This window comes from Bordetella genomosp. 7 (genome assembly GCF_002261415.1).
Classification (GTDB): Bacteria; Pseudomonadota; Gammaproteobacteria; order Burkholderiales; family Burkholderiaceae_B; genus Bordetella_A.
On the sequence record NZ_NEVI01000023.1, the window covers coordinates 57,672 to 113,863 of the forward strand.

General features: G+C 66.1%; 52 protein-coding genes, 1 pseudogene and 1 riboswitch (2 of these 54 cut by a window edge). Of the genes and pseudogenes, 26 read left to right on the top strand and 27 right to left on the bottom strand.

What is annotated here, in order from left to right; translation table 11 throughout:
• Window positions 1–872: the 5' portion of an ABC transporter permease gene (locus CAL18_RS17170; RefSeq protein ID WP_026639742.1), read on the bottom strand. The gene continues 73 nt to the left of window position 1, outside the view; 872 of the gene's 945 nt are visible here — the first part of the coding sequence; it begins with the start codon at window positions 870–872; the stop codon falls past the left edge of the window.
• A gap of 165 nt (window positions 873–1,037) precedes the next feature.
• On the opposite strand from CAL18_RS17170, the gene CAL18_RS17175 reads away from it, so the two are divergent.
• The 5 genes from CAL18_RS17175 to CAL18_RS17195 all read left to right on the top strand — a co-directional run bounded on the left by CAL18_RS17175 (window position 1,038) and on the right by CAL18_RS17195 (window position 5,615).
• Entirely contained in the window at window positions 1,038–1,925 is an 888-nt protein-coding gene (locus CAL18_RS17175) for a LysR family transcriptional regulator (protein ID WP_026639743.1), read from the top strand.
• A 180-nt stretch (window positions 1,926–2,105) separates the two neighbouring features.
• The gene (gene rimO / locus CAL18_RS17180; protein WP_094818403.1) at window positions 2,106–3,455 is read left to right on the top strand and encodes a 30S ribosomal protein S12 methylthiotransferase RimO; all 1,350 of its coding nucleotides are present in this window, start codon (window positions 2,106–2,108) and stop codon (window positions 3,453–3,455) included.
• 332 nt (window positions 3,456–3,787) lie between these two features.
• Window positions 3,788–4,375: a TIGR00730 family Rossman fold protein gene (locus CAL18_RS17185; protein WP_026639746.1), complete on the top strand. Its 588-nt coding sequence runs from the start codon at window positions 3,788–3,790 to the stop codon at window positions 4,373–4,375.
• Between the two features lie 29 nt (window positions 4,376–4,404).
• Window positions 4,405–4,989, top strand: a complete 585-nt coding sequence (locus tag CAL18_RS17190) for a hypothetical protein (RefSeq protein WP_094797529.1) — start codon at window positions 4,405–4,407, stop codon at window positions 4,987–4,989.
• On the top strand, window positions 4,986–5,615 hold the full coding sequence (locus CAL18_RS17195; RefSeq protein ID WP_094797530.1) for an HAD-IA family hydrolase: 630 nt from the start codon (window positions 4,986–4,988) through the stop codon (window positions 5,613–5,615). Before CAL18_RS17190 ends, CAL18_RS17195 begins: the two co-directional genes overlap by 4 nt.
• A gap of 333 nt (window positions 5,616–5,948) precedes the next feature.
• Here CAL18_RS17195 and fmt read toward each other — a convergent pair whose 3' ends face one another.
• The gene (gene fmt / locus CAL18_RS17200) at window positions 5,949–6,893 is read right to left on the bottom strand and encodes a methionyl-tRNA formyltransferase (protein WP_094797531.1); all 945 of its coding nucleotides are present in this window, start codon (window positions 6,891–6,893) and stop codon (window positions 5,949–5,951) included.
• A gap of 4 nt (window positions 6,894–6,897) precedes the next feature.
• Window positions 6,898–7,410 (bottom strand): peptide deformylase, encoded by a 513-nt coding sequence (def, locus tag CAL18_RS17205; RefSeq protein ID WP_094797532.1) that lies wholly within the window; start codon window positions 7,408–7,410, stop codon window positions 6,898–6,900.
• A 195-nt stretch (window positions 7,411–7,605) separates the two neighbouring features.
• On the opposite strand from def, the gene dprA reads away from it, so the two are divergent.
• The 3 genes from dprA (at window position 7,606) to CAL18_RS17220 (ending at window position 10,222) form a co-directional block, all read left to right on the top strand.
• Complete coding sequence (gene dprA, locus CAL18_RS17210) at window positions 7,606–8,745, top strand: DNA-processing protein DprA (protein ID WP_094797533.1); 1,140 nt, start codon at window positions 7,606–7,608, stop codon at window positions 8,743–8,745.
• Window positions 8,746–8,813: 68 nt separating this feature from the next.
• Complete coding sequence (locus CAL18_RS17215) at window positions 8,814–9,722, top strand: hydroxymethylglutaryl-CoA lyase (RefSeq protein ID WP_094797534.1); 909 nt, start codon at window positions 8,814–8,816, stop codon at window positions 9,720–9,722.
• Window positions 9,723–9,745: 23 nt separating this feature from the next.
• Entirely contained in the window at window positions 9,746–10,222 is a 477-nt protein-coding gene (locus tag CAL18_RS17220; RefSeq protein WP_026639753.1) for a membrane protein, read from the top strand.
• Window positions 10,223–10,239: 17 nt separating this feature from the next.
• Here the strand turns inward: CAL18_RS17220 and CAL18_RS17225 are convergent, their stop codons facing one another.
• Window positions 10,240–11,481 carry a PLP-dependent aminotransferase family protein gene (locus tag CAL18_RS17225; RefSeq protein WP_026639754.1) on the bottom strand — a complete coding sequence of 414 codons (1,242 nt, stop codon included), beginning with the start codon at window positions 11,479–11,481 and terminating at the stop codon, window positions 10,240–10,242.
• A 201-nt stretch (window positions 11,482–11,682) separates the two neighbouring features.
• Between CAL18_RS17225 and CAL18_RS17230 the strand changes: the two genes are divergently transcribed.
• Window positions 11,683–12,402 (top strand): YggS family pyridoxal phosphate-dependent enzyme, encoded by a 720-nt coding sequence (locus tag CAL18_RS17230; protein ID WP_094797535.1) that lies wholly within the window; start codon window positions 11,683–11,685, stop codon window positions 12,400–12,402.
• 216 nt (window positions 12,403–12,618) lie between these two features.
• On the opposite strand, the pseudogene CAL18_RS20065 reads toward CAL18_RS17230, so the two are convergent.
• From CAL18_RS20065 to CAL18_RS17240, 3 genes and pseudogenes are all read right to left on the bottom strand, one after another.
• Window positions 12,619–12,711 (bottom strand): annotated as a pseudogene (locus CAL18_RS20065) (copper chaperone PCu(A)C); the annotation flags it as partial.
• A 40-nt stretch (window positions 12,712–12,751) separates the two neighbouring features.
• Window positions 12,752–13,243: a copper chaperone PCu(A)C gene (locus CAL18_RS17235; RefSeq protein WP_026639756.1), complete on the bottom strand. Its 492-nt coding sequence runs from the start codon at window positions 13,241–13,243 to the stop codon at window positions 12,752–12,754.
• Between the two features lie 44 nt (window positions 13,244–13,287).
• Window positions 13,288–14,187: a LysR family transcriptional regulator ArgP gene (locus CAL18_RS17240; protein WP_026639757.1), complete on the bottom strand. Its 900-nt coding sequence runs from the start codon at window positions 14,185–14,187 to the stop codon at window positions 13,288–13,290.
• Window positions 14,188–14,309: 122 nt separating this feature from the next.
• Here CAL18_RS17240 and CAL18_RS17245 point away from each other — a divergent pair, with 122 nt between their 5' ends.
• Window positions 14,310–14,942, top strand: a complete 633-nt coding sequence (locus tag CAL18_RS17245; protein ID WP_094797536.1) for a LysE/ArgO family amino acid transporter — start codon at window positions 14,310–14,312, stop codon at window positions 14,940–14,942.
• A gap of 14 nt (window positions 14,943–14,956) precedes the next feature.
• On the opposite strand, the gene CAL18_RS17250 is transcribed toward CAL18_RS17245, so the two are convergent.
• From CAL18_RS17250 to CAL18_RS17280, 7 genes are all read right to left on the bottom strand, one after another.
• A complete protein-coding gene (locus tag CAL18_RS17250; protein ID WP_026639759.1) occupies window positions 14,957–16,222 on the bottom strand; it encodes a phenylacetate--CoA ligase family protein in 1,266 nt (421 codons plus the stop codon).
• A 56-nt stretch (window positions 16,223–16,278) separates the two neighbouring features.
• Complete coding sequence (locus CAL18_RS17255; RefSeq protein ID WP_026639760.1) at window positions 16,279–17,109, bottom strand: ABC transporter ATP-binding protein; 831 nt, start codon at window positions 17,107–17,109, stop codon at window positions 16,279–16,281.
• A 55-nt stretch (window positions 17,110–17,164) separates the two neighbouring features.
• The gene (locus tag CAL18_RS17260; RefSeq protein WP_026639761.1) at window positions 17,165–18,502 is read right to left on the bottom strand and encodes an ABC transporter substrate-binding protein; all 1,338 of its coding nucleotides are present in this window, start codon (window positions 18,500–18,502) and stop codon (window positions 17,165–17,167) included.
• A gap of 99 nt (window positions 18,503–18,601) precedes the next feature.
• Window positions 18,602–19,666, bottom strand: a complete 1,065-nt coding sequence (locus CAL18_RS17265; protein ID WP_094818404.1) for a branched-chain amino acid ABC transporter permease — start codon at window positions 19,664–19,666, stop codon at window positions 18,602–18,604.
• Between the two features lie 11 nt (window positions 19,667–19,677).
• Window positions 19,678–20,607 carry a branched-chain amino acid ABC transporter permease gene (locus CAL18_RS17270; protein WP_026639763.1) on the bottom strand — a complete coding sequence of 310 codons (930 nt, stop codon included), beginning with the start codon at window positions 20,605–20,607 and terminating at the stop codon, window positions 19,678–19,680.
• A 14-nt stretch (window positions 20,608–20,621) separates the two neighbouring features.
• Window positions 20,622–21,419 carry an ABC transporter ATP-binding protein gene (locus CAL18_RS17275; protein WP_026639764.1) on the bottom strand — a complete coding sequence of 266 codons (798 nt, stop codon included), beginning with the start codon at window positions 21,417–21,419 and terminating at the stop codon, window positions 20,622–20,624.
• 3 nt (window positions 21,420–21,422) lie between these two features.
• Window positions 21,423–23,369 (bottom strand): AMP-dependent synthetase/ligase, encoded by a 1,947-nt coding sequence (locus tag CAL18_RS17280; RefSeq protein ID WP_419670194.1) that lies wholly within the window; start codon window positions 23,367–23,369, stop codon window positions 21,423–21,425.
• Between the two features lie 206 nt (window positions 23,370–23,575).
• Here CAL18_RS17280 and CAL18_RS17285 point away from each other — a divergent pair, with 206 nt between their 5' ends.
• The 4 genes from CAL18_RS17285 (at window position 23,576) to CAL18_RS17300 (ending at window position 27,495) form a co-directional block, all read left to right on the top strand.
• Window positions 23,576–24,265 carry a Crp/Fnr family transcriptional regulator gene (locus tag CAL18_RS17285; protein ID WP_026639766.1) on the top strand — a complete coding sequence of 230 codons (690 nt, stop codon included), beginning with the start codon at window positions 23,576–23,578 and terminating at the stop codon, window positions 24,263–24,265.
• Between the two features lie 831 nt (window positions 24,266–25,096).
• Window positions 25,097–26,560 (top strand): polyphosphate:AMP phosphotransferase, encoded by a 1,464-nt coding sequence (pap, locus tag CAL18_RS17290; RefSeq protein WP_094797538.1) that lies wholly within the window; start codon window positions 25,097–25,099, stop codon window positions 26,558–26,560.
• Window positions 26,561–26,572: 12 nt separating this feature from the next.
• Complete coding sequence (locus tag CAL18_RS17295) at window positions 26,573–27,034, top strand: GNAT family N-acetyltransferase (protein ID WP_026639938.1); 462 nt, start codon at window positions 26,573–26,575, stop codon at window positions 27,032–27,034.
• Window positions 27,031–27,495 carry an HIT family protein gene (locus CAL18_RS17300; RefSeq protein WP_026639937.1) on the top strand — a complete coding sequence of 155 codons (465 nt, stop codon included), beginning with the start codon at window positions 27,031–27,033 and terminating at the stop codon, window positions 27,493–27,495. The genes CAL18_RS17295 and CAL18_RS17300 overlap by 4 nt, the downstream gene beginning before the upstream one ends.
• Window positions 27,496–28,084: 589 nt before the next feature.
• Here CAL18_RS17300 and CAL18_RS17305 read toward each other — a convergent pair.
• A complete protein-coding gene (locus tag CAL18_RS17305; protein WP_051423854.1) occupies window positions 28,085–29,305 on the bottom strand; it encodes an NnrS family protein in 1,221 nt (406 codons plus the stop codon).
• A 253-nt stretch (window positions 29,306–29,558) separates the two neighbouring features.
• Between CAL18_RS17305 and CAL18_RS17310 the strand changes: the two genes are divergently transcribed.
• Window positions 29,559–30,575: an amino acid ABC transporter substrate-binding protein gene (locus CAL18_RS17310; protein WP_026640710.1), complete on the top strand. Its 1,017-nt coding sequence runs from the start codon at window positions 29,559–29,561 to the stop codon at window positions 30,573–30,575.
• A 99-nt stretch (window positions 30,576–30,674) separates the two neighbouring features.
• On the opposite strand, the gene CAL18_RS17315 is transcribed toward CAL18_RS17310, so the two are convergent.
• Window positions 30,675–31,208 (bottom strand): hypothetical protein, encoded by a 534-nt coding sequence (locus CAL18_RS17315; RefSeq protein ID WP_094818559.1) that lies wholly within the window; start codon window positions 31,206–31,208, stop codon window positions 30,675–30,677.
• A gap of 188 nt (window positions 31,209–31,396) precedes the next feature.
• On the opposite strand from CAL18_RS17315, the gene CAL18_RS17320 reads away from it, so the two are divergent.
• The 3 genes from CAL18_RS17320 (at window position 31,397) to CAL18_RS17330 (ending at window position 35,449) form a co-directional block, all read left to right on the top strand.
• Window positions 31,397–32,155, top strand: coding sequence for a uracil-DNA glycosylase (locus CAL18_RS17320; protein WP_026640712.1), 759 nt, complete (start codon window positions 31,397–31,399; stop codon window positions 32,153–32,155).
• A 264-nt stretch (window positions 32,156–32,419) separates the two neighbouring features.
• Window positions 32,420–34,216, top strand: a complete 1,797-nt coding sequence (locus CAL18_RS17325) for a DEAD/DEAH box helicase (protein ID WP_051423865.1) — start codon at window positions 32,420–32,422, stop codon at window positions 34,214–34,216.
• 39 nt (window positions 34,217–34,255) lie between these two features.
• Window positions 34,256–35,449, top strand: coding sequence for a class I SAM-dependent methyltransferase (locus CAL18_RS17330; protein ID WP_026640714.1), 1,194 nt, complete (start codon window positions 34,256–34,258; stop codon window positions 35,447–35,449).
• Between the two features lie 12 nt (window positions 35,450–35,461).
• Here CAL18_RS17330 and CAL18_RS17335 read toward each other — a convergent pair whose 3' ends face one another.
• Window positions 35,462–36,565, bottom strand: a complete 1,104-nt coding sequence (locus CAL18_RS17335; protein WP_051423856.1) for a tRNA CCA-pyrophosphorylase — start codon at window positions 36,563–36,565, stop codon at window positions 35,462–35,464.
• A complete protein-coding gene (locus tag CAL18_RS17340) occupies window positions 36,562–38,652 on the bottom strand; it encodes a lytic transglycosylase domain-containing protein (RefSeq protein ID WP_026640716.1) in 2,091 nt (696 codons plus the stop codon). Before CAL18_RS17340 ends, CAL18_RS17335 begins: the two co-directional genes overlap by 4 nt.
• A gap of 10 nt (window positions 38,653–38,662) precedes the next feature.
• Here CAL18_RS17340 and CAL18_RS17345 point away from each other — a divergent pair, with 10 nt between their 5' ends.
• The 5 genes from CAL18_RS17345 (at window position 38,663) to CAL18_RS17365 (ending at window position 43,719) form a co-directional block, all read left to right on the top strand.
• A complete protein-coding gene (locus CAL18_RS17345; protein WP_094818405.1) occupies window positions 38,663–39,343 on the top strand; it encodes a 5-formyltetrahydrofolate cyclo-ligase in 681 nt (226 codons plus the stop codon).
• 244 nt (window positions 39,344–39,587) lie between these two features.
• Window positions 39,588–41,018, top strand: coding sequence for a circularly permuted type 2 ATP-grasp protein (locus tag CAL18_RS17350; RefSeq protein WP_026640718.1), 1,431 nt, complete (start codon window positions 39,588–39,590; stop codon window positions 41,016–41,018).
• A 1-nt stretch (window position 41,019) separates the two neighbouring features.
• The gene (locus tag CAL18_RS17355) at window positions 41,020–41,961 is read left to right on the top strand and encodes an alpha-E domain-containing protein (protein ID WP_026640719.1); all 942 of its coding nucleotides are present in this window, start codon (window positions 41,020–41,022) and stop codon (window positions 41,959–41,961) included.
• Window positions 41,962–41,978: 17 nt separating this feature from the next.
• Window positions 41,979–42,779, top strand: coding sequence for a transglutaminase family protein (locus CAL18_RS17360; RefSeq protein ID WP_026640720.1), 801 nt, complete (start codon window positions 41,979–41,981; stop codon window positions 42,777–42,779).
• A gap of 79 nt (window positions 42,780–42,858) precedes the next feature.
• The gene (locus CAL18_RS17365) at window positions 42,859–43,719 is read left to right on the top strand and encodes a proteasome-type protease (RefSeq protein ID WP_026640721.1); all 861 of its coding nucleotides are present in this window, start codon (window positions 42,859–42,861) and stop codon (window positions 43,717–43,719) included.
• 34 nt (window positions 43,720–43,753) lie between these two features.
• Here the strand turns inward: CAL18_RS17365 and CAL18_RS17370 are convergent, their stop codons facing one another.
• On the bottom strand, window positions 43,754–44,677 hold the full coding sequence (locus tag CAL18_RS17370; RefSeq protein WP_170940386.1) for an NAD(P)/FAD-dependent oxidoreductase: 924 nt from the start codon (window positions 44,675–44,677) through the stop codon (window positions 43,754–43,756).
• Window positions 44,678–44,771: 94 nt separating this feature from the next.
• Here CAL18_RS17370 and CAL18_RS17375 point away from each other — a divergent pair, with 94 nt between their 5' ends.
• Window positions 44,772–45,122, top strand: coding sequence for a glyoxalase superfamily protein (locus CAL18_RS17375; protein WP_026640723.1), 351 nt, complete (start codon window positions 44,772–44,774; stop codon window positions 45,120–45,122).
• An 83-nt stretch (window positions 45,123–45,205) separates the two neighbouring features.
• Here the strand turns inward: CAL18_RS17375 and CAL18_RS17380 are convergent, their stop codons facing one another.
• The 8 genes from CAL18_RS17380 to CAL18_RS17415 all read right to left on the bottom strand — a co-directional run bounded on the left by CAL18_RS17380 (window position 45,206) and on the right by CAL18_RS17415 (window position 53,166).
• Window positions 45,206–46,183 (bottom strand): tripartite tricarboxylate transporter substrate binding protein, encoded by a 978-nt coding sequence (locus CAL18_RS17380; protein ID WP_026640724.1) that lies wholly within the window; start codon window positions 46,181–46,183, stop codon window positions 45,206–45,208.
• 28 nt (window positions 46,184–46,211) lie between these two features.
• Window positions 46,212–47,237, bottom strand: coding sequence for a dipeptidase (locus CAL18_RS17385; protein WP_249278433.1), 1,026 nt, complete (start codon window positions 47,235–47,237; stop codon window positions 46,212–46,214).
• 50 nt (window positions 47,238–47,287) lie between these two features.
• Window positions 47,288–48,520, bottom strand: a complete 1,233-nt coding sequence (locus CAL18_RS17390; RefSeq protein WP_432759147.1) for an NAD(P)/FAD-dependent oxidoreductase — start codon at window positions 48,518–48,520, stop codon at window positions 47,288–47,290.
• Between the two features lie 248 nt (window positions 48,521–48,768).
• A complete protein-coding gene (gene metF, locus CAL18_RS17395; protein WP_026640727.1) occupies window positions 48,769–49,617 on the bottom strand; it encodes a methylenetetrahydrofolate reductase [NAD(P)H] in 849 nt (282 codons plus the stop codon).
• Between the two features lie 12 nt (window positions 49,618–49,629).
• A complete protein-coding gene (locus tag CAL18_RS17400; RefSeq protein ID WP_026640728.1) occupies window positions 49,630–49,965 on the bottom strand; it encodes a phage holin family protein in 336 nt (111 codons plus the stop codon).
• Between the two features lie 118 nt (window positions 49,966–50,083).
• Window positions 50,084–51,502 carry an adenosylhomocysteinase gene (ahcY, locus tag CAL18_RS17405; protein WP_094797550.1) on the bottom strand — a complete coding sequence of 473 codons (1,419 nt, stop codon included), beginning with the start codon at window positions 51,500–51,502 and terminating at the stop codon, window positions 50,084–50,086.
• Window positions 51,503–51,600: 98 nt separating this feature from the next.
• Window positions 51,601–51,720, bottom strand: a riboswitch (S-adenosyl-L-homocysteine riboswitch).
• 58 nt (window positions 51,721–51,778) lie between these two features.
• On the bottom strand, window positions 51,779–52,831 hold the full coding sequence (locus tag CAL18_RS17410) for a glycosyltransferase family 4 protein (protein WP_094797551.1): 1,053 nt from the start codon (window positions 52,829–52,831) through the stop codon (window positions 51,779–51,781).
• Between the two features lie 89 nt (window positions 52,832–52,920).
• Window positions 52,921–53,166, bottom strand: coding sequence for a DUF1289 domain-containing protein (locus CAL18_RS17415; protein ID WP_026640731.1), 246 nt, complete (start codon window positions 53,164–53,166; stop codon window positions 52,921–52,923).
• A gap of 158 nt (window positions 53,167–53,324) precedes the next feature.
• Between CAL18_RS17415 and CAL18_RS17420 the strand changes: the two genes are divergently transcribed.
• Both CAL18_RS17420 and CAL18_RS17425 read left to right on the top strand, forming a co-directional pair.
• Window positions 53,325–55,514 carry a TonB-dependent receptor gene (locus tag CAL18_RS17420; RefSeq protein WP_094818409.1) on the top strand — a complete coding sequence of 730 codons (2,190 nt, stop codon included), beginning with the start codon at window positions 53,325–53,327 and terminating at the stop codon, window positions 55,512–55,514.
• 10 nt (window positions 55,515–55,524) lie between these two features.
• Window positions 55,525–56,192, top strand: the 5' portion of a protein-coding gene (locus CAL18_RS17425) for a PepSY-associated TM helix domain-containing protein (protein ID WP_094818560.1). It continues 499 nt past the right edge of the window; the window shows 668 of its 1,167 coding nt (coding positions 1–668); the start codon lies at window positions 55,525–55,527; the stop codon falls past the right edge of the window.

Consider the following 56,192-nt stretch of genomic DNA (forward strand, 5'->3'; position numbering starts at 1 on the left):
ACCGCCACGAACAGCAAACAGCCCTGAATGACGGGGTAATCGCGGGAATAGATCGAATCGACCAGCAGCCGGCCCAGCCCGGGAATGGTGAACACGGTCTCGACCACCGCAATGCCGCCCAGCAAGTTGCCGAGCACCAGGCCTATCAACGTCCAGGTCGGGCCGAACGAGTTCTTGAAAACATGCCGCATCAGGACGACGCGCTCGCTGAGCCCCTTGGCGCGCGCGTGTGTGACGTAATCCAGCCGTAGCACTTCCAGCGCGCTGGCACGCGCCATCCGCATCAGCACGCCGATTTCGTGCAGAAACAAGGTCAGGATCGGCATGATCAGATATAGCGCCGCCGCGCGGGCGTCCTGCCCGAACGAGACGTAGCCCACCACCGGCAGCCATGACAGCTTCAGCCCGAAAAACAAAAGCAGCAGCAAGCCCAGCCAGAACGTGGGAATCGACACCAGCAGCGTTGCCGCTCCTACCATCACCAGATCCAGCGCGCTGTTCTGGCGCCAGGCCGCGATAATGCCGGCCGGCACGGCAACCAGCGCGGCAAGCAGAACCGCCGCCACCACGACCTGCGCACTGACCAGAAAACGGCTCCAGACCAGGTTCAGCACGCTTTCGCCGGTGCTGATCGACTGGCCCAAGTCACCCTGCAGCAGATGGCCGAACCAGATAATGAATTGCTGCAGCCAGGTCTGGTCGAGGCCCATGCGGCGACGCATATCTTCCAGCGCGGCCGGGTCGGCCAGATCGCCCAGCAGCAGCTGGGCAGGGTCTCCGGGAATCAGCCGGATCAGGACGAACACGGATACCGACACAATCAAAAGTGTCGGCAGCGCCATCCCCACCCGGGTCATGACGAAGCGAAGCATGAGTCGCGAGTCTCCGATTGGTGGCAGAAAACCGGCAGGCATGCCACCTGGTTTCTTATTGCGGGCTGGTCAAAGACCAAGGCGCCACTGTCGGCCATTGCAACAGATAAGTAAAATTAAAATTTATTTAAACTAATCGAAGAAAAACTTATCTATCGATTTCCAATGAGCTCGATCCGGTTCTTCCGCACCTTTGTGGCCGTCGCGCGCAGCGGCTCGTTTTCCGCCGCGTCAGAGCGCGTGGCGCTGACCCCGACGGCTGTCAGCCTGCAGATGCGTGCGCTAGAGACCGATCTGGGGCAAGAGCTGTTCGACCGCACCGGCAAGATCGTGGCGCTGAATGAACGCGGGCATCGCCTGCTGCCCAAAGCCGAAGCGTTGCTGAGCCAGTACGACGAAATGCGCAACGACGACGAAGGCCACCACGAAGTGGTGGGCGCCATCTCGGTGGGGGCGGTCGCCACCTCGATGGCCCTGCTGGCACGCACGGTGCTGGCGCTGCGCGTCTCGCACCCAAAGCTACGCGTCCACCTTGAAAACAATTATTCGGGCGACCTGTCCATGCGCGTCAAAGAAGGCAAGCTGGACGCCGTGCTGGCAGTGAAAAACTCACACCGCATTCCGGCGGGCACCACCTGGACGCCGCTCTATTCCGAGCCGCTGGTGTTTGTAGCGAACCGCCGCGCCGCGCAAGGACGCAGCGTGAAAGACCTGCTGCAAAAGCGTCTCTTCTTGCAACCGGCGCTCAGCACGCATACCGGCGCGCTGGTCGAGCGCTTCATGCGGCGCCAGCGCCTGCAAGTGCGCGACACCCTCGAAATGAACTCGTTGCGCACGATAGTCGAACTGGCCGAGCAAGACATAGGCGTAACTATCGTGCCCATGCCCCGCAACGCGTCCTGGGAAAGCGATGAACGCCTCAGTGTGCGGCGCTTCGACGATCCACGGGCGCAGCGCGCCATGGGCTTGTTCGAAAGCGAAAAACGCAGCCACCTGACGAGTGTCGTGCGGCGCAGCCTGCTTGATGAACTGGCAGGGTCGGCAACGCCTTAGGTAGCCCTGCGTGGAAAACCGGCCGCGAACCTATTCCACGAACTGGGGGTTCGCGCCCGATAAAGCGGCGCGGCCGCGCCAGTACTTCCGAGAAGGCTGCGACCAGCTAAAATCCCGCGTTTGGCTTCGCAATTCTGGGCACCCCTTTTCGCTCGGTCCGGGCCACACACGGAAGCCCATATGAAAATCCCCGCAAACTCCACACAATCCAAGAAACCCGCTCCCAAAGTGGGGTTCGTCAGCCTGGGCTGCCCCAAGGCCCTGGTCGATTCCGAACGCATCCTGACGCAGCTGCGCACCGAGGGCTACCAGATCACGCCCAAGTACGACGGCGCCGATGTCGTGGTCGTGAACACCTGTGGCTTCATCGACAGCGCCAAGGCCGAATCGCTTGAAGCCATCGGCGAAGCGCTGGCCGAGAACGGCAAGGTCATCGTCACCGGCTGCATGGGCGTGGATGAGTCGGCCATCCGCGACGTACATCCCAGCGTGCTGGCCGTAACGGGGCCGCAGCAGTACGAGCAAGTGGTGCGCGCGGTGCATGACGCGGCGCCGCCCAAGACGACCCACGATCCGTACATTGACCTGGTGCCGCCGCAAGGCATCAAGCTCACCCCGCGCCATTATGCCTATCTGAAGATTTCGGAAGGCTGTAACCACCGCTGCAGCTTCTGCATTATTCCGTCGATGCGCGGCGACCTGGTCAGCCGGCCGGTGGGCGACGTGCTGAGCGAAGCGGAACGCCTGGTCAAGGCGGGCGTCAAGGAACTGCTGGTGATCTCGCAAGACACCAGCGCCTATGGCGTGGACGTGAAATACCGCAGCGGCTTCTGGAACGGCCGCCCGGTCAAGACGCGCATGACCGAGCTGTGCGCCGCGCTGTCGGAACTGGGCGTGTGGACCCGCCTGCATTACGTCTATCCGTATCCCCACGTGGACGAAGTGATTCCGCTGATGGCGCAGGGCAAGATCCTGCCGTACCTGGACATTCCATTCCAGCATGCGAGCCCGAAAGTGCTCAAGGCCATGAAGCGGCCCGCATTCGAAGACAAAACCCTGGCGCGCATCCAGCGCTGGCGCCAGGAATGCCCCGACCTGACGCTGCGCTCGACGTTCATCGTAGGTTTTCCGGGCGAAACCGAAGAAGATTTCCAGTACCTGCTCGACTGGATGAGCGAAGCCCAGCTCGACCGCGTCGGCTGTTTCCAGTATTCGCCGGTGCAAGGCGCGCCCGCCAACGCGCTGGACGGCGCGGTGCCTGACGAGGTCAAGCAGGAACGCTGGGAACGCTTCATGGAACACCAGCAGCAGATTTCGGCGGCCCGCCTGCAAGCCCGTATCGGCCGCGAAATCGACGTGCTGATCGACGAAGCCACCGACGAAGGCACCGTGGGCCGCTCCAGCGCCGATGCGCCCGAGATCGACGGCAACGTGTACGTGAAATCCGAGAGGCCGCTCAGCCCGGGCACCATGGTCCGCGTGCGCGTCACCGACGCGGACGAATACGACCTGTACGGCGACGCGATCTGACCCGCCCCTGTCCCAGCCCGGTCGGCCCCAGCTCGGCGCCCCCAGCTTGGCGCTCCCGGCTCGGCGCCCCCGGCTTGGCGCCCCCGGCTTGGCGCCCCCGGCTGACACAGGGTCGGCGGGGTTCGCCTGAAGGCGCCGGCACAGACGCCCGGTTCAGGCCTGGTCCGAGGCTCGCGGCATCAGCTGGTCCCTGCGGGGCAATGTATCGGCCAGCCCGTGCCCGCGCGGTGTCCAAACGGCGCCCCTTGGCCGGGCACTGCCGCCAAGTTGCGTAAACTAGTTACCGTTGGCGCCGGTTGCGGCGCGGTGATTTGTAACGTGTCTGTGGTCTTATGAAGCTGAACAATGTCTGCGTGTACTGCGGCTCCAACCCTGGCAGCCTGCCCGACTACGCCGAAGGCGCGCGCGAACTGGCCCGCGAGCTGGTGCGGCGCGACATTGGCCTGGTGTATGGCGGCGCAAGCGTAGGCATCATGGGCATCGTGGCCGACACCGTCATGGCCGAGGGCGGCCGCGTCATCGGGGTGATTCCCGAGCCCCTGATGCGCAAAGAACTGGGCCACCCCGGCCTGACCGAACTGCATGTCGTGGCGTCCATGCACGAACGCAAGACGATGATGGCCGAACGCGCCGACGCCTTCGTGGCGCTGCCCGGCGGCGCGGGCACACTCGAAGAAATTTTCGAAACCTGGACCTGGGCGCAGTTGGGCATGCACCAGAAGCCGTGCGGCCTGTTGAACATTGCGGGCTATTACGACCAGTTGGCCGGGTTCCTGGATCACGCCGTGCAACAGGCATTCATGCGCGCCGAGCACCGCGCCATGCTGTTCGTGGAAGATCGGCCGGCCGCTTTGCTGGACCGCTACGCTTCTTATAAACCGCCCACCGTATCCAAATGGATCGAACGGGGCGAACACTGATAATACCCCTCACCATCGCGTATTCCGCCATGCCCTCCGCCATCCCCACCACGACCGCCGCCCTGATGCGCAACTATCTGCGCGCCAAGGACGAGAACCGCCCGCTGTACATGGCGCGCGCCTTCGCCAGCGATGCGGTGCTGAAGATGACGCTGCGTACGCCGGCCATCGCCTTTCCGCCCGAAGCGCGCGGCCTTGACGCCATTACCGAAGCGCTGGTGCGCACCTTCGGGCAGACCTACGAAAACGTCTTTACGTTCTACCTTGCCCATCCGGGCGAGCACGCCGTGCTTACCGAATACGCCTGCGACTGGTTCGTGGGCATGACGGAAAAAAACACCGGGCGCGTGCGCATCGGCTGCGGCAGCTATGACTGGGAATTCCAGGCCGCGCCGCACCTGGCGCGCAAGCTGACCATCACCATTGAAACCATGCTGAGCCTGCCGCCCGACACCGAGGCGCAGATTTTCGGCTGGCTGGCCTCGCTGCCCTACCCCTGGATCGATGCGCGCAACCTCGTCAACAGCGCGCCGCCCATCGAGGCCCTGGCGCCTGTCATGCACTGGATCCGGCGCGCCGACCGCGATGCCTACCCGCTGGACGGCACGGCTTGAAATACGACCTGGCCGCTTTTGACTTCGACGGCACACTGGCCGACACCCTGCCCTGGTTCGAATCCATACTGGATGGCGTGGCCGACAAGTACGGATTTCGCAAGGCGGGGCCCGCCGAACGCGAGCAGCTGCGCCATCGCGGCGCGCACGACATCCTGAAGATCCTGGGCATCCCTTTGTGGAAAATGCCGGCCATCATGGCGCACGTGCGCCAGCTGATGCGCGACGTCGACCCCAATGTGCAGGTGTTCGACGGCATCCCCGAGGCGCTGACCGGGCTGCGCGCCGCCGGCCTGCGCCTGGTGGTGTTGAGTTCGAACTCCGCGGCCAACGTGCAGCGTGTGCTGGGGCCGCGCGCCACCGAATGGTTCGACGATTTTGAATGCGGCGCCGACATGTTCGGCAAGGCGGCCAAGCTGAAACGCCTGCTTGCCCGGCATCGCGTCGCGCCGCAGCGCTGTGTGCTGGTGGGCGACGAAATGCGCGACATCGATGCCGCGCGCAAGGCCGGCGTGCAGGTCGCCGCCGTAAGCTGGGGCTACAACCACGCCCAGGCCCTGCGCAGCCATGCGCCGGACATCCTCGTCAACAGCCCCGCCGAACTCGTGGGCGCGCTCGCAGGCTGAGCGTGGTGTCTGACACCCTGCGGGAGTCAGACACCGTAGCACCGGGGGCGTCGCGGAGAACCGGTGTCTAACGGGAACAGGTGAACAGGTGTCTGACTCCCGTAGGGTGTCAGACACCAATCATCAGGTTTCTGGCTGCCAGCCGCGCGCGAAGACATCGGCCGGCTGGCGTTTGCCGCCCGCCTTTTGCAGTTCGAGCACGCGGAGAACTGGTGTCTGACACCCTGCGGGAGTCAGACACCGTAGCACCACCGCAGCACCGGGGGCATCGCGGAGAACCGGTGTCTAACGGGAACAGGTGTCTGACTCCCGTAGGGTGTCAGACACCAATCATCAGACTTCTGGCTGCCAGCCGCGCACGAAGACATCGGCCGGCTGGCGTTTGCCGCCGGCCTTTTGCAGTTCGAGCACGCGCAGGATGCCGTCGCCCGTGGCGATGTCGATTCCGTCGGGCCCGGCGCGCAGCACGGTGCCGGGGGCTGCGGCCACCGACGCTTGCAGCGGCTGCGCTCGCCACACCTTCACGGGGTCCGCCAACCCCGGCAGGCGCAGCGTCGCGCCCGGCACGGGGTTGAAGGCGCGCACGCGGCGCGCCAGTATGGCGGCCGGCAGGTTTAAATCGAGCACGGCCTCGGCCTTGTCGAGCTTGGCGGCATAAGTCACGCCTTCGGCCGGCTGCGGCCGGGCGGGCAGATTTCCCGCTTCCAGGGCGCGCAGCGCCTGCACGATGGCTTGCGCCCCCGCCGCTGCCAGCGCGTCGTGCAGCTGCGCGGCCGTGTCTTCGGCCCCGATGGGCACGCGATGTTCCAGCAGCATGTCGCCGGTGTCGAGCCCATGGTCCATCTGCATGATGGTCACGCCCGTTACGGTATCGCCCGCCTCGATGGCGCGCTGGATGGGCGCGGCGCCTCGCCAGCGCGGCAGCAGGCTTGCATGGATGTTGAGGCACCCCCGCGGCGGCAGCGCCAGCGTCCAGTCCGGCAGGATGAGGCCATAGGCCGCCACCACCATGACTTCGGGCGCGGCGTCCTGCAATTGCGCCTGAGCTTGCGCAGCGTCTTCGGGGTAGCGGCCGTCAAGGCGCAGGCTGCGCGGTTGCGCCACCGGGATGCCCGCGTCCAGGGCGGCCTGCTTGACCGGGCTGGGCGTCAGTTTCAGGCCGCGCCCGGCAGGCCGGTCGGGCTGAGTCAGCACCAGGGGGACGTCGTGGCCCGCGGCCAGCAGGGCCTGAAGCGCCACGCGCGCGAATTCGGGCGTTCCGGCAAAGACCAGGCGCATGGGATCAGGCCCGCAGCGCTTCGCGCTCGGCTTTCTTGAGCTTGGTCTTGATGCGGTTCTGCTTCAGGTTGGACAAATACTCGACAAACACCTTGCCGTCGAGGTGATCGAGCTCGTGCTGCACACATACCGCCAGCAGGCCATCGGCCTCGGCCTCGTACGGCTTGCCGTCGATGTCCAGCGCGCGGTAACGGATGCGGGCCGCCCGTTCGACCTGGTCGTAGATGCCGGGCACCGACAGGCAGCCTTCTTCGTATGTCTGGCGCTCGTCGCTTTTCCAGGTGATTTCGGGGTTGATCAGCACACGCAGCTCGTCGCCGTCTTCCGAGACATCGATGACGACGACGCGCTCGTGCACATCGACCTGAGTGGCCGCCAGGCCCACGCCGGGCGCTTCATACATGGTGTCGGCCATGTCGCGCACCAGTTGGCGGATGCGGTCGTCCACTACCGCCACCGGCTTGGCCTTTTTGTGCAGGCGCGGATCGGGATAATGAAGGATGGGAAGCAAAGCCATGGCGTACGAATGAGGGGGCTGGCAATTCAGCAGACAATGTAATGATAATTCATCAGGGGCTTGATATCTAATAGATTCCGGCTAATACGCACATTGGCCCCGGTGCGCGCAAGGCCGTTTTGGTCGCGCCGGCGCAACCGCAGCAAAGAGCCTGTGCGACACTACCGGACCCTTGCCAGGCCCATTGCCGAACCTATGCCGCTTACGCATACCCACGACGAGTTATCCGCCTGGCTGCGCCTGTCGCTCGAACCGGGGCTGGGCCCCGCCAGCGCCTATCCGCTGCTGTCTGCGGTGGGCCTGCCCGAGCACATCTACTCGCTGGGCGCAGCCGCCCTGGCGCGCCACGTGCCCCAGGACCTGGCGCGCCAGCTGGCCGCGCCGGCGCCGGCCGCCATGCAAGAGCAGATCGACCGCACCCTGCAATGGGCCGACGAGCCCGGCCACCATGTGCTGACGCTGGCCGACCCGGCCTATCCCCAGAGCCTGCTCACGATCGCGGACCCGCCCGTCCTGCTATATGTAACCGGCGACCCCGCGCGCCTTGCCCAGCCGGCGCTGGCCGTGGTGGGCGCGCGCAGCGCCACGCCCGGTGGCTGCGACAACGCGCGCGCGTTCGCACGGCATCTGGCCGGCCATGGATGGTGCGTGGTCAGCGGCCTGGCGCAGGGCATAGACGCGGCCGCCCACGAAGGCGCCCTGCAGGCCGGCCCGCAAGGCGCCGGCACGGTGGCGGTCATGGGCACGGGCGTCGACCGCGTCTACCCCGCCCGCCATCGAGACCTGGCGCACCAGGTCGCCGCGCACGGCGCCCTGGTGTCCGAATTGCCCCTGGGCATGGGCCCGCTGCCGCATCACTTTCCCCGCCGCAACCGGCTGGTGGCCGGGCTTGCGCGCGGGGTACTGGTGGTCGAGGCTGCGCGCCAGAGCGGCTCGCTGATCACCGCCCGGCTGGCGGGTGAAAGCGGTCGCGAAGTGTTCGCCATCCCCGGTTCCATCCATTCGCCCCTGTCGCGTGGCTGCCATGCCCTGATACGGCAGGGCGCCAAGCTGGTTGAGACGGCCCAGGACATTACCGACGAACTGGGCGCCCCCATGCGCGCCGGCCGCGCCAAAGCGTCGGGCGTTGCCACGCCGGACCAGGCACCAGCGCCCGCCACTGCGTCCCACGAACCACCGCTGCTGCGCGCCCTGGGCTTTGATCCGCTGCATCTGGATGCGCTGCAGGCCCGGACAGGGCTGGATATCGCGACGCTGAACGCCCAATTGCTCGAGCTTGAGCTCGCGGGCCATGTCGCCCGCCTTGACGGGGGACGGTTCCAGCGCCTGAAATAGCCGCCGGCTGCGATTATGATTATCGCAGTCGACGCCCACCGGGCGCGCTTGCACACACAGGAAGAGACATGCCGCTGCCCACCCGCGTCAAGATCGTCGAGGTTTCGCCCCGCGACGGCCTGCAGAACGAAAAAGAGATCATCCCCACCGATATCAAGGTGGAACTTGTCGACCGCCTCACTGCTGCGGGGTTTCCCAATGTCGAGGCCACCTCGTTCGTATCGCCCAAGTGGGTACCGCAAATGGCGGACGCCGCCGATGTCATGGCGCGCATCCAGCGCAAGCCTGGCGTGATTTATTCGGTGCTCACGCCCAACCTGAAAGGCTTCGAGGGCGCCCTGGCAGCCAAGGCCGACGAAGTAGTGATCTTCGGCGCGGCCAGCGAAGCGTTTTCGCAGAAGAACATCAACTGTTCCATCGCCGAGTCGATCGCGCGCTTCGAGCCCGTGGCCCAGGCCGCCCGCGATGCCGGACTGCGGCTGCGCGGCAGCATCAGTTGCTCGCTGGGATGCCCCTACCAGGGCGAAGTGCCGGTGTCGGCGGTAGTAGACGTGGCGCGCCGCTACGTGGCGCTGGGATGCGATGAAATCGATGTGGCCGACACCATCGGCGTGGGCACGCCGCAACGCGTGCGCGAAGTCATGGACGCGGTAACGCAGGTGGTCGACCCCGGCCGCGTGGCCGGCCATTTCCATGACACCTATGGGCAGGCCCTGGCCAACATCCTGGCCGCGCTCGAAGCCGGCGTCAGCATCTTCCACACCTCGGTCGCCGGGCTGGGCGGCTGCCCGTATGCCAAGGGCGCCACCGGCAACGTGGCCACCGAAGACGTGCTGTACATGCTGCGCGGCATGGGGATCGAAACCGGCATTGATTTCGACGCGGTGGTCGACATAGGCCAATGGATGTCGGCCCACCTCAGCCGCAAGAGCGGCAGCCGCGCCGGCAACGCCATAGCCGCCAAGCGCGCGGCCTGACCGCAACGCCGGAACCCTGACAGATGAGTTCGCTCTACGCTGCCCCTACCGCCGAAGAACGCGAAGCCCTGCTGCGCGAAATCGGCCCGCTGCCCCTGTCAGGCCAGGCCTGGCCCGACTGGGTACGCATCCTGGCCTGGATCATCCTGGCCATCATCGGGGTGCAGATTGTGTCCTCGGCCATCCGCCTGCCGCCTGGGCAGGTCAACACCGTGCTGGCCCTGACGGTTGCGCTGTGCTTCCTGGGCCTGACGCTGGTGTCGTGGCACATGCAAAGGTCTGTCACCACCATCGACGAAACCGGCCTGCGCCAGACCTGGATCACCCGGCGTGAGGTCGCCTGGCAGGATATTCACTTTGCCAAGTTCGTGCCCCTGCTGTTCTCGAAGCGGCTGGTCGTGTTCACGCAGCGCGGCCGCCCGGTCGTATTTCAGGGCGGAACCCGCGAACTACAGATCGCGTTCGCGAAAATCTCGCTGTTGTACCGCCGCAAGCGCTAGGGGCTGGCGCGGCGGCTTCAGGCCGCCAGCGACACCGATACCGGCGCGTTGGCTTCGCAAGCGTCGAGCGCCCGCGCCAGGCGCTCGATGCCCTGTGCGATCAGGCTTTCGTTCATGGTGGCAAACGACAGGCGCATGGCGTGCGGGTCGGCCTGCGCGGGGTCGGCGTAAAACGCCTTGCCCGGCACATATACCACCCCTTGCTCGATGGCGTACGGCAGCAGGCGGGTGGCATCGGCCTGGCCATTCAGGCGTGCCCAGAAGAACATGCCGCCTTCGGGCTTGATGAACGTCACGCGGCCGTCCAGGTGCTTGTGCAATGCCTGCGCCAGCGCATCACAGCGCAGGCCATAGGCTGCACGGATGCGCGGCACATGCTCGTGGTAACGGCCGTTGGCCAGGTACTGCGCCACGATTTCCTGCACCCAGGCCGACGAGGCCATGTCGTCGGCAGCCTTGGCCCCGACGCAACGACGCCGCACTTCGGCCGGCGCCACCAGCCAGCCGATGCGCAGCGACGGCGCCATGGTCTTGGACATGGTCGAGATATACACGGCCCATTGCCGCGCCTGGCCGTCGGCCAGCGCGGCAATGGGCGGGACGTGTTCACCGGCAAAGCGCAGCTCGCCATAGGGGTCGTCTTCCACGATCAGGAACTGGTGCTTGACGGCCAGTTCGAGCAGCCGCAGGCGCCGCTCGCGGCTGATCGTGGCGCCGCAGGGATTGGAAAACGAGGCCACCACGCATACCATCTTGGGCCTGATGCGCCCGGCCATTTCGTCGAGCTGTTCCAGGTCGATACCCTGCGGACCGGACGCGACGGGATGCACGGTGGCGCCGGTATAGCGCAGCGCCTGCACCGAATTGGGAAACGCCGGGCTTTCGATAAAAGCGTGGTCGCCCGGCTGCAACATGACGCGGCTGACCAGCGCCAGCGCCTGTTGCGACCCCCCGGTCACGGCCAGCTCGGTGCCGGGATCGCAGACGACCCCGCGTTCGGCGCTCAGGCGCGCCAACTCGTTCTTCAGGCTGGCTTGCCCATCGATGTCGGAATACTGCAGGCAGCCGCCCAGTCGGGCCAGCACCTGGGTGGATGCGATGGTGAGGCCTTCTACGTCGAACAGTTCCTGGGCCGGATAGCCGCCCGCCATGGAAATGCTGCCGGGGCGCATGGCATACGCCATTAACGAGCGGATGGGAGAAGCGGCGGGGGTCTGGAAAGGCGCCGCGAAGGCGTAGCTGGGTGCTGCGAAAGACATGGTTTGGGCTGGGCCGGCAAGAATGACGGGCATCGGCGCGGCGCCTGGCCGCGAGACGGCAGATAAGCTGCAACAATTGGCAAATGCCAGCTGATTCTATGGCCGCCCCCAAGGCGGGTCAATGCGCGCGCGCGGCGGCAGACGTGCTGCGCGGGCGGCGCGCGATAATCATGAGGTTTTTGTGTGATATCCCCCACAAGCATGCATTCTGAAGACACAATGGCCGCCCGCGTGGCGCAGGTGCGGCAGCGCATCGATGCCGCCTGCGCCCGGGCGGGCCGGCCGGCGGGAAGCGTGGCGCTGTTGCCGGTCAGCAAGACGTTCCCCCCGCAGGCTGTACGCGAAGCCGCCGCCCTGGGCCTGCGCCGGTTCGGCGAGAACAAAACCCAGGAAATCCGCCAGAAGGCGCCGGAACTGGCCGACCTGGATATTCAATGGGTCATGATCGGCCACTTGCAGACCAACAAGGCCAAAGACGCCGCGCGCGACGCCGCCGAGGTTCAGTCGCTTGACCGCCTGGACCTGGCGCACGCGCTGCAGCGGCGGCTGGAGGCGGCCGGCCGGCAACTTGACGTGCTGGTGCAGGTGAAGACCTCGCCCGAACCGTCCAAGCATGGCCTGCCGCCCGAAGAAGCGCCGGCTTTCCTGCGCACGTTGGCCAGCGAATGCCCCGCCCTGCGGGTACGGGGCCTGATGACCATGGCAGTGCAGTCCGACGATGCGCAAGCGGTACGCGCCTGCTTTCGCGCGCTGCGGATGCTGCAGGAGCAGCTGCGCCAGGAGGCGATCTCGGGCGTGGAGCTCGACCGCTTGTCGATGGGCATGAGCGGCGATTTCGAGATCGCCATCGAAGAAGGCGCCACCGAAGTGCGCATCGGCAGCGCGATATTCGGTGCGCGTAACTACGGGCAGGCCGGCTGAAACCCGCGCGCCCGGCGCCAGCGGGCGCTGACGCTCGGGTTGCGGTGCGGCCGCGGTATCTTGCGGACGGAAGTGGTGTCAGGCACCCTGCGGGAGCCAGACACCTGAGCCCGCGAGACACCTGAGCCAGCGAGACGCCTGAGCCAGCGGGCACCTGGAAAGGGGGTGTCAGGCTCCGCAGGTGCCTGACACCGATGCGCCCGCGCGGCGGGCGTGTTAATGCTTCATGTGTCCGCCATGGTGCTGCATGCCGGCGTTGTGGCCGATGGGCTTGACCTTGAACTTGACGGCCACTTGGCCGGCGTTCTCCGCAGGTGCCTGACACCGATGCGCCCGCACGGCGGGCGTGTTAATGCTTCATGTGTCCGCCATGGTGCTGCATGCCGGCGTTGTGGCCGATGGGCTTGACCTTGAACTTGACGGCCACTTGGCCGGCGTTCTGGAACGTCAGGGTGGCGGGAACCTCGGCGCCTTCGGCAAAGGGCTGCTTCAGCTTCAGGAACATCACGTGGTAGCCGCCCGGGGCCAGCTTGACTTCGCCGTCGGCCGGCACGGCAATGCCGTCGGGCAGGTGGCGCATGCGCGCCACGCCGTTTTCGGTTTCGACGGTGTGCAGCTCGATGCGTTCGGCCGCGTCCGACGTCACCGACACCAGGCGATCGGCCGTCTTGGCATCGTTGTCGATTTCCATGTATCCGGCTCCGTTGACCTGCCCCGGAGCGCTGGCACGCACCCACAAGTCGTCGATCTCGATCTCGCCAACCTTGTAGTCGCCGGCCCAGGCCGAGGTGGCCGCGCACAGACCCAGCGCCGCGACAAACGCCCATTGACGGATTTTCATGTAAGGCACCTCCGATACTGCCGGCCCGCATCCGCGCCGGCGGGTTAACGCCGCCGGACCAGGCTGCCGGCGGCCGCCAAGACCGACCGGGTCAAGGCTTCCATAGCCTGCGAGTTTACCCGCCAGTGCTGCCAGTACAGCGGCACGTCTTCGGTGGCGCGCGCCCGCAGCGGCACCAGGCGGCCGGAATCCAGTTCATGCTTGATCAGCGGCAAAGGGTTCATGGTCCAGCCCAGGCCGTCCAACGTCGCTTGCACGAAGGCCCGTGACGACGGCAACCACCACACCGGCGGCTGCCACGGCTGGTCGCCCATGACCTTGCGCGCAAAACGCGCCTGCAGTGCGTCTTTGCGATTGAAGACCAGCACCGGGGCGCTGGCCAGCGTGCGGGCGCTGACGCCCTGCGAAAAATAGCGCGCATGGAATTGCGGCGTGCAGGTCGCGACATAGCGCATGCTGCCCAGCGCGTGGATGCGACAACCCTGCACAGGGTCGCCCAGCGCCGTCACCGCGCCCAGCACCGAGCCGTTGCGCAGCAACGCCGCGGTGTGGTCCTGGTCTTCGGATTGCATATCCAGGGTGGCGCGGGTGCTCACGGCAAACAAGCGGGCTGCCTCCATGAACCAGGTTTCCAGACTGTCGTGGTTGACGGCTACCGCAATGCTGGCGTGCGGCACATCTTCGCCCTGCAGCCCCAGGCGGTCCAGCGCATCGTGTTCAAGCAGAGCCGTCTGCTCTGCCAGTTGCACCAGCACCTGGCCGTCCGCCGTGGCCACGGCCGGCACCGAGCGCTGCACCAGCAGGCGGCCCACACGGGCTTCAAGCGCCTTGATGCGCTGCGACACCGCCGAAGGCGTGACGTGCAGCGCGGCCGATGCCCGCTCGAAACTGCCTTCGCGCACTACGGCGGCCAACGCGCGCAGGCTGTCGTGGTCGAACTTCATGATTTAGTTTTACTTAATATGGTTAAACAAAATTAGCTTTATTTCACCATCAATACAAGCCAGAATTCAGTTCAAAGCCGCGGCAGGTCGCCGCGGCGCTGTTATTTCGGGCCAGTGACTCCATGTTTAGCGTAGCGACTCTTCCCACTTTGCTGACCGCCTGGGCCAGTGGCACCGCCACCGGCCTGGGGCTGTTTGCAGTGGTGGGCGCCCAAAGCGCGTTTATTCTGCGCCAGGGCCTGATGCGCGCGCACCTGTTCAGCGTGCTGGCGCTGTGCGCCACGCTGGACGCGGTTTTCATCTTTGCCAGCGTATGGGGCCTGCAGGCGCTGGCAACGTGGTTCCCTTGGCTGACGCAGGCGATCCTTTGGTTTGGCGTCGCCTTCCTGGCCTGGTATGCCCTGCAATCGGCCCGCCGCGCGCTGCGGCCGCAAGGCGGCCTGGTGGCGGCGCGCGCGGCCGTGCCGTCGCGCCGGGCGGCGTTGCTGGGGGCTGCCGGCTTCACGCTGCTCAATCCGCACTTCTGGCTCGACATCATGGTGGTGGGGTCGCTTGCCCACAGCTTCGACCAGGCCCGCCTGGCCTTTGCGGCCGGCGCGCTGACTGCCAGCCTGGTATGGCTGGCCGCCCTGGGCCTGGGTTCGCGGCTGCTCGCACCGTGGTTTGCCAACCCGCGCGCCTGGCGCGTGCTGGATGGCAGCATCGCCGTGATCATGGCCGCGCTGGCGCTGCGGCTGGCTTATAACGGGCTGTAGGCTGGCGCCGCGCGCTATTCGTACGAACGTACGTCGTCGATGACTTTACCGTCGTTGGGCAGTGTGCCGGGCAGCGCCCATTGCACATCGGCGCGCAGTTTGGTGATGTCGCGCACCGATTCCGCGACGCGGCGCGCCAGCGCTTCCGATTGCTCGGACGATTCCGCCTGCAGCATCATGCGGTCGGAGCCTGTTTCCCCGCTTACCACCAGGCGCGCGCGCGTGATTTCGGGGTGACGGGCCAGCACTTCGGCAACCTGCGACGGATGCACGAACATGCCGCGCACCTTGGTGGTCTGGTCGGCGCGCCCCACCCAGCCCTTGATGCGGATGTTGGTGCGCCCGCAGGGCGACAGCCCCGGCAGGATCGCCGACAAGTCGCCGGTGCCGAACCGCACCAGCGGGTAGTCTGGATTGAGGGTGGTGACCACCACTTCACCGACTTCGCCGTCGGGCACCGGTATCCCCGTGCCGGGCCGCACAATCTCCAGGACGATATCTTCTCCTACCACCAGGCCTTCGCGGGCCTCGGTTTCGAACGCAATCATGCCCAGGTCGGCGCTGCCGTAGGCCTGGTAGCCCTCGATGCCGCGCGCGGCCAGCCAGTCGCGCAGCGACGGCGGAAAGGCCTCGCCCGACACCAGCGCGCGTCGCAACGACGGCAAGGGCACACCCATTTCGTCGGCCTTTTCCAGAATGATCTTCAGAAAGCTGGGCGTGCCGGTGTAGCCGCTGGGCGCCAGGTCGGCAATTGCCCGCACTTGCTGTTCGGTCTGCCCCGTGCCGCCCGGGAACACCGCGCAGCCCACTGCATGCGCGGCCGTCTCCATCATCGACCCGGCCGGCGTGAAATGGTACGAAAAGCAGTTGTACGCCAGTTCGCCGGGCCGGAAACCCGCCGCATACAGGGCCCGGGCAAAACGCCAGTAGTCGGCGCGCCCGCTTTCGGGTTCGTAGATGGGCCCCGGCGATGCAAATACGCGCACGGCCTGGCCCCACCCTATGCTGGAAAATCCGCCAAACGCCTTCGCGGCGCCCGCCGGGCCGCTGCCGGCGCGGCTGCGCTGCTGCCGTTCGAGCAGTTCGTGCTTGCGCAGCACCGGCAGATCGGCCAGCGCCTGGCGAGAATTCACACTGCGCGGGTCAATGCCGCGCAGCTGTTCCGCAATGGCCGGGGCGCCGGCCATCGCGCGTTCGATCGCCGCGGGCAGCGCCGCCATCAGATCGCGTTCGCGCTGTTCAGGGGCGCGGGTTTCCAGTGCATCAAAAAACGCAGGCATGAGATCGCACTCTTCGGGGTACCGGGTGGGACGGAGCCTTCATCACTACGGGCCGCTCAGGCCAGCCAGCGCTTGCGGCGCCGGTAGAACTTGTTGTCGCGGAAACTCTTGCGCTCGCCGCTGGATATGCCCAGGTAGAACTCTTTGACGTCTTCGTTGCGCGCCAGGTCAGCGGCGGCCCCGTCCATCATGACGCGCCCGTTCTCCAGGATATAACCGTAGTCGGCATAGCGCAGCGCGATATTGGTGTTCTGTTCCGCAAGCAGGAAGCTGACCCGCTCGCGCTGGTTCAGGTCGCGCACGATCTCGAAAATTTCCTCGACGATCTGCGGCGCCAGGCCCATGGACGGCTCATCGAGCAGGATCATATTGGGGTTGGCCATCAACGCCCGGCCGATGGCCGTCATCTGCTGTTCGCCGCCCGAGGTATAGCCGGCCTGGCTGGTGCGCCGCTGCTTCAGCCTGGGAAAATACTGGTACACGCGGTCCAGGGCAGCGGCCATATCACCGCGGCTCAGGTTGCGCGTATAGGCGCCCGTGAGCAGGTTTTCTTCGATCGTCAGGTGGGCAAAGCAATGCCGCCCTTCCATGACCTGCACCACGCCGCGCTTGACCAGTTCGGCGGGCGACAGCTTTTCGATGCGCTGGCCCCGGTACTCGATGTAGCCCTTGGTCACGTCGCCGCGCTCGCCCTTGAGCAGGTTGGATACGGCCCGCAAGGTGGTGGTCTTGCCCGCGCCGTTCGCGCCCAGCAGCGCCACGATGCGCCCCTCGGGCACTTGCAGCGACACCCCTTTCAGCACCAGGATGACGTGGTTGTAGATGACTTCGATGCCGTTGACGTCGAGCAGCATGTTGACGGGTTCGGCGGCGGTTGCAGCGGTCATGGCAATTCCTGCGCATGGGGGCCGCCGGCGCGCACGCGCCGGCGGCCGATTCACATCAGCCTTCGCACTTGCGGGGCGAGATGTTCTTCTCTTTGGCGTACTTCTCGGCGGCTTCCTTCACCAGCGGGCGGGTCACCGACTTGTCCGACTGGTACCACTCGGACACGACCTTGAACTCCTTGCCGTCCCACTGCGCGATACGGGCCCAGTCGTCGCCCATATGGTTCTCGCAAGACGTCTTGACCGGCCGCATGATCTCGCCAAAGCCGAGCTCGTTCAGCCTTTCCTGGGTGAGGTTCAGGTTTTCGAAGCCCCAGCGCACTTGCTCCGGCGTCATGTGCTTGCCCTTGCCGAACTTTTCCTGGGCGGTGCGTATGGCCTCGACCTGCAGCATCGAGATCATCATGCCGCGCGTGTGCGCGATGGTGCCCAGCGTGGTGTTGCCCGACGCGTCGCTGCCCTGGCCCTTGTCGTATACGTACTTCTTCAGGTCTTCGTACACCTTGCCGTGCGCGGCGCTGTTGTGAATGGTGATGGCGTTGTAGCCCTTGGCCACCGTGCCCAGGTCTTTCACGTCGCCTTCAGACCCGGCCCACCAGATGGCGTACATCTTGTCGCGCGGATAGCCGCTGGCCTGGGCTTCGCGAATGGCGGTGGGAGTCATGATGCCCGCGCTCCAGAGCAGCACATAGCTGGGCCGGGACTGGCGGATCTGCAGCCACGTGGATTTCTGTTCCACGCCAGGCGCCGTCACGGGGTAGAGCAACAGCTCGAAGCCATGGGCCGCGGCACGCTTCTGCAACAGGGGGATGGGTTCCTTGCCGTATGGCGAGTCGTGGTACACCAGCGCGATCTTCTTGCCTTTCAGCTTGTCCAGCCCGCCTTCCTTCTTGGCGATGTCCTGGATCATCACGTCGGCGGCTGTCCAGTAGGTGCCCAGCAGCGGGAAGTTCCATTCGAACACCGTGCCGTCCACCGATTGCGACAGCCCGTAGCCCATGGTTTCCACCGGCACCTTGTCGACGACGGCCTTGTCCGAAACCGCGAAGGTAATACCGGTTGACTGCGTATCGAAGCCGGACGCGCCGCCGTTCTTGGCCTTCAGGCGCTCGTAGCATTCCACGCCGCGGTCGGTGGCGTAGGCGGTTTCGCATTCTTCGTAGACGATCTTCACGCCGTTGACGCCGCCGTCGCGCGCGTTGACCAGCTTCAGATAGTCGAGCTTGCCGTCGGCCCACGGTATGCCCAGCGGCGCGAACGACCCGGTGCGGTACACCAGCAGCGGAACGAACTGCTCTTCTGCCGCCAACGCCGGCGCGGCGGCCGACGCCAGCGCACCGGTAGCAGCGACGATGGCCGCTGCCCATTTCAGGTTAAGACGCTTCATCTCCATTACCTCCTGCTTGGTGTGCTTGACACCGGGTTTGGCCCGGTCTGAAGCCGGGTAGTCAAAAGGCCGCGCAGCCGCTTGTGGCGGGCGCGCGGCCGGGAATCAATGCGGGAACGGCCAGATACGCAGCTTCTCTTTGCCGATGCTCCACAGGCGGGCCAGCCCGTGCGGCTCGGCAATCAGGAAAAACACGATGAGCCCGCCGAACACCATATGTTCGATGTGGGCGGCGGTGTCCACCGACAACGACAGGCCCAGCAGGTGCGGCACATTGGTCAGCGCCACCGGCACCAGCACGATGAACGCCGCACCGAAAAAACCGCCCATGATGGAGCCCAGCCCGCCGATGATCACCATGAACAGCAACTGGAAGGAACGGCCCAGGTCGAAGGCCAGCGGCTCCCACGAGCCCAGGTGGATGTAGCCCCACAACGCGCCGGCCACGCCCACGATGAATGAACTGACGGCGAACGCGGTGAGCTTGGCGTACATGGGGCGTATGCCGATCACCGCCGCTGCGACGTCCATGTCGCGGATGGCCATCCATTGGCGTCCGATGGCGCCGCGCACGAGGTTCTTGGCCAGCACGGTGAACACCACGACGAACAGCAGCACGAACATGTAGCGCTGCGCGGCCGATTGCACCGGCAGGCCGAACGCGGTCAGGGCAGGCACCGACACGCTGCCCGAGGACGAATAATTGGTAAAGAACGCGATGCGCAGGAATGCCCAGTCGACGAAGAACTGCGCGGCCAGCGTGGCCACCGCCAGGTACAGGCCGCGGATGCGCAGACTGGGAATGCCGAACAGCACCCCCACCAGCGTGGCGAAGCAGCCCCCCAGCAGAATCTGCACCACCAGCGGCATACCCGGAAAACGCACGCCGAAGTTCCATGCCGCATAGGCGCCCACGGCCATGAATGCGCCCGTGCCCAGCGAAATCTGCCCGCAATACCCCACCAGGATGTTCAGGCCCACGGCGGCCAGCGACAGGATCAGGAACGGGATCAGGATGGCGCGCAACAGGTAGTCGCTGGCCAGCAGCGGCACGCCCACGAAAGCGAGCGCGAGCAGCAGCCCGATGAAGATGCGGTCCTGGCGGATCGGGAAGATCTGCTGGTCGGCGCGATAGCCGGTCTTGAATTGGCCGTTTTCGCGATAGAACATCTTGTTTTCCCCTAGACCCGATCAATGATTTTCTCGCCGAACAGCCCCTGCGGGCGGAACAGCAGGAAGACAAGCGCCAGCACATACGCGAACCAGATTTCGATGCCGCCGCCCACCAGCGAGCCCAGATACACCTCGGACAGCTTTTCGCCCACGCCGATGATGAGTCCGCCCAGGATGGCGCCGGGCACCGATGTCAGCCCGCCCAGGATCACCACCGGCAGCGCACGCAGCGCGGCGGTCGACAGCGTGAACTGCACGCCGAACTTCGAGCCCCAGATAATGCCGGCCACCAGCGCCACCAACCCCGCCACGCTCCAGACAATGACCCAGATGCGGTTCAGGGGTATGCCGATGGATTGCGCAGCCTGGTGGTCGTCGGCCACGGCGCGCAGCGCCCGCCCGGTGCTGGTGTACTGGAAGAAAAGCGCCAGGGCCGCCACCAGCAAGGCCGCCACCACGGCGGCGGTGAGGTCTTCCAGGTTGATGAGGATGCCGCCTTCGAACACCGAATCCAGGATGAACGCCGGGTCTTTGGGCATGCCCACGTCGATGCTGTAGACCGAGCTGCCGAACGCGATCTGGCCCAGCCCGTCCAGGAAGTAGCTGATGCCCAGGGTAGCCATCAGCAGCGTGGTGACTTCCTGGTTGACCAGGTGGCGCAGCACATAGCGCTCGACTGCCACGGCCAGCACGAACATCAGCACGGCGCTGACGATAAAGGCCAGCACGTTGGCCAGCAACATGCTTTCGAAGCCCAGCCACGCCGGAAGCCATTCCGAAAACCGCGCCATCGACAGGGCTGCCACCAGCACCATGGCGCCCTGGGCGAAGTTGAACACGCCCGATGCCTTGAAGATCAGCACGAATCCCAGGCCGATCAGGGCGTACAACATGCCGCTCATCAAGCCGCCGAACAGCGTTTCCAGGAAGAATCCCATGTCTCTCTGCCTTGCTAATGCGACACGCCCAGGTAGGCCTGGATAACCGCTTCATTGGCACGCACGTCATCGGGCCTGCCATCGCCGATCTTCTTGCCGTAGTCCAGCACCACGACGCGATCCGATATGTCCATCACCACCCCCATGTCGTGCTCGATCAGCACGATGGTGGTGCCGAACTCGTCGTTCACATCCAGGATGAAACGGCTCATGTCCTGCTTTTCTTCGATGTTCATGCCGGCCATGGGCTCGTCCAGCAGCAGCAGGCGCGGCTCCATGGCCAGCGCGCGGCCCAGGTCCACGCGCTTTTGCAGCCCGTACGGCAGGCGACCCACCGGCGTCTTGCGATGCGCCTGGATTTCCAGGAAGTCGATGATGTTCTCCACGAACTCGCGATGCCGGATTTCCTCGCGCTCGGCCGGCCCCCAGCGCAGGGCCTGCGCCAGCAGGCCGCAATGCATGCGCAGGTTGCGGCCGGTCATGATGTTGTCCAGCACGCTCATGCCCTTGAAGAGCGCCAGGTTCTGGAACGTGCGGGCGATGCCCATCTCGGCCGCGCGGCGGGGGCTCATGCGCGCATAGCGCCGGCCGTCGAATTCGATGCCGCCCTGCTGGGGGGTATAGACGCCATTGATGACGTTCAGCATCGAGCTCTTGCCCGCGCCGTTGGGGCCGATGATGGCGCGGATTTCGTGTTCGCGCACATCGAACGAGATATCGGTCAGCGCCTTCACGCCGCCGAACGACAACGATATGTTCTGCAGGTCGAGCAGCACCTTGCCGATGCGCTGGTCGCGGTCTGGTTGGGTCATCTTCTACGCGGCCCGGGCAGTAATGGGAGGAAACGTCTTGACCGGCCGGATCTTCAGGTCGGCAGCGATCTTGCCCACCCGGCCGTCTTCGAACTTGACTTCGGTCTCGATGAACTGCGACGCCCGGTCCGAAAACAGCGCATCGATCAGCACCGCGTACTTCTGCGCAATGAAGGCCCGCCGCACTTTGCGGGTACGGGTCAGTTCGTCGTCGTCGGGGTCGAGCTCTTTATGCAGGATGAGGAAGCGCGCAATTTGCGAGGCCGCCAGCTTGGCGTCGCCGGCCAGGTCGGCGTTGATCTGCTCGATGCACTCGGCCACCAGCTGGTAGACCTCGTCCTTGCCGGCCAGGTCGGTATAACCGGCGTACGGCAGGCCGCGGCGCTCGGCCCAGTTGCCCACGGCTTCCAGGTCGATGTTGATAAACGCGCAAACATAGTCGCGCCCATCGCCGAACGCGACCGCCTCTTTGATGTGCGGAAAGAACTTGAGCTTGTTTTCAAGATACTTGGGCGCGAACAGGCTGCCGTCGGCCAGCTTGCCCACGTCTTTGGCGCGGTCGATGATCTTCAGTTGCCCGTCGGCGTCCAGGTAGCCCGCGTCGCCCGTATGGAACCAGCCATCGGCGTCGCGCGCTTCCTGGGTGGCCTGCGGATTGCGGTAATACTCCTTGAACAGCCCGGGGCTTCTGACCAGGATTTCGCCATTGTCCGCCACGCGGATCTCCACGCCGCTGACCGGCGGGCCCACCGTGTCGTCGCGCACCTGGCCGTCGGGCTGCACACAGACAAACACCGATGTCTCGGTAGAGCCGTACAGCTGCTTGAGGTTGATGCCGATCGACCGGTAGAACACGAACAGGTCAGGGCCGATGGCCTCGCCGGCGGTATAGGCCACGCGCACACGGCTCATGCCCAGGGCGTTGCGCAGCGGCCCGTACACCAGCATATCGCCCACGGCATAGCGCAGGCGGTCCCAGGCGCCGACCTGCTCGCCATCCAGGATGCGCACCCCCACACGGCGCGCCAGATTCATGCACCAGCGGAACATGGCCCGCTTGATGCGGCCCGCGTCTTCCATGCGGATCATCACATGGGTCAGCAGGCCTTCCAGCACGCGGGGCGGCGCAAAGTAGTAAGTCGGGCCGATGTCGCGCATATCGATGGATACGGTTTCGGGCGACTCGGGGTGGTTGACGGTAAACCCGCTGACCAGCAGCTGGGTATAGGAAAACATGTTCTGCCCGATCCAGGCCGGCGGCAGATAGGCCAGCACCTCTTCCCGATCGGTGAGTTTTTCCATATCGGCCACGGCGCGCGCGCGGTCGATCAGCGCATGGTGGGTCAACACCACGCCCTTGGGCTTGCCGGTGGTGCCCGATGTGTAGAACATGGCCGCGGCATCATCGGGCTGCACGGCGGCCACCGCCTGCTCGAAATACCCGGCGTGGGCCTGGGCATGGTCGCGCCCCGTGGCCTCGAGCTGCTCGTACGAGCGCAGCATCGTGTCGACATAATGGCGCATGCCGCGCGGATCGTCATAGACGATGTGCGCCAGGTCGGGACATTGGCCGCGCACTTCGAGCAGCTTGTCGACCTGTTCCTGGTCTTCGACCACGGCCACCGTGATGGCGGCATCCTGCAGCACGTAGACCATCTCTTGCGCGACGGCGTCCTGGTACAGCGGAACCGGTATCGCTCCCAGGGCCTGCGCCGCCATCATCGCAATGTACAGGCGGGGGCGGTTCTCGCCGATGACGGCCACGTGCATGCCCTGGCGGATGCCCAGCGCGGCAAGGCCATGCGCGGCCAGCCTGACATGCTGGGCCACTTCGGCCCAGGTCAGGGTTTGCCAAATGCCCAGGTCTTTCTCGCGTATGGCGGGCCGCGACCCGCGCACGCCGGCATGCTGCAACAGCAGGCCGGGAAAGGTGCCAGGCGCGTCCGGCAGGTTGCCGGCTGCAGGCTGTGCATGCGCCACGTTGTCTCCTCCGGTTTGGGGGCCGCCCCTTGGGTGGAGCCTATGCTGGCGGCATAGGCACCGGGGCGGCACTTGACCAGTTCATGTTCGAATTACGGCAGCAGTTAAGGTATAAGCTTGGATTGCCACCGACTGTCACGATTGCGACATTCCAAGACCATTTAGGGTATTCCCCCATGCAGCTAGCCGATTCCCTGCACCTTGCCGCGGCCTGGTTCCGCGTCTTGACCGACGAGCAGCAGGCGCGCGTCGAGCGGGATATCACGGTACAACCCGCGCAGGCTGGCACGATCATAGAACGCAAAGGCGAACTCGCACAGGTGTGGATAGGCGTGCTGGCCGGTCTGGTGAAGGTATCGGTGGGCAACGCCGAAGGCAAGGTCGCGTCGCTTACCGGGGTGCCCGCAGGCGGCTGGATCGGCGAAGGTTCGCTATTGAAGCGCGAAGTCCGCAAATATGACGTGGTGGCGCTGCGCGATTCGGTGGTGGCGCGCCTGCCGGCGGCCACGTTCGACTGGCTGCTCGACAACAGCATTCCGTTCAACCGCTACCTGTTGCACCAATTGAATGAGCGCGTGGCGCAGTTCATCGGCAAGGCCGAATACGACCGCCTGCTCGATCCCGACGCCCGCGTGGCGCGCTGCCTGGCCGAGTTGTTCAATCCGCTGCTGTACCCCGGCATGGGCATGCGGCTGGCAATTACGCAGGAAGAAGTGGGATACCTGGCCCGGGTATCGCGGCAACGCGCCAACCAGGCGCTGGGCAAGCTCGAAGAAGCCGGCCTGGTCCGCGTCGAATACGGGGCGGTGCGCGTGCTTGATCTGGATGGGCTGAAAGGCTACGGCGCGGACACCACGGCCGAGTAACCACGCGGCAAAGGTGTCTGACACCTACCAATAGAGGCAGTGGCTGCACCCGCGTCCATGCCGCGAATGCACGGTGTCTGACACCTGAAGGTGTCAGACACCCCACCAACAGAGGCAGTGGCTGCACTCGCGTCCACGCCGCGAATGCGCGGTGTCTGACACCTGAAGGTGTCAGACACCCACCAACAGAGGCAGTGGCTGCACCCGTGTCCATGCCGCGAATGCGCGGAGTCTGACACCTGAAGGTGTCAGACACCCACCAACAGAGGCAGTGGCTGCGCCCACGTCCACGCCGCGAATGCACGGTGTCTGACACCTTAAGGTGTCAGACACCCACCAACAGAGGCAGTGGCTGCGCCCGTGTCCATGCCGCGAATGCGCGGTGTCTGACACCTGAAGGTGTCAGACACCCACCAACAGAGGCAGTGGCTGCACCCGCGTCCATGCCACGAATGCACGGTGTCTGACACCTGAAGGTGTCAGACACCCACCAACAGAGGCAGTGGCTGCACCCGCGTCCATACCGCGAATGCACGGTGTCTGACACCTGAAGGTGTCAGACACCCACCAACAGAGGCTGTGGCTGCACCCGTGTCCATGCCGCGAATGCGCGGTGTCTGACACCTGAAGGTGTCAGACACCCCACCAATAGAGGCAATGGCTGCACCCGTGTCCATGCCGCGAATGCACGGTGTCTGACACCTGAAGGTGTCAGACACCCACCGACAGGGGCTGTGGCACCACTCCGCGCCCTGACGCGCCGCTTGCGCGGTGTGCGGATATGCCGCAACATCACCGCATCCGTCGACCCGCCCTGATTGCCTTGCCCTGATGTTTGCCCACGCGCAGTCCGACCCGTCGCTTTCCAAAGATGATTACGAAGCCCAAGAGGCGCGCCTGCGCGTGGCGCTGCTCAAGGCCCAGTACCGCAGGCTCGAGCGCGCCGAACAGGCGTTGCTGGTCGTGGTGGCAGGCATCGACGGCGCCGGCAAGGGCGACACTATCAATCTGCTCAACGAATGGATGGACCCCCGCCATATCAAGACGATGGCGTTCGGCCCGCCCGAAGGCGAAGAACTCGAGCGGCCCGCCTTGTGGCGCTATTGGAACGACTTGCCTGCCAAAGGCCGCACCGGCATCGTGTTCGGTTCCTGGTACGTGCCGCTGCTGCGGGAAGCGGCGCGCAAGAAGCCACGCACGCGCCGCATCGAAGCGCATGCCGAGTCCATCCGCCGCTTCGAGGCTTTGCTGGCCGCCGAAGGCGTGCAGGTCATCAAGCTGTGGTATCACCTGTCGGCCCAGGCGCAGCGGCAGCGCACACAGCAACTGCTGGCCACCCCCGAAACGGCCTGGCAGGTAACCCCGGCCGACCGCAAGGTGCAAAAGAAGTACACGCGCCTGTGCGAAGCCGGCCGCCAGGCCATCGAGCTTACCGACAGCCCGCACGCGCCCTGGACTGTCATTCCCAGCGCCGATGACCGCCTGCGCGCCATACGAACCAGCGAAACGGTGCTCGATGCGCTGAGCCGGCGGCCGCCCCGGGTGGCCGCCGGCCCGGCGCGCCCGGCGCCCGCAACCCGCCCGCCGCAGCGGCTGGCCCGCGTCGACGATGACGCCCGGGTCGACAAGGACGAATACGCGGCGGCCCTGCCGCTCTGGCAAGGACGGCTCGCAAAGGCGGTACGCTCGCCGGCATTCCGCGAGCGCTCGCTGGTGCTGGTTTTCGAAGGGCAGGATGCTGCCGGCAAAGGCGGCGCCATCCGACGCGTGACCCGCGCGCTAGATGCTCGCCAGTTTGACCTGACGCCGATCGGCGCCCCCGCCGCATACGAACTGGCGCGGCCCTATCTATGGCGCTTTTGGCGCCGCCTGCCGCGACGCGGCCGTATCGCCATCTTCGACCGGTCGTGGTACGGCCGCGTACTGGTCGAACGCGTCGAACGCCTGGCCAAACCGGCAGACTGGCGGCGCGCCTATGCAGAGATCAACGATTTTGAACAACAGCTTGCCGATCATGGCGCCATCGTGCTGAAGTTCTGGCTGGCCATCACACCGGACGTGCAGCTGCAACGGTTTCGCGAGCGCCAGCAGTCGCCGTTCAAGCATTTCAAGATCACCGCCGACGACTGGCGCAATCGCGAAAAATGGGACGCCTACACGCTTGCGGCCGACGCCATGCTGGCGCGCACCGACACGCCGCACGCGCCCTGGCACGTGGTGCCATCCAACGACAAGCGCTACGCTCGCATCCAAGTACTGAAACACATCGTCGAAACCCTGGAACGCTCTCTTTAACTGCTGCCCACTATGCAAAAACCCGTCAAATCCGCCCCCGATATCCGCGCCGTAACCGCCGCCAACTTCGAAGCGTGGCTCCCGCTCTGGAAAGGCTACCAGGCCTTCTACAACGTCGACATTGACGACGCCGTCACGCGCACGACCTGGGAACGCTTTCTTGATCCCGCCGAGCCCATGTACGCAGCACTGGCCTACGACAACGGCCGGGCCGTGGGCATGGTGCACTGGATATTCCACCGCTCGTGCTGGACGGCGGGCGATTACTGCTATCTGCAGGATCTGTTCGTGGCTCAGGACGTGCGCGGCGGCGGCCATGGCCGCGCCCTGATCGAGCACGTCTACGCCCAGGCTCGCGCAGTGAACGCGGCACGCGTGTACTGGCTGACGCACGAAACCAACCATACGGCCATGCAGCTTTACGATCGCATCGCCGAGCGGTCCGGCTTCTTGCAATACCGGAAGACCCCATGAGCGAACGCGACTCCGGCTGCCCGCTGTGTCGCGACGACGCGGGCGCGGCGCTGTGGCGCGGCTCGCAACTGCGCGTCATCGAAGTGGACGAGCCGGATTACCCAGGCTTTACCCGTGTAATCTGGAACCACCATCTTTCCGAAATGACCGACCTGCCGCCGCAAGAGCGCGAGCTGCTCATGCGCGCCGTGTTCGCGGTAGAACAAGCGCAGCGCGACGTCCTGGCGCCCGACAAAATCAACGTGGCGTCGCTGGGCAACATGGTGCCGCACTTGCACTGGCATGTGGTTCCACGCTGGCGCGGCGACCGGCATTTCCCCGACGCCATCTGGGCCCCGCCGCGCCTGGCCCCAGGCGCCGAACCGCCCGAATGGCACGATCGACAGGCCCGCGTGCGGCAATTGCTGCCGCGCTACCGCAGCCGGCTTGTCGACGCCATGAATGCATTATCGAAGCAATGACGCCTACGCAATTGGTGTCTGACACCCTACGGGAGTCAGACACCTGACCACCGGCGCACCCCCCTGCAAATCGGTGTCTGACTCCCGCAAGGTGTCAGACACCTGACCGCCGGCGCACCCCGCTGCACATCGGTGTCTGACTCCCGTAGGGTGTCAGACACCTGACCACCGGCGCACCCCGCTGCACATCGGTGTCTGACTCCCGCAGGGTGCCAGACACCTGACCACCGGCGCACCCCGTTGCAAATCGGTGTCTGACTCCCGCAGGGTGCCAGACACCTGACCACCGGCGCACCCCGTTGCAAATCGCTGTCTGACTCCCGCAGGGTGCCAGACACCTGACCACCGGCGCACCCCGTTGCAAATCGCTGTCTGACTCCCGCAGGATGTCAGACACCCGACCACCGTCGCGCCCCGCTGCAAATCGGTGTCTGACTCCCGCAGTGTGTCAGACACCTGACCACCGTCGCGCCCCGTTGCAAATCGGTGTCTGACTCCCGCAGGGTGTCAGACACCTAGGTCAGAAACCGCGCAGCACGCTGGCCGGGATCCGCGGGGCATCAGACACCGCACCGGCAACAGCGCCGCGTCAGCCGGGTTTGCCGTCTACTCGCGGGCGTGCCAGGCGCGGCGCGTAGGTGAGTGCGTAAAGCGCGAAGCCTGCCACCCAGCACACCGCCGCGCCGTATACCCAGTGCAGGTACCCGGCCGGCCACAGCAGCGGGCCGATGACGCGCAGCACGGCGGCCGCCACGATCAGCCAATAGGCCCAGACCTCGGCGCGCCCGGCAATCAGCCGGCGGCCGGTATGCCCCAGGGCCGTGCGCGTGATCATTGCAATGATGGCTGTACCCACCACGCCCACGGCGAACGCATGTTCGGCCACGCCAGGAGCCACCCATCCCAACGCGCCGGCGGCCAGCAGCAGAAAGCCCGCCGGCAACCACGCATAAGCCAGGTGCAAGATCCACAAGATGGGGCGGTTGCCGACGGCGTACCCGCGCCAACCCGCCACACGCAGCGCCAGCAACACACCGGCAATGGCAGCAAGCGGCGCCATCAGCCAGGCCGGCGCATGCAGCACCCACGCCAGCAGCGCCGCAACGGTAGCGGCCACGATGGGCTTGCCCAGGCGCGGGTCGTTCTTCAGGCGGAACCCGGGGACGGCATTGGTGGTGAACATGGGCAGCACGCGGGCGCCTATGACCGTAACAAACAGCACCGGCAGCGCCAGGCCGGCCACGCAGGCCTGCAAAGCCAGCGCGGCGTCGCCTTGCCATGCGTAGAAGTGATACGCAAAGTTGATGGCGGCATAGACCCACAACGCCAGCGCCAGCGGATAGTTGCGCCGGTTGCCCGCCCGCACCAGCACGCGCGTGAAGGCCAGCGCCGCCAGGGGCAGGAACAACCCATCAAGCAGCGCGGCCCAGGGGGCCGTTGCCGCCCACATGGCGATGCGGCCCGCGATCCAGAGCCCCGTCAGGGCCGCCAGCGCGCCGCCGGCAGGCGTGTCCACCCCTGTCCAGGTGCGCCCGGCGGTAAACAAAAAGCCCACCACAATGACAGCCGCAAAGCCGAACACCATTTCGTGGGCGTGCCACAGCAGCGCCACGCCCATGGAGCCTGCGGGCGCCGGCAGCAGGCCGGCCAGCTGCCCGGCCCATACCGCCACGGCCAGCGCGGCGAACACGGCGCCGCACAAATAGAACGGACGAAACCCCAGGGCAAACAACGCCCATCCCGCGGAAGCTTGTGGCTGAGGTTCTGAAGGCCGATGCAGCTCGGCGCGCGTAACAGTTATATGGGCCATGGCGTATCAATAAGAATGTGGCGCTGCGCGAGGCAGGACGGCAATCGAGTCTACCGTTGCCGCGCAACGGCACACGCTTTTGGCAAGCAATGATCAGCTTATTGCATTTGTGGTTGCGTCAACGCAATAACCACTGTCGCATATAACGTACAAACGTCTGATTATTTGGCTTGCTGAGACAAGGTAGCTAATCTGTAGGGTTGTTCGATAGGGACCGGCATCGTCGCCGGTTCGTGCATACGGGAAGCACACCATGAAGATTGCATCTTGCCTGCTGGGCGCCGCCATTGTGATGGGCGCGGCAAACGGCGCTCAGGCCGCCACCCTTGATGTCGTGAAGCAGCGCGGCGAACTGCGCTGCGGCACCACCACCGGCTTTGCCGGCTTTTCGGCGCCCGACGCTCAAGGCGTGTGGCGTGGCCTGGACGTGGACCTGTGCCGCGCCATCGCGGCCGCGGTATTCGGCGACGCCAACAAAATCGAGATCGTGCCGTTGAACTCGCAACAGCGCTTCACCGCGCTGCAGTCGGGCGAGATCGACGTGCTGACTCGCAACACCACCGTCACGCAGCAACGCGACACCGCGCTGGGCATCATCCACGCCGGCATCAACTTCTACGACGGCCAGGGCTTCCTGGTGCCCAAGTCACTGGGCGTCAAGAGCGCCACCGAACTGAACGGCGCCACCATCTGCCTGCAAACCGGCACATCCAACGAGAACACCCTGGCCGACTGGGCGCGTGCGCACAACGTCGAATACAAGCCCGTGGTGATCGAAACCTTCAATGAAGTCGTCAATGCCTTCGCGGCAGGGCGCTGCGATGTGTTCAGCACCGACGCCTCGGGCCTGGCCTCGATTCGCATCTCGAAGCTGCAAAACCCGGACGACTACATGGTGTTGCCGGAAATCATCTCGAAAGAACCGCTGGGCCCCTTCGTGCGCCAAGGCGACGACGCATGGCTGAATATCGTGCGCTGGTCGCTGTCGGCCATGATCGAAGCCGAGGAATACGGCGTCACGTCGGCCAATGTCGACCAACAGACCGGCAGCCCCAACCCCAACATCCGCCGCATTCTGGGCGTCACCCCCGGGGCCGGCGCCAACATGGGCCTGGACGAGAAGTGGGCCTACAACATCATCAAACAGGTCGGCAACTACGGCGAGAGCTTCGACCGCAACGTAGGCGCCAACAGCCCGCTGAAAATCGAACGCGGCCTGAACGCCCAATGGACCCAAGGCGGCCTGATGTACGCCCTGCCCATCCGTTGACGCTCAAGGTATAACGCCGGCGGCCCCATCGGCAATCAGGTGTCCGGGGGGCCACACGACATGGGCCTCGCCTGCAAAACCAAAAGCGAGGCGATCAAGTCAATTGACCGTATACCCCCGCCCCTTGAAGCAAGCCCCCATTGCCCGGCTATACGACTCCGTGGACACCGACGTGGTGTATTCGCTGATGTTGTCGGGGTCGAACCCGCTCTGGTTCATTGCCCAGCGCCGGCATTCCTGCCTGTCGCGCGCCTGCTGCGCTTCGGTCTGCCCCTTGGCCGGATAGGCAATTACATCGAGGCTGGCCGTAGCCACGCCCGGCGCCACATAGGCAACGGGCGGCGGCGCATACACCGGGGCCGGCGCGGAATACACCGGCGCGCCATAGACCGGCGCCGCATACGTTGCAGGGGGATAGTAAATAGTCGGAGACACATACGTGACCCCGCTGTAGCCATAGCGCGGCCCCGTGCTCAGGGCCAACGCCACGCCCGTGCCCAGCAGCGCGGCGCCGCCTAGCCACCAACCGCTGCCATAGTAGCCCCCGTAATAGCGGCCATGGGCCGCGGCCTGAGCGCTGAGTGCGGTAAGCGCGGCGGCGGCCAGGGCGCCACGCCAGAATCTGGACTTCATGATGTCATTCCCGAAAATCAACTGCCCCCAGCCTCAGTACCGGGCGGCAGGCAGCCAGTCATGTCTACTTTACTGCGACGCGCGCCCCAGATGGGCGCCCGCTGCGCGATTCGCGCGTTGAAGTGGAATCACGCTGTATCGGGCGATACACGACGCAACGCCAGGCCGGCTATGCAAAAATCGCGCCCATGCCTCATGACAATCGCTTGCAGCAACATTCCCTGGCGGCCCAGGTCGCCGCCCTGCCGCCCGCGTGGCGGGCCGCGTTGCAGGACCCTCCGGTAGCGCGCGCGCTGGAAAACGTGACTGCGTATGTGGAAGACCGGCTCGCCCAGGGCGCCATCGTGTACCCCGCCACGCCATTCCGGGCGCTCGAAGGCCTGGCGCCTTCCGACGTACGCGTGGTGATCCTGGGGCAAGACCCCTACCACGGCGCGGGGCAGGCGCAGGGCCTGGCATTCTCGGTGCCCGACGACTGCCGGCGCCCGCCCAGCCTGCGCAATATTTTCAACCAGGTCGCGCAGGACTGCCCCGGCACGCCGCTGCCGCGCGGCAATGATTTGTCGCGCTGGGCGCGCCAGGGCGTGTTGCTGCTCAACACCTGCCTGACGGTCGAAGACGGCGCGCCGGCCTCGCATGCCCGGCGCGGCTGGGAAGCGGTCACCGACGCGCTGATCCGCCAGGTGGCGGTCGACCCGGCCCCCAAGGCCTTTCTGCTCTGGGGCGCGCACGCGCAGGCCAAGCAGGCGTTGCTTCCTGACAACAATCGTCATCTGGTGCTGACGGCCAATCATCCTTCGCCATTGTCGGCCCGGCGCCCGCCCGTGCCCTTCGTGGGATGCGGACATTTCGCCCAGGTGAACGCCTGGCTGGCCGCCCAAGGAAAATCCCCTATTGACTGGGCAACCGAAAATACTGATATACGGCAGGGCGAATTCAGGTTATGATCGCCGCACTGCACAAAATTATGTCCGGCATTTATCGCGCCACGTTGCGCTTGCCACGCAGTTCGTCGGTTCAGCATTCCGACCTCATGCCGGACACCATCGATTCCTGACCTCCTTTCCTTACGCCCTGCGTCTGTTCTCTTGACGCGCCGCGCGCACGGTTGATCCGGTCGGCCCGATGCTCCATCAACCGTCGCCCGGATCTCGCCTCTTTCCCCTTGGCTGGCCCGGCACATGCGCCGCTATGAGCGGCAAGGACAAGTAATGTCTTTTGAATCCCTGGGTCTTGCCCCCACCATCCTTACCGCCCTGCAACAGGCGGGCTTTGCCGCTCCCACGCCGGTGCAGGCGGCCGCCATCCCGCAGGCGCTGGCCGGCCACGACCTGATGGTGTCGTCGCAAACCGGCAGCGGCAAGACCGCCGCCTTCATGCTGCCCGCCCTGAACCGCATTGCCGGCCAACCCGGCAACAAGGGCGTCGGCGTGCAAGTGCTGGTGCTGACCCCCACCCGCGAGCTGGCCCTGCAGGTTACCGAGGCCACCGCCACATACGGCCGCAACCTGGCAGGCCTGCGCACTGCAACCGTAGTGGGCGGCATGCCGTACGGCGCGCAATTGAAAGCCTTGTCGCGTCGCGTCGATGTGCTGGTGGCCACGCCCGGCCGCCTGATCGACCACCTGAAGGCCGGCCGCGTCAAGCTGAACACAGTGCACACACTGGTGCTGGACGAAGCCGACCGCATGCTCGACATGGGTTTCATCGAAGACATCGAAACCATCATCGAGCGCCTGCCGCAAGAACGCCAGACGCTGCTGTTCTCGGCCACGCTGGACGGCACGGTGGCCAAGCTGGCCGCGCGCATGATGCGCGAACCCCAGCGCATTGAAATGGCGGGCCAGAAAGAAAAGCACACCAACATCACGCAAAGCCTGCTGTACGCCGACGACGCCAGCCACAAGATGCAGCTGCTGGACCACGTGCTGCGCGACGCCAAACTGGACCAGGCCATCGTGTTCACGGCCACCAAGCGCGGCGCCGATGACCTGGCGGACCGCCTGGCCGACCAGGGCTTTGCGGCGGCCGCCCTGCACGGCGACATGAACCAACGCCAGCGCACCCGTACGCTGACCCAGTTGCAGCGCGGCCAGCTGCGCATTCTGGTGGCCACCGACGTCGCCGCGCGCGGCATCGACGTGCAAGGCATCAGCCACGCGGTCAACTTCGACCTGCCCATGCAGGCCGAAGACTATGTGCACCGTATCGGCCGCACCGGCCGCGCCGGCCGCGACGGGCAGGCCTTTACCCTGGCCACGCACGCCGAACGCCATAAAGTGCGCCGCATCGAGCATTTCATCGGCCAGCCGATCACGCCCGAAACGATTGCCGGCCTTGAGCCCAAGCGCACGCCCCGCCCGTATGGCGGCGCGCCCGGCCGGGGCGGCAAGCCCTTTGGCAAGCGTCCGGGCGGCTATGCGAATGACCGCGCGCCGACGCGCGAAGGTCGCGGGTTCCGTGCGGATGCCGCCCGCGACGGCGGATGGCGCGGCCATGATGAGCGGCCCGCGCGCGCCCCTGGCGACCGCGATTTCCGTCCGGCCCGTGCATACGGCGACCGCCCCGCTCACCATGACTGGCGCGCCGAGCGCGACGCCCGTCCGGCGGCGGGCGGCTATGAGGCCCGTGCGCCGCGCGGCGAGTTCCAGCCGCGTGGCGAGCGCGCGCATGGCGAGTTCCAGCCGCGCCGCGAATTCCAGCCCCGCGGTGAGTTCCAGCCGCGCGGTGAGTTCAAGCCCCGCGGCGAATACCAGGCGCGCGGCGAATTCAAGCCTCGTGGTGAATTCAAGCCTCGTGGTGAATTCCAGGCGCGCGGCGAGTTCAAGCCTCGCGGTGAGTACCAGCCGCGAGGCGAATTCCAGCCTCGCGCTGCACGCGCCGATGGCGACTTCCGTGGCGCGGAACGCCGCCCGGGCGGTTTCCGCCCGTCGGCCAAGCCCTTCTCGCAACGGGCAGGCGGCCCCGCCAAGCCCTACGGCAAGCCCGGCGGCGCCCGCCGCGGCTGATGCCGCCCGACGCGCAGGCGGCATGGGACAATAACGCCCATGCCACCGTCTGCGTCTCTTCCTCCTCTTGACCCCGACAGCGCGCGCCACAGCGCGCGTGTCGCGGCGCATCTGCGCCAGGCCATCGTCGAGCACGATGGATGGCTGCCCTTCGACCAATGGATGGCCCAGGCCTTGTACGCGCCGGGCCTGGGCTATTACGCGTCGGGCCATATCAAGCTTGCATCGCCCGCCCATGCACCCGCGCAAGGAGTGCCTATCGCCGCGGGCGACTTCGTCACGGCGCCGGAACTGACGCCGTTGTTCGGCCATACTGTCGCCCTGCAAGTCGCCCAGGTGCTGGCCGCCACGGACACCACGGTCGTGCTGGAATTCGGCGCCGGCACGGGCGCGCTGGCCGACAGCGTGCTGGCAGGCCTGGACGCGCAAGGCATTGCCGCGCAGTACCAGATCATCGAAGTGTCTGCTGACCTGCGCGCGCGCCAGCAAGAACGCCTGCAAGGCTATGGCGACCGGGTGCAGTGGCTGGACGCCCTGCCCACGGCCTTCTCGGGCTGCGTGCTGGCCAACGAAGTGCTCGACGCCATGCCGGTTTCGTTGTTCAGCTACGCGCCCGACGGCACGGTGCTCGAGCGCGGCGTGGCGCTGGGCCCCACTGGCGGGTTCGCCTGGGAAGACCGCCCGGCATCCGAAGCGCTGGCCCGGGTCGTCGCGGCGCGCCTGCCGGCCCTGCCGGGATACGTATCGGAAATCAACCTGCAGGCCGAAGCGTGGATGCGCGCCATGGCGGGATGGCTGGCCTGCGGCGCCGCATTGCTGTTTGACTATGGTTTCCCGCGCCACGAGTACTACCACCCGCAGCGCGCGGGCGGCACGCTGATGTGCCACCTGCGCCACCATGCGCATGCCGACCCCCTGGTGGCGCCGGGCGCGCAGGATATCACCGCTCACGTGGACTTCACCGCCATGGCGGATGCCGCGCTGGAATCCGGCTTGCAGGTGCTGGGCTACACCTCGCAGGCGCGGTTTCTGATGAATGCGGGCCTGCCCGAACTGCTGGCGCGCCACGACCCCGGCGATGTGTCCGCCTACGCCCGCACGGTCGCTCCGGTGCAAAAGCTGCTGAGCGAGGCCGAGATGGGCGAGCTGTTCAAGGTGCTGGCCGTGGGCCGCGGAATACGCACGCCCTTGCTGGGCTTTGCACGCGGAGACCGGCTGGCCTCGCTGGGCTGAGCGGCCAGGGGCCTATAGCCCCGCCAAGACATCCAGGCGAGCCCGCTGCAACGCCGGCTTGATGCGCGCCGGGTCGCCCGCGCACTGGCGGGCGATGGCGCCGGCGTCAATGCGGCGCACCGCGTCAACGCGGCGGAGCCAGGCTGGCTCGTCGATGGGCGCCACCACTGCGGCGGCCCGCAGTAAAGCCGCGAACCGATCCGGCTTGCGCAACGCATCGCACGACTCGATCAACGCCAGCTGCGAGGCCGTATCGCCGGCATCGGCCTGTTCTGCCACGCGCGGCAACAGGCGCGCCTGGTCGGCGCATTCGGCAGGCACGCGCAGGCGGCGGCCCAGCTCATCGCGCTCGGGCGTCAGGCGGCACAGCAACGCATAGCGGCCCGGCAACGGCAGGTTTGCCGCCGATGCGCGATCAAGGTCGCTTGCCACCACGCTGACATGCTGCAATTGCGGCATCACGCGGGCGAGCGCGCCGGACTGCTCCAGTACATCGAGCATGCGCGACGGCGTGGCGGCCATCAGGCCGCGCGACACTTCTTTCCAGACACGTTCCGGCACCAGGGCGTCCGCCTCGCCGGCCTGCACCATGCTGCGGCATAACTCCAGCGTCTCGGGCGCCACGGCAAAGTCGCCAAAGCGGGCTGCAAAGCGAGCCAGCCGCAGGATGCGTACGGGGTCTTCGGCGAAGGCGTCGCCCACATGGCGCAATATGCGCGCCTGGATGTCGGCCGAGCCATTGAGGGGGTCCAGCAACTGGCCCTGGGGCGTGCGGGCGATGGCGTTGACGGTCAGGTCGCGCCGGCGCAGGTCTTGCTCCAGCGTGACGTCGGCCCCGGTATAGAAGGTGAACCCTTTGTAGCCGCGCCCAGACTTGCGCTCTGTGCGGGCCAGCGCGTATTCCTCCTTGGTGCGGGGATGCAAAAACACCGGGAAATCGCCGCCCACCGGAATAAACCCGCGCCGCGCCATGTCTTCGGGCGTGGCGCCCACCACGACCCAGTCGCGGTCGCCGGCCGGCAGGCCCAGCAACGCATCGCGCACCGCGCCGCCCACCACATACACCTGCAAGCCCTTGCAATCGGGGTCGGGCGTAAAGGCCTGGTTTGCCGTCACTGCAACTCCGCCTGGCGCACGGCGGGCGGCTCGATGCGGCCCAGCCGTTCTTTGAGCGATTGGGGCTGGCCGGTGAACATGGCGGCGTAGTACGTGGCGTTGGACAGCACGTGTTTCACGTACAGGCGGGTTTCTGTGAAGGGGATGGTCTCGGCGAAAATCGCGCCTTCTACGGGGTGCGACAAGGTGGCGCGCCAGTTGCGCGGCCGGCCGGGCCCTGCGTTATAGCCGGCGCTGGCCAGCACCTGCGACCCATCCAGGCCGGTCAATACGATGTTCAGGTAATTGGTGCCCAGAATGGTGTTGGTGTCGAAATCATTGACGCTGGAAGGCGTGAAATCCGCCATGCCGATCTTGCGCGCCACCCACTTCGCGGTGGCCGGCATCAGCTGCATCAGCCCCGATGCGCCCACGTGCGAGCGCGCATTCATGATAAAGCGCGATTCCTGGCGGATCAGGCCATAGACCCACGCGGGGTCCAGAGAGATGGCGTTGGCCTGCGCCGTTACCCGCCCTTCGAAGGGCGCGATGAAGCGCTGGGAAAAGTCCACTTCTTGCTGTGTGCGTTCCGATGTGTTGATGACTCGATCGTAGACGTCTTCGGCCCGCGCCAGCTCTGCGGCCGCCAGCAGTTGGCGGTCGGACATGCCGCGCAAGGCGAAATTCCATTCGCCCACGGCCTCGGGACGCCAGCCCAGTCGGAACAGGTGCACGGCGCGCTGCAGGCCGGCGTTGGCGCGCGCTTCGGCCATTTCGGCGTCGGTAACCGGGGCGGGGCGCGGCGGCACCATAATGGCCCGGCCCAGTTCTTCGGCGGCCAGCTGGCCATAGAAGTTGTACTGGCCGGCGATGCTTTCGTAGCCCTGCCGCGCCTGCGTTTCACGGCCCAGCGCCGCATCGCCGCGCGCCTTCCAGTACACCCAGACAGGTTCGGCCTGCTGGGCGGCGGGCATGTGCCTGATGGAATCGATGACCCAGCGCCAGTCGATTTTGGGCTGGCGCAGCGCCGAGCGCACGCGCCACGCGCCGTTGTAGTCGGTCAGTTCGACGGTATTGCCGGCCTCGCGATACCAGGCGTCGGCGCGGCTGTCGAGATTCAGCGCCGCAATGAGCGCATACTGGCTGCGCACCCATGCCAGGTCAGACTTGGTGAGCGCATTGGCCCATTCGCGGCGCAGGTAGGAATCGGCCACGTCCAGGTCTTGGCGGGCCAGCCTGGCCAGCGCCAGCGTGACGAGTTCTTTTTCGTTGCGGCCCACCCGCTTGCGCTCTTGCCGGGTAAGCCATTTCATGGGGCTTTTCAGCAGTGCTTCGAACGCCTTCTGGTCGCTGGGTTCGAACAGCAGGTCGGCGAACCTGCGCGCATCGGCCGTGCGGTCGGTTTCGACCGCGGCGCGCAAGAGCGGCTGCAGTTCTTTCCAGCCCAGCACGCCATCGGCCACGAGCTGGTCGGCCAGGTTCCAGCAATCGCGCCCCGGTGTAAAGGCGTCCAGCGCCTGCCTGGCGGTGGCGCGCTGGCCCGTCAGATGGCGGGCTTCGAGAATGGCGCACTGTACTTGCGAACGGGCATCGGCCACGTCGCCCAGTTCACGGGCGGTTTCGAAATCGCCGCGCCGCACCGCGGCCTGTATCCAGCTGCCGCGCAGGCGTTCGGCCAGATAGGTGCCGTCGTGCTCGCGCAGGAATTGGGCGGCCTCGTCTCGCGGCATAACGTTGCCGGGCGGGTTCCAGAGCTTGTAATTCAGCAGCCAGTATTGCGGATAAACGCCCAGCAGGTCGCCGCGCGCCTGCTCGGCCAGCATGGCCAGCACCGACCATTGCTTGCGCTGGTTGGCCTCGCGCGCCGCCACCACAGCCTGCAGGGACGGGGTCTGGGGCGTGGGCGGCAGGCCCGCCAGCTTGGCGGGCGGCACCGAAATGACAGGGCGCGCGGCGGCGGGCGCCGCGTGGGCAGCCGGGCGCGGCTGCTGCGCGTCGACTGACGTGCACGCCGCCGTAAAAAGCGCCAGCACCGGCAGCCACCGGCGACCGCGTGGCTCGGCCCGTGCCGATTTCTGATAAGGTCTTGATTCAAGCCACTGACGCATTGCGACCCGCATGGACATCCAAAATTCCGAACAGAATAACGCAGTCGCGCTACGCGCGCGATTGCGGCAAGCCCGCGCTGCGCTGCCCGAAGCACAGCGCAGCCGGGGCGGCCTGCTGATGCGCGGCCGGTTGTTTACGTGGCTGAACGTCGTGCGCGAACAGGCAGCCAAGCGCGGCCAGCAGGGCCCTGCCACCATAGCAGCTTTCTGGCCGCTCGAGGGCGAGCCCGACCTGCGGCTGCTGCTCGAACAATGGGCGCAGGCCGGCGTCGCCCTGGCGTTGCCCGCCATACGCGCGGCGGGCGAACCGCTCGAATTCCGCGCCTGGACGCCGGGCGACGCGCTCAGCCCGGGCCCATACCAGGTGCAGGAACCTTCGGCCGACCGCCCGGTGCTGCAGCCGGACGTCATCCTGGTGCCCACCCTGGGCTACACCGCGCAGGCCGACCGCCTGGGCTACGGCGGCGGCTATTACGACCGCACCCTGGCGGCCCTGCGCGATGCCGGCCACGACTACACCGCCATCGGCGTGGCCTGGAACGAAGGCCTGCTCGATGTCGGTTACCGGCCCGCCGCACACGACGTGCGGCTTGATGCCGTGCTGACGCCCGATGGCTGGGTGCCCCATCCCCCGGTGCTGGGCCCGGATGCGCCCACCGGGGGCACCTTCGGATCGTACGTGTTACGCTGAGCCGACCGGTGCCGGCACGCGGGTGCCCGCGTGCCGGCACCATGCCCGCCATACGCCGTATGCCTGCCCATGCCGGGCATGCGCAAAATCTGGCGCCTGCCGCGGATCATCCCGTATACCTGCAGCGACGCCCTTCTGCTAAAACGGACGCAGGCCTTGCGGCGGCCGGGCGCGGCGCGCCCCCGTCCCGGGCCGCGTGTTCCATCCGGACCGCGCCCGGCCCCGATCGCACGCAGGAGGAACCATGCAGTTTTCCCCGCCGCCCGGTGCGGCATACGATGAAATGGTCGACGCCGACGGCGCGGTGCGGCCACACTACCGTGCGTTTGCAAAATGGCTGGGGCAGCAGCCCGCCGAAACCATGGCCGCCCGCCAGATCGAGGCCGACCTCAACTTCCGGCGCGTGGGCATTACCTTCTCGGTGGCGGGCGACGAGGCCGGCACCGAACGCCTGATACCGTTCGACCTGATTCCGCGCATTATCCCTGCCGCCGAATGGCAGCGCCTGCAGGCGGGCCTGAAGCAGCGGGTTCGCGCGCTGAACCTGTTTATCCACGACATCTACCACGATCACAACATCGTGCGGGCGGGCATCGTTCCGGCCGAACAGGTGTTCCTGAACGCCCAGTACCGTCCCGAGATGCAGGACGTGGACGTAGCCGAAGACATCTACTGCCACATCGCCGGCATCGACATCGTGCGCGCCGGGGCGGGCGAGTTCTATGTGCTGGAAGACAACTTGCGCGTGCCCTCGGGCGTGTCGTACATGCTCGAAAACCGCAAGATGTCGATGCGCCTGATGCCCGAGGCCTTCAGCCGCATCAACGTCAGTCCGGTGGCGCATTATCCCGACCTGCTGCTGGACAATCTGCGCGAAGTGGCCCCGGGCGGCATAGAAAACCCCACGGTAGTGGTGCTGACGCCCGGCATGTACAACTCGGCCTATTTCGAGCATGCCTTCCTGGCCCAGCAGATGGGGGTGGAACTGGTCGAGGGCCAGGACCTGTTCGTGGACCAGAACACCGTATACATGCGCACGACGCACGGGCCGCGCCGCGTGGACGTCATCTACCGGCGCGTAGACGACGACTTCCTCGATCCGCTGACGTTCCGTGCCGATTCCGCACTGGGCGTGCCGGGCCTGCTGTCGGTCTACCGGGCGGGTCGCGTGACGCTGGCCAACGCCATTGGCACGGGCATCGCCGACGACAAGTCCACGTACCAGTACGTGCCCGACATGATCCGCTTTTACCTGCAGGAAGATCCCATTCTTTCGAACGTGCCCACCTGGCGCTGCTCGCGGCCGGACGAACTGTCGCACGTGCTGGCCAACATGCATGAGCTGGTGGTCAAGGAAGTGCACGGGTCGGGCGGCTACGGCATGCTGGTCGGCCCCTGCTCGACCCGCGCGCAGGTCGAAGCCTTCAAGGAGCGCGTGCGCAGCCAGCCGGCCAACTACATCGCGCAGCCCACGCTCGCGCTGTCCACCGTGCCCACCTATGTGGAATCCGGCGTGGCGCCGCGCCATGTCGACCTGCGCCCCTACGTGCTGTGCGGCAAAGATATCCGCACCGTACCCGGCGGGCTGTGCCGCGTGGCCCTGGTGGAAGGGTCGCTGGTGGTCAACAGCAGCCAGGGCGGCGGCACCAAAGACACATGGGTACTGGGAGACTGACATGCTGAGCCGCACTGCCGATCACCTGTTCTGGATGTGCCGCTATATCGAGCGGGCCGAGAACACCGCGCGCATGCTTGATGTGAACCTGCAGATGTCGCTGCTGCCGCAGGACGACCAGGCCGGCGACACCCTGTGGAGCGCCGTGCTGCGCATCTCGGAGCTGCAAAGCGGCTACGACGCCCGCTACCCGGCCGTTACGCCGATGGACGTGCTGCATTACATGGTGCGCGAACCGTCCAACCAGTCGTCGATCTACGCCTGCCTGCATGCTGCCCGCGAAAACGCGCGCGCCGTGCGCGGCAGCCTGACCACCGAGGTATGGGAAACCTACAACGCCACCTGGCTGGAACTGCAGCGGCACCTGCAGGACCAGCTGCCGGAACGCAACCCGGCCAAGTTCTTCGAGTGGGTGAAGTTTCGCGCCCACGTCGCGCGCGGCGTCACCATCGGCACCATGCTTGAAGACGAAGCGCTGTATTTCATGCGCCTGGGCATGAACCTGGAGCGCGCCGACAATACCGCGCGCCTGCTCGATGTGAAGTTCCACGAGGCAGATGGCGACACGCCCGCGCGCGCCAGTGAGTTCTACCGCTGGTCGGCGCTGCTGAGCTCACTGTCGGGGCTGGAGATCTACCGCAAGGTATATCGCGACATCATGACCCCCGACCGCGTCGCCGAACTGCTGATCCTGCGCCCCGATATGCCGCGTTCGCTGCTGGCCACCGTACAGGCCCTGACCGAAGACCTGACGCGGGTGTCGAACCAGTGGTCGGCCGAAACGGAACGGCGGGCCGGCCTGCTGCACGCGGAGCTGCGCTACGGCCGGATCGAGGACATTCTGCGCAGCGGCCTGCATCGGTACCTGGAACGCTTTCTGGAGCGTATCAACGACCTGGGCGACCGCATCAGCCGGGATTTCCTCGTGTCGCTGGCGGCTTAGCGCAAAGGGAGCAACGCATGAAGCATCTGATCCGACACGTGACCCAGTACCGCTACACCGCCCCGGTAAGCTACAGCATCCAGACGCTGCGGCTGACGCCGCGCACCGACGAGCACCAGCGCACGCTGCGCTGGCGCATCGACGCGCCGGGCGCGCTGGAACAGCAGGTGGATGCCTACGGCAACATCACGCACATGCTCACCCTGCGGCGTCCGCACGATCACATCGAACTGTGCGTGACCGGCCAGGTCGAGATCGCGCCGCTGTCCGATGGCCGCCTGCGCCCGGAAGAAAACCGCCTGCCCGTGCATGCCTATTGTGTGCAGACAGCGCTGACGCAAGCCGACGATACGGTTCGCGATTTCGCGCGCGCGGCCTTGCCGCAAGGGCTGCGCACGCCGGCCGATGTGCTGGAGCTGGCCAGCGCCATCTGCGACAGGGTCATGTACGAGCCCGGCACGACCGACGTGACGACGGCGGCCAGCCAGGTGCTGCGCCTGGGCCACGGCGTGTGCCAGGACCATGCGCATCTTTTCCTGGCCTGCGTGCGCGGCCTGGGCGTGCCGGGACGCTACGTCAGCGGATATCTGTACACCGAGGCCGAGCATGCTGCCAGCCACGCCTGGGCCGATGTGTGGCTGGACGGCCTGGGATGGACCAGCGTCGACATCACGAACCGCCAGTTCGCGTCCGACTGCCACTGCCGCCTGGCGGTGGCGCGCGATTACGATTCGGCCTCTCCCGTGCGCGGCGTGCGGCACGGCGGCGGCGAAGAATCCATGACCGTATCGGTACACGTGCAGACGGCACAGCAATAGGCGCGGCAAATGGGGCCAGGTTGAGCCCGCCCGGGCCGTCTGGCCCTACAATACGCCAGCCGTATCCCACCCTACGACCATGACCTACTGTGTAGCCGCCCGCCTGGATGCGGGCCTGGTTTTTCTGTCCGACTCGCGCACCAACGCGGGCGTCGATCAAGTCAGCGTTGCCCGCAAGCTCAATGTGTTCCAGAAAGCCGGCGATCGCGTCATGGCATTGCTCACATCGGGCAACCTGGCCATCAGCCAGGCGGTCGTCAATGCATTGGGCCAGCAGGACGCCGGCAGCCCCGACTCGCTATGGTCGGCGCCCGACATGTACGAAGCCGCGCGCCGGGTGGGCATGGCGGTGCGCCGCGTGTACGAGCGCGATGCCGAAGCCCTGAACGACCATGGCGTCGACTTCAATATCAACCTGATCTTCGGCGGCCAGATCGGCACAGAACGCTGCCGGCTGTTCCAGGTTTATTCGGCCGGCAACTTCATCGAGGCCAGCACCGATTGCCCCTACGTGCAGATCGGCGAGGCCAAGTACGGCAAGCCCATACTCGACCGCGTGCTGCGCCCCGCCACGCCGCTGGACGAAGCCGCCAAGTGCCTGTTGATTTCCATGGACTCGACCCTGCGATCGAATATCTCGGTGGGGTTGCCGCTGGACATGCTGGTGTATGAAAGCGGCGCGCTGCGCGTGACGCATTTTGCGCATATCGACGAAGACAACGAGTACTTCCGCATGATACGCAAGACCTGGGGGGCGCGGCTGCGCCAGGTTTTCGCCGAAATCGCCGATCCGGCATGGACCGAAGCCCCGGCTTCGGATTCGCTGGCCGCGGCCGGCCGGCTGTACCAGCCGCACGCCGTGACCCCTGACGACGGCGCGGGCGAAGCGCCGCCCTTGCAGGTGCTCGCGCAGGACCCGGGCCAATCGCAGCCCGAATAGCCGTCTGCCGCGCCTGGCGGCGACGCCGCCGTCTTCAGGCAAACCGCGCCGGCAAGAAGGGCGCCATTTCGGCCGTATCGTCACCCCGCACCACGCTTTCGGCCACCAGCCGTGCCGTGACGGCTGCAAACGTGAGCCCCAGGTGTCCGTGGCCCAGCGCCAGGCTCACGGCCTTGCAGGACGGCACGCGACCCACGATGGGCAGCGAGTCCGGCGTAGATGGCCGCGCGCCCACCCACCTGGACGTGACCGTCGGGCGCCTGCCCAGCATGGTCGCCGCGTCTGCTTCGAGCAGGGCGAACAGTTCATCGCTGGCGGGGTGGTCGGGCTGCGCGAACTCGGCCACGCCCGCCACGCGTATGCCGCCCAGCATGGGGGTCAGGTAGACGGACCTTTCCAGCCACGCCACGGGCCGCGTCAACGCGATGTCATCGGCCGCGCTTAGCCGCGCCGCGCGTGCGCCCAGGCGTTCACGCAACCCCACATGCCCGGCCAACGCCTGCTGCAGGCCGGCCCTGCTGGAACTCAGCGCCAGCACGCCGCTGTCGCGCACCAGCGACGTGGCGCCGGCGTGCTGCAGCAGCGTAGTGGTGTCCTGCACCGCCGTGCGCTGCAACGCGACCAGGGCCCGGCAACCGGCGTGGAACCGGGATGGCGTGCAGGCTCGCGCAAAGCCCGCGGCATAGCGCAGCATCGGGGGCAAATAATGACGACGCACCGCCACCGGGCTGGACCGGTCGAGCAACGCGCGGGGCAGCTGCTTGAACTGCGCCCAATTGGCAAACGGCACGCGCGCGTAGTCGGCCATCACGCCGGCATTGCCGAACGATGCGCCGCCGCCGGGCGGCGCCTTGTCTATCAGGATGACATCGCGCACGCCCGCCCGCTGCAGCCAGAGCGCCACGGACAGGCCGACGATGCCCGCCCCGATGACCGCGACCCGCTTGGTTTGGCTCATTGCCGTTCGTGACTTATAAAGGACAGGTTGTACCGGAATCATTCATTCCGGGCCGCCAGCGCATCCACCGGGGCGCACGCATCAAGAGGCCTTTATGCAAGTCAAGCGCATCGTTCCCAATATTGCTACCGCAGATATGGCCACGGCCCGCCGCTTTTACCAGGAAGCGCTGGGACTGCAAGTACTGATGGACCACGGCTGGCTGGCGACCTACGGCACGGCGCACCAGGCGACGGTACAGCTCAGCGTGGCGACGCAGGGCGGGTCCGGCACCCCGGTGCCCGACCTTTCCATCGAAGTGGACGACGTGGACGAGGCCCTGCGCCGCATGCGGGCAGGCGGCTTTGACATCGAATACGGACCGGCCGACGAGCCTTGGGGCGTGCGGCGTTTTTATGTGCGCGACCCCTTCGGCAAGCTGGTGAACATCCTGGCGCATCATTGACACCGCGTTGAAGAGCCGCATGGATGCGGCGGTACACGGACCCGGCGCCGGGTCCGTGTTTCTTCCCCCCTGAAATCTGCCGGCTACTTCTTGGCGTTTTCCGCCAGGCCCAGCTTCTTGACGATTTCGCCTTCGAGCTCGAACTGCTCGGCGGCGTAGCTGGCATAGTCTTCGGTCTTCATGTAGCTTTCCTGCATGCCGAACTGGAACAGCGCGTCCTGGAATTCCTTGGTGTCGGCCACCTGCTTGAACACGTCATGCAGTTTCTTCACCACGGCCGGGTCCATGCCCTTGGGGCCGATGATGCCCATGGGCGCGTAGATCGGGGGCGTGCCGTCCACTTCCTGCAGCGTGGGCGTATCGGGGAACTGCGGCGCACGCTGGGCGCCCCAGGTCACCAGCATGCGCATCTTGCCCGACTTCACCATGGGCAGCACTGTGGTCGATCCGGCGTACACGTCGACAAAACCGCCCACCACTGCCGGAATCACTTCGGATTCGCCCTTGAACGGAATGTGCCGCCATTTGATGCCATGGCGCGCCGCGGTTTCTTCCATCATGACGTTCGAGAAACTGCCCACGCTGGCCGTGCCGTAGGTGATCTTGTCCGGGTTGGCCTTGGCGTAGGCGACAAGGTCGTCGAAAGTCTTGAACGGCGAGTCCGCCAGCACGCCCGCGCCCACCGTGTAGCCGGCCAGGGCGACGATGTAGGTAAAGTCCTTGAGCGGGTCGTACCCCACGTCGGCGATGTGCGGCATGCGCAACGTCGGGCTCAGGATCACGGCCAGCGTATGGCCATCGGGGCTGGCGCCCACCATGGCCTTGGAGCTCAGCGTGGCGCCGGCCCCGCCGCGGTTTTCCACAATGATCGACTGGCCCAGTATCGGCTCGGAAAGCTCGGCCAGGCGGCGCGCCACCATGTCGGTGGAACCGCCCGCGTTGTACGGCACGATAAGGCGGATCGGGCGCGACGGATAATCGGCCTGCGCGAACGCGGGCGCGGCAGCCACGGCGGCCGACGCGGCGACCAGCGCCGCAATACGTTTAAACAGGTATTTCATGGTTTTCCCCTTGTTGTGCGGCCGCCCGTTATTGCGCCGCAGACCAGATTTCGCCGAATACGCGCTGGAAATTGCCGCCAAGCACGCCTTCGATCTGCGCAGCAGTCAGGCCGCCTTCTTCCAGCGCCTGCGTGATGCGCGGAAACTGCACGGGCGTGGGAATTTCTTCCGGATACCGCGCTTCCATCACATCGCCGAAGGCGCTGGAAAAATCGCCGCCCGACGCGGCATACTTGGTGCGCGACATCACCATCACGTGACGCACCGCCTCGTACGTATCGACCGACGGATAGTCGGTGCCGATACCCACGTGTTCGTATCCCACCAGGTTGCCGATATGCTTGATATTGGCCACGAAGTCTTCCAGCGTGGGACGCTGCCCCGCCTGGCCCCGCCAAAGCAGGTAGGCATGGATGCTGCAGCCGATAACCCCTCCGGTGTCGGCCACCGCGCGGATCACATCGTCGGACTTGTTGCGGGGACGCTGGATCACTGCATTGGCGTTGGCGTGCGTCAGCAGCACGGGCTTGCTGCTGTGGCGGGCCGCGTCCAGGCAGGTTTGCGGGGCGCAGTGGCTGAGGTCGATGGCGATACCAACCCGATTCATCTCTTTCACCATGTCGACGCCCAGCATCGACAGGCCGGCGTTGCGCTTTTCCAGGCAGCCATCGCCGATCAGGTTGGCTTCGTTGTAGGTAAGCTGGATGACCCGGATGCCCAGCGTATGGAAAAGTTTGACGCGGTCGACCTGGTCTCCCAGGGGCTTGGCGTTCTGCCAGCCCATGATGAGGCCCAGCTTGCCCTGTTGCTTGGCCAGCGCGATATCGCCGGCCTGTTGCACGAGCAGCCACGACCCGGACGGGTCGAGCGCGCGCTCGCGCCAGGTAATGGCGTCGCGCAGTGCTTCTTCGAAGCCCGCGCTCATCTCGGTAACGGTAAGGTTGATGGCGCTGACGCCCCCTGCGAGCATGTCGCGTGTATTTCCATCACTGAAGAACACCAGCCCGTCGATGACGACCGACTTGCGGTGCAGGGCTTCGGATGTTGCGCTCATTGAATTCTCTCCTGATGCAATCGTTGCGGGCCGCGAGCCCATTGTGCAAGCTATAAAAAGCGCCCCAATCGGAACGCGCCCATATCTACAGCGGGCCGGTTGCCCAACAGCAGGTCTTTCATCACCTCGCCCGCGGCGGGGCCGATGCCGAACCCGTGCCCGGAGAATCCGGACGCCAGGTAGAGGCCCGGCACAGCGTCCACGGCCGACATCACCGGCAGCGCGTCGGGAGTCACGTCGATGTAGCCCGCCCACGACTGGGCCACCCGCGCCTGGGCAAATTCCGGAAAGGCGTGCACGACGTTCTGCCAGGCCTGGCGCAACCCGGCCTGCGAAGGCCCGGGATCCAGCACGCGGGTTCTTTCAAACGGCGACACTTGGTCCAGCGCGAAACGCCGCGGCACGGCCAGTTCTTCGAAAAACCGCTTGCCCACGCGCAGGCGCACAAAGTCGCGGTTGCGCAGCCAGCTCCTGACAAAGCTGCCGAACAGCCGGAAGCTGTCGGGCACCAGGTCGGCCATGGACGCGCCGAATTGCGAAACGGTGTAGCCGCCGTCGCCGCGCTTGCGGCAGGTGAAATTCTTGCCGTTGATGGCGGCCAACGGGCCCGCGTCCAGCGCCGTGGTGCGCAGCACCGACCCTCGCACCTTGAGCTGGGGAAACTCCACGCCGAGATTTCCGCAGAACAGCCGCGACCATGCGCCTCCGGCCAGCAGCGCCGACTGCACCGCCACCGCGCCGTGCTCGGTGACCACCGCGCTGACCTTGCCGCCGCTTTGCTCCACACCCCGCACCGCGCAGTTTTCGTGCACCAGCGCGCCCGCCTGGCGGGCAAGGTCGGCAATACGTTGCGTGGCGATGGCCGGCTCTGCCACGCCGTCCGAGGCGCTGTACATGGCGCCCGACCATTGCCGGGCCGACGCGGGAATCAACGATGACAATGCCGCGCGCTCAAGCAGGGTCGCGTCTACGCCATAGTCCCTCACGCTTTGCAGCCAGCCCTGGTGCTGCTGCCTGTCGGCATCGGTCTCCTGCAGGTACAGCACGCCGGTGTTCCGGAACCCCACATCGACCTGCGCCTGGATATCGGCCCACAACTGCTTGGCGCGGATTGCCAGCGGCACTTCGGCCGGGTCGCGCCCCAGCGTGCGCACCCAGCCCCAGTTGCGCGACGACTGCTCGCCCCCGATATGGCCCTTTTCGAATACCCCCACGCGCACGCCCGCGCGCGCCAGCGCATACGCGGTGCTGACACCAATAATTCCCCCGCCAATGACTGCCACATCTAGTGTTTTGGGTAGTGGCCTGGCCGCACCGGTATTTGACATTAATATCGCTATTCGATAACACAACTTGTAATGCGATATTTATATATCGATATGGCCGTGCCGCGCAATCAGGAAATCCCGGATGGCATCGGCCATGGATACGTACAAGGGCAAGGAACGACGACGCCGCCCACAGGGGGCGGCGCGAAAGAAATAGCCATTTGACGCAGGGCCCCCCAACTCGGGGCGGGCCGGATGGCCTGTTAGGCGGGCAGGTCGAGTTCGCGCCAGATGGCCAGGGGAGCCTCGGCGTGATTCAAGGTATAGAAATGCAGGCCAGGCGCGCCGTTGTCGAGCAGCGTCTGGCACAGCTCGCCCACCACATCGACGCCGAAGGCGCGGATGGACGCCTTGTCGTCGCCGAACTCGGCCAGCCGCAGCCGGATCCAGCGCGGGATCTCGGCGCCGCACATTTCCGAGAATCGCACCAGCTGGTTGTGGTTGGTAATGGGCATGATGCCCGGCACGATGGGTATCTTCACGCCCTTGGCTTGTGCACGATCGACAAAATCGAAGTACGCGTCGGCGTTGAAAAAGTACTGTGTAATGGCGGCGTCGGCGCCGGCGTTGACCTTGGCCACGAAGTGATCCAGGTCGACCGACGGGCTGGCGGCCTGCGGATGCATTTCGGGATACGCGGCCACTTCGATGTGGAACGTGTCGCCGGTCTGCGCACGGATGAACGCAACCAGGTCGGCGGCGTAGCGCAGTTCTCCGGGGTCGCCCCCCATGCCCGAGGGCAGGTCGCCGCGCAGCGCCACCAGGCGGCGCACGCCCTGTTCGCGGTACGCCGCGAGTATGTCGCGCAGGCTGTCGCGCGTGGCGCCAATACACGACAGGTGCGGCGCGGCATCGCAACCCAGGTTCTGCAGCATGCGCACCGTATCGGCCGTGCCGGCGCGGGTAGAGCCGCCCGCGCCGAACGTCACGCTGACATAGCGCGGCTGCATGGCCAGCATCTGCTTGGCCGCGCGCACCAGGCGCTCTTGGGCGGCGATGTCGCGCGGCGGGAAAAATTCCAGGCTCAGTGCAGCGGTAGTTGAGGCGGTCATCAGAAGAAGAAATCAGGGAATCAGGCGCGAAAGCAGCCCGGAAATGATGCTGTACAGAATGGCGCCCGCCACGGCCCACCAGAAGCCGTTGACCTGAAAGCCTCGCAGGATGGAACCGGCCAGCCAGAACAGCAGCGCGTTGAGCACGATCAGGAACAGGCCCAGGGTCACGATCGTGATGGGCAGCGTCAGCAGCACCAGCACCGGCTTGACCAGCATGTTCAACAGACCCAGCACCAGCGCGGCGATCAGGGCCGAGCCAAAGCTCGCCACCGCGATACCCGGAAGCAGGTAGGCCACGGCAAGCAGGGCAATTGCGTTCAGGATCCAGACGAGTATCAAGGTCATTGCGATCTCCGGTTAAGCGCCAGAATGACGGTGGGCCGCCCAGGTGGGGCCGCCTAGGTGGGGCCGCCCAGGTGGGGCCGCCGCGCCACCTGGCGCGGCCTGCCTATTGTGCTACAGATCAATAACGATAGTGCTCGGGCTTGTAGGGGCCTTCTACCGGCACGTTGATGTAGCTGGCTTGCTCCGGACGCAGCTCGGTGAGCTTGGCGCCCAGTTTCTTCAGGTGCAGGCGCGCCACTTTTTCGTCCAGATGCTTGGGCAACACATACACTTGGCCGCGCACGTAGGCGTCGTTACGCGTGAAGAGTTCGATCTGCGCGATGGTCTGGTTGGCAAACGACGAAGACATCACGAACGACGGGTGGCCCGTGGCGCAGCCCAGGTTCACCAGCCGGCCCTTGGCCAGCAGGATGATGCGCTTGCCATCGGGAAACACCACGTGGTCGACCTGCGGCTTGATCTCTTCCCACTGGCAGTCGTCCAGCGACGCCACGTCGATTTCGTTGTCGAAGTGGCCGATGTTGCACACGATGGCCTGGTCTTTCATGGCCGCCATGTGCTCGCGCGTAATGACGTGGTAGTTGCCGGTGGCGGTGACGAAGATGTCGGCATGAGGCGCGGCTTCTTCCATGGTGACCACTTTGTAGCCTTCCATCGCGGCCTGCAGCGCGCAGATCGGGTCGACCTCGGTGACCCACACCTGGGCGCGCAGCGCGGCCAGCGCCTGGGCGCAGCCCTTGCCCACGTCGCCATAGCCGGCCACGACGGCGATCTTGCCGGCCACCATGACATCGGTGGCGCGCTTGATGCCGTCGACCAGCGACTCGCGGCAGCCATACAGGTTGTCGAACTTGGACTTGGTGACCGAGTCGTTCACGTTGATCGCGGCAAAGGCAAGCTCGCCCTTTTGCGCCATCTGGTACAGGCGGTGCACGCCAGTGGTGGTTTCTTCGGTCACGCCGCGAACTTCGGCCAGGCGGGTCGAATACCACTTGGGGTCGCGCGCCAGCGTGGCCTTGATGGACGCAAACAGCACGCGCTCTTCTTCGCTGCCCGGCTTGGACAGCACCGAGGCGTCTTGCTCGGCCCGCGCACCCAGGTGCAGCAGCAGCGTGGCATCGCCGCCGTCGTCCAGGATCATGTTGGCGTGACGGCCTTCCGGCCATTCGAAAATGCGGTGCGTGTACTGCCAGTATTCTTCGAGCGTTTCGCCCTTGACCGCGAATACCGGCGTGCCGGTGGCGGCGATGGCCGCGGCGGCGTGGTCCTGGGTGGAGAAGATATTGCACGACGCCCAGCGCACTTCGGCGCCCAGCGCCTTCAGCGTCTCGATCAGCACGCCGGTCTGGATGGTCATGTGCAGGCTGCCTGCGATGCGCGCGCCCTTCAGGGGTTGGCTGGCGGCGAATTCCTCGCGGATGGCCATCAGGCCCGGCATCTCGGTTTCGGCGATGGCCAGCTCGCGCCGCCCCCAGGCGGCCAGCGACAGGTCGGCAACGTGATAATCAGCAACGGCTTGGTCGGAAACTGCGTTCATGTGTGTACTCCGGTAAATATTCAACGGCAACGCGCGTCGCGGGCGGCCGACGGAAGCACGGATCATGGAAAGCGCGCCCGCCTTTATCGACCCTGCGACAAAGGTGAGCGCCGTTGCTGGACGCCGCCCGGGGCGGCGCCTGGTGAGATTCCTGAGCCTGGCGATCCGGCCGCCCGCGTGTGCGGCAGCCATGGATCGTCGCAGCGCTCCTCAGGACTGGCTGAATTGTACCGGGTGCAGGCGGGCGCGCAACACTGCGCGGCCGCCGGCCGTAGTTCACGCCGGGCTGGCGGGATGCGCCGCGGCGCCACCGTGGGCCGCGGCGGCCGGCGTCAGCGGCGCCAGGGCGGCCAGCAGGTCCTGCGCCACGCTTTCCCAGGTGCGCTTGAGCGCCCCTTCGCGCACCCCGGCACGGTCCAGTTCCAGGGCCTGACGGCAGGCCATGCCCAAGTCATCATTGACAAAGCCCGTGGCCCCGGCGTCTATCACGGCACGCGGCGCTTCGGAATGAAAGGCGGCCACCGGCGTGCCGCAGGCCATGGCTTCCAGCATGACCAGGCCGAACGTGTCCGTCGTGCTGGGAAACACAAACACGTCAGCGGCCGAGTAATAAGCCGGCAGCTTGTCGTCGGTCTGCATGCCCAGGAAATGCGCCTGGGGGTACGCCTGGCGCAGGCGCGCCTCGTCGGGGCCTGCGCCGATCACCACTTTGCTGCCCGGCAGGTCCAGCGACAGGAAGGCGTCCAGGTTCTTCTCGCGCGCCACCCGCCCCACGCTCAGGAAAATGGGCCGCGGCAGGCCGGCGAAGGCGTCGCGGCGCCCCGGGCGGAAGTGTGCCGCGTCCACCCCGCGCGACCACACCCGCAGGTTGGCCAGGCCGCGGGCGGCCACGATGTCGCGCACCGTGGGCGTGGGCACCAGCACGCAGGCCGAAGGCCGGTGAAACCAGCGCAGATAACGCCATGGCAAGGCGGACGGGATCCCCATGCGCGCCTGCAGGTAATCCGGAAACATCGTGTGAAATGACGTGGTGAACTGCCAGCCGCGGCGCAGCGCCAGGCGGCGCGCGGCCAGCCCCAGCGGGCCTTCGGTGGCGATGTGCAGCGCATCGGGCACGATGTCGCCCAGCACGCGGCGCAGCTGCCGGCCGGGCGCCACGCACAGGCGCAGTTCGGGCTCGGACGGCGCGGGCACCGTGCGCGCACCCGTGGGGCTGACCACCAGCAGTTCGTGGCCCCACAGGGTCAACAGGCGCTGCATGGTGGTCCAGGTGCGCACCACGCCGTTGACCTGCGGGGGCCAGGCGTCGGTAACAAGCACGATCCGCATGGGATCCTCCGGACACGGAAGTCGTCGATAACCGGATTTAGCCTGCGGTATGTGACCGGGCCAAGACAAAGGCGCCGTGCGCCCGTCGGTCAGCCTTTGCGGCGCGGGTATCCCTGCGCGCGGATACGCTGCCAGACGGCCTGCTTTTCGTCGTCGGTCATGAAGACCCAGTTGGACACTTCGGCGGCCGTGCGACCGCAGCCGCGGCAGATCTCGTCGAACAGGGTGGAGCAGACGGCCACGCAGGGCGAATCGGTAGCGGTAAAGGCCTGTCGGGAAGCGTCGGCGCAGACAGCATCGGGGGCGCCGGCGCCCTTGGAAGGGGTGTTGCTCATGCGCGGCAGCTTAACACCCCTGCTATGTCCCCTATTGGGATATCCCTGCCGCCGGGGCGGTCTGCCGGCGCCGCCGCTCGCAGCGACACAGGGAAATTCCCGTAGTAATTATTATTGCGAATTATTATCATGTCGCTTTTTAATTACGGGGGTAGGAAGTGGACGACATTTCCCAGGGTAATCCGGGCCGGCCAAGGCGGCTGACCGCGATCAGGCACGTGCTGGCAGGCGGCGCGGCGTTGTACGCTGCCGCGCTGTCGGCGCAGGGCGCCGATTCCGCCAGCGCCCCCGCCGTGCTGCCCACGGTCACTGTCACCGGCGCGCCGGTCGCCCTGGACGAAGCGCCCGCTGCCATCGCAGGCGGGCAGATCGGCGCCGGCGCCCGCATGGGCATCCTGGGCAACACGTCGGTCATGGACACGCCCTTCAGCGTCACCAGCTATACCGCCCAGACCATAGAAAACGAACAGGCGCGTTCGGTGGCCGATGTGGCCACCATGGACCCGTCCGTGCGCATGGGCAGCGCCCGGTCGAACATCAACGAAGACCTGACCATCCGCGGCTTCTCGGTGCCCACGTCGGACTTTGCGTTCAACGGCATGTTCGGCCTGACGCCCTACTGGCGCGCCCCGGTAGAAGCGCTGGAACGCATCGAAATCATCAAAGGTCCATCGGCGGCGCTGTTCGGCATGACTCCGGGCGGCAGCGTGGGCGGCGTCGTCAACCTGGTTCCCAAGCGCGCGACCGACGAACCCATTACGCGGCTGACCGGCAGCGTGATGTCGGATTCGGTATTCGGGGTGCATGCAGACATCGGGCGCCGCTTCGGGCCCGACAACGCGTTTGGCATACGCGTAAATGCAATGATGCGCGACGGCGATACGCCCATCAAAGACCAGTCGGCACGTGACGCGCTGGGCTCGGTGGCCCTGGATTACCGTGGCAAGGCCCTGCGCGCGTCGCTGGACCTGCTGTGGCAGAAGGAACACATCGACAACGTGGTGCGGCAGTTCCAGCTGGGCCCGGGGCTGGACGCCATTCCCAAGGCGCCTGCCGGAAAGAACCCCTATCCGGGCCTGGGCTGGAGCGACGGCCGCAACGGCTCGGGCGTGCTCAAGGTGGAATACGACCTGACGGATCACCTTACCGCGTATGCCGGCTATGGCCAGCGCAAGCTGGACTGGGATGCCATTGCGGCCAACCCCGTCCTGCTGAATTCGCAGGGCGATTATTCGTATTTTGGCGGCTGGCAGCGCATGACGGTAGACAGCAAGTCCACCGAACTGGGCTTGCGCGCCCATTTCAATACCGGCCCTGTCAGCCACAAGGCGGCGTTCAGCTACACCCGGCTCGACCAGGATTCCAGGCTGGGGTTCTACACCGGGTATCCGGGCGGCACGTCCAATATCTATTCGGGCGATGTGTTCGACACGCCGTCGACGGCGGGCATCGATAACCCGCTGAACCGCTATCAAAGCACCCGGCTCACCAGCTACGCGCTGGCCGACACCATGGGATTCATGCAGGATCGCCTGCAGTTGTCGCTGGGCGTGAGGCGCCAGCAGGTAGAAGGCCAGAACTACAACTTCACCAACGGCGAGCCCAGCGGCCCCCGCTACGATAAAAGCGCCACCACGCCGTTTGCCGGGATCGTGTTCAGATTGCGGCCCGATGTATCGCTGTATGCCAGCTATGTCGAAGGCCTGTCGCAAGGCGATACCGCTCCGACCAGCGCCGCCATCACCAATCCCGGCGAAACGCTGCCGCCGTTCAAGTCCAAGCAGAAAGAAATCGGCGTCAAGTTCAGCCCGAGCGACAGCACACTGGCCACGCTCGCGCTTTTTGAACTGACGCGCCCCAGTTCCGGGATATCCGGCAATACGTTCGGCGAGTACGGCGAGCAGCGCAATCGCGGGGTCGAGCTTACGTTCGCCACCGAAGTGGCGCGCGGGGTGCGCCTGCTGGGCGGCGCAAGCTATATCGATGCTGTCATCACCGAAGCGGTATCGCCGGACCTGCAGGATAACCAGGCCATCGGCGTGCCCGACTGGCAGTTCAACCTGGCTGCCGAATGGGACACGCCCTTCGTGCCGGGCCTGACGCTGCTGGGCCGCGTCGTGTACACGGACAGCAGCTACGCCGACGCGGCCAACACGCTGTCGCTGCCCAGCTGGACCCGCTTTGACGCGGGCGCGCGCTACGAAACCCGCGTCAGCGGCAAGCCGGTGACCTTCCGCTTCAACGTGGAGAATCTGTTCAACAAGAACTACTGGGGCACCTCGACCAGCGGCTACCTGTTCGTCGGCAACCCGCGCACCTACACCTTGTCGGCGAGCATCGCTTTCTAAGGACATGACGATGTCCACGCAAACCTGGTCCTGGATACACAAGTGGAGCAGCCTGGTCAGCACGGCGTTCCTGCTGCTGCTGTGCATCACCGGCCTGCCCCTGATCTTTCACGAAGAGATCGAGCATATGGCCGGGGTGGTAGAGGCGCCCCCGATGCCGCCCGGCACGCCCTACGCCAGCCTGGACCGGATCGCACAGGCCGCCCACGAGCGCCGCCCCGGCGAGGTCATCCGCTATATGTTCTGGGACCAGGACGAGCATCCCGACCTGACCTATGTGTCCATGGCCCGCGCCTTGGACGCGCCTCCCGATGAAAACAACGCCCTCATCGTCGATTCGCGCACGGCCCGGGTGCTGGACGAGCCGGCCACCGACGAGGGGTTCATGTACATCATGCTCCGGCTGCACACCGACATGTTCGCCGGACTGCCGGGCATGCTGTTCCTGGGCGCGATGGGCCTGCTGATGGCGGTGGCGATCGTGTCGGGCGTGGTGCTGTACTACCCGTTCATGCGCCGGCTGAAATTCGGCGCGCTGCGCGCCGGGCGCAGCGCCCGCATCAAATGGCTGGACTGGCATAACCTGCTGGGCATCGTCACCGTCGTCTGGCTGCTGGTGGTAGGCGTCACCGGCAGTATCAACACCCTGAGCCGCATTGTGCTGGGCGTATGGCAAAT

Excerpts from the sequence above, each read along its gene's own strand:
- CAL18_RS17175 (WP_026639743.1), top strand. The coding sequence starts at position 1,038 with ATGAGCTCGATCCGGTTCTTCCGCACCTTTGTGGCCGTCGCGCGCAGC.
- rimO (WP_094818403.1), top strand. The coding sequence starts at position 2,106 with ATGAAAATCCCCGCAAACTCCACACAATCCAAGAAACCCGCTCCCAAA.
- CAL18_RS17185 (WP_026639746.1), top strand. The coding sequence starts at position 3,788 with ATGAAGCTGAACAATGTCTGCGTGTACTGCGGCTCCAACCCTGGCAGC.
- CAL18_RS17190 (WP_094797529.1), top strand. The coding sequence starts at position 4,405 with ATGCCCTCCGCCATCCCCACCACGACCGCCGCCCTGATGCGCAACTAT.
- fmt (WP_094797531.1), bottom strand. The coding sequence starts at position 6,893 with ATGCGCCTGGTCTTTGCCGGAACGCCCGAATTCGCGCGCGTGGCGCTT.
- def (WP_094797532.1), bottom strand. The coding sequence starts at position 7,410 with ATGGCTTTGCTTCCCATCCTTCATTATCCCGATCCGCGCCTGCACAAA.
- dprA (WP_094797533.1), top strand. The coding sequence starts at position 7,606 with ATGCCGCTTACGCATACCCACGACGAGTTATCCGCCTGGCTGCGCCTG.
- CAL18_RS17215 (WP_094797534.1), top strand. The coding sequence starts at position 8,814 with ATGCCGCTGCCCACCCGCGTCAAGATCGTCGAGGTTTCGCCCCGCGAC.
- CAL18_RS17220 (WP_026639753.1), top strand. The coding sequence starts at position 9,746 with ATGAGTTCGCTCTACGCTGCCCCTACCGCCGAAGAACGCGAAGCCCTG.
- CAL18_RS17225 (WP_026639754.1), bottom strand. The coding sequence starts at position 11,481 with ATGTCTTTCGCAGCACCCAGCTACGCCTTCGCGGCGCCTTTCCAGACC.
- CAL18_RS17230 (WP_094797535.1), top strand. The coding sequence starts at position 11,683 with ATGCATTCTGAAGACACAATGGCCGCCCGCGTGGCGCAGGTGCGGCAG.
- CAL18_RS17235 (WP_026639756.1), bottom strand. The coding sequence starts at position 13,243 with ATGAAAATCCGTCAATGGGCGTTTGTCGCGGCGCTGGGTCTGTGCGCG.
- CAL18_RS17240 (WP_026639757.1), bottom strand. The coding sequence starts at position 14,187 with ATGAAGTTCGACCACGACAGCCTGCGCGCGTTGGCCGCCGTAGTGCGC.
- CAL18_RS17245 (WP_094797536.1), top strand. The coding sequence starts at position 14,310 with ATGTTTAGCGTAGCGACTCTTCCCACTTTGCTGACCGCCTGGGCCAGT.
- CAL18_RS17250 (WP_026639759.1), bottom strand. The coding sequence starts at position 16,222 with ATGCCTGCGTTTTTTGATGCACTGGAAACCCGCGCCCCTGAACAGCGC.
- CAL18_RS17255 (WP_026639760.1), bottom strand. The coding sequence starts at position 17,109 with ATGACCGCTGCAACCGCCGCCGAACCCGTCAACATGCTGCTCGACGTC.
- CAL18_RS17260 (WP_026639761.1), bottom strand. The coding sequence starts at position 18,502 with ATGGAGATGAAGCGTCTTAACCTGAAATGGGCAGCGGCCATCGTCGCT.
- CAL18_RS17265 (WP_094818404.1), bottom strand. The coding sequence starts at position 19,666 with ATGTTCTATCGCGAAAACGGCCAATTCAAGACCGGCTATCGCGCCGAC.
- CAL18_RS17270 (WP_026639763.1), bottom strand. The coding sequence starts at position 20,607 with ATGGGATTCTTCCTGGAAACGCTGTTCGGCGGCTTGATGAGCGGCATG.
- CAL18_RS17275 (WP_026639764.1), bottom strand. The coding sequence starts at position 21,419 with ATGACCCAACCAGACCGCGACCAGCGCATCGGCAAGGTGCTGCTCGAC.
- CAL18_RS17285 (WP_026639766.1), top strand. The coding sequence starts at position 23,576 with ATGCAGCTAGCCGATTCCCTGCACCTTGCCGCGGCCTGGTTCCGCGTC.
- pap (WP_094797538.1), top strand. The coding sequence starts at position 25,097 with ATGTTTGCCCACGCGCAGTCCGACCCGTCGCTTTCCAAAGATGATTAC.
- CAL18_RS17295 (WP_026639938.1), top strand. The coding sequence starts at position 26,573 with ATGCAAAAACCCGTCAAATCCGCCCCCGATATCCGCGCCGTAACCGCC.
- CAL18_RS17300 (WP_026639937.1), top strand. The coding sequence starts at position 27,031 with ATGAGCGAACGCGACTCCGGCTGCCCGCTGTGTCGCGACGACGCGGGC.
- CAL18_RS17305 (WP_051423854.1), bottom strand. The coding sequence starts at position 29,305 with ATGGCCCATATAACTGTTACGCGCGCCGAGCTGCATCGGCCTTCAGAA.
- CAL18_RS17310 (WP_026640710.1), top strand. The coding sequence starts at position 29,559 with ATGAAGATTGCATCTTGCCTGCTGGGCGCCGCCATTGTGATGGGCGCG.
- CAL18_RS17315 (WP_094818559.1), bottom strand. The coding sequence starts at position 31,208 with ATGAAGTCCAGATTCTGGCGTGGCGCCCTGGCCGCCGCCGCGCTTACC.
- CAL18_RS17320 (WP_026640712.1), top strand. The coding sequence starts at position 31,397 with ATGCCTCATGACAATCGCTTGCAGCAACATTCCCTGGCGGCCCAGGTC.
- CAL18_RS17325 (WP_051423865.1), top strand. The coding sequence starts at position 32,420 with ATGTCTTTTGAATCCCTGGGTCTTGCCCCCACCATCCTTACCGCCCTG.
- CAL18_RS17330 (WP_026640714.1), top strand. The coding sequence starts at position 34,256 with ATGCCACCGTCTGCGTCTCTTCCTCCTCTTGACCCCGACAGCGCGCGC.
- CAL18_RS17340 (WP_026640716.1), bottom strand. The coding sequence starts at position 38,652 with ATGCGTCAGTGGCTTGAATCAAGACCTTATCAGAAATCGGCACGGGCC.
- CAL18_RS17345 (WP_094818405.1), top strand. The coding sequence starts at position 38,663 with ATGGACATCCAAAATTCCGAACAGAATAACGCAGTCGCGCTACGCGCG.
- CAL18_RS17350 (WP_026640718.1), top strand. The coding sequence starts at position 39,588 with ATGCAGTTTTCCCCGCCGCCCGGTGCGGCATACGATGAAATGGTCGAC.
- CAL18_RS17355 (WP_026640719.1), top strand. The coding sequence starts at position 41,020 with ATGCTGAGCCGCACTGCCGATCACCTGTTCTGGATGTGCCGCTATATC.
- CAL18_RS17360 (WP_026640720.1), top strand. The coding sequence starts at position 41,979 with ATGAAGCATCTGATCCGACACGTGACCCAGTACCGCTACACCGCCCCG.
- CAL18_RS17365 (WP_026640721.1), top strand. The coding sequence starts at position 42,859 with ATGACCTACTGTGTAGCCGCCCGCCTGGATGCGGGCCTGGTTTTTCTG.
- CAL18_RS17370 (WP_170940386.1), bottom strand. The coding sequence starts at position 44,677 with ATGAGCCAAACCAAGCGGGTCGCGGTCATCGGGGCGGGCATCGTCGGC.
- CAL18_RS17375 (WP_026640723.1), top strand. The coding sequence starts at position 44,772 with ATGCAAGTCAAGCGCATCGTTCCCAATATTGCTACCGCAGATATGGCC.
- CAL18_RS17380 (WP_026640724.1), bottom strand. The coding sequence starts at position 46,183 with ATGAAATACCTGTTTAAACGTATTGCGGCGCTGGTCGCCGCGTCGGCC.
- CAL18_RS17385 (WP_249278433.1), bottom strand. The coding sequence starts at position 47,237 with ATGAGCGCAACATCCGAAGCCCTGCACCGCAAGTCGGTCGTCATCGAC.
- metF (WP_026640727.1), bottom strand. The coding sequence starts at position 49,617 with ATGACCGCCTCAACTACCGCTGCACTGAGCCTGGAATTTTTCCCGCCG.
- CAL18_RS17400 (WP_026640728.1), bottom strand. The coding sequence starts at position 49,965 with ATGACCTTGATACTCGTCTGGATCCTGAACGCAATTGCCCTGCTTGCC.
- ahcY (WP_094797550.1), bottom strand. The coding sequence starts at position 51,502 with ATGAACGCAGTTTCCGACCAAGCCGTTGCTGATTATCACGTTGCCGAC.
- CAL18_RS17410 (WP_094797551.1), bottom strand. The coding sequence starts at position 52,831 with ATGCGGATCGTGCTTGTTACCGACGCCTGGCCCCCGCAGGTCAACGGC.
- CAL18_RS17415 (WP_026640731.1), bottom strand. The coding sequence starts at position 53,166 with ATGAGCAACACCCCTTCCAAGGGCGCCGGCGCCCCCGATGCTGTCTGC.